Raw genomic sequence first — 43,215 nt, forward strand, 5'->3', positions numbered from 1 at the left:
CGGGGCCCCCGGCCGCGGTCGTGCCCGCCCCGGTGCACGAGCCCGCGCCCCCGGCCGTCCCCCTGGCCGTCACGGGCGACGACCGCGGCGGTGACAGCGCCGGCGGCGAGCGGCCGATGACGGCCGCCGAGAAGGCGAAGGCCGAGGGCCGGCCGCAGATCCTCTCGCCGGGCCTCAAGCCCGCGGTGGTGACGACGGCGCTCGCCGCGCTGCTCGCGCTCGCCGCGCCGCTCGGTCAGTTCGCGCTGGTGGTGCCGCTGGTGCTGCTCCAGGCCGTCACGGCCGCGGGCTGGTTCCGGCTCAACGGCATGTGGCCCGCCCGGCAGGGCATCGCGCTCGCGTTCCTCGGCGGCGTGGCCGCCGACATCGGCATGCTGGCCACCGACGGGTCCCAGGCGCCGACCGTCGTCATCGGCACCCTCGGCGTGTGGCTCCTGCTGGTCCTCGTGCTGCAGCTGCGCAGCCACGCCGCGCCGGACGAGCGCCTGTACGGCCTGACGGCGGCCGCCGCCTCCTCCGCCCTCGCGGTCCTCGCGGCCGGGCACCTGGCCGCGTCCTCCGACGCCGTCGTGGTCGGCGCGACGGCCGTGGCCGTCACCGCGCTGGCCCGGGCACTGCCGCTGCCGTCCGTGGCCGCGCCGATCGTGGCACTGCTCGCGGCCGCGGGCTCGGGCATCGCCACCGGCGGCCTCACCGGCATGGGCACCTCCGCCGCGCTGCTGGGCCTCGCCGCGGGCGCCTGCGCCCTCACCGGCCTGCGCGTCGCGAGCTACGACTACCCGTCGCGGTTCGTGCACATGACGGCGGGCGTGGCCCTGCCGCTCACGGCCGCGGCCCCCGCGGTCTACGTCCTGGGCCGCGTCCTGGGCTGACCCGCCGCCGCTCGGCCGTCCCTCCCCCCACAGCGGTCCGGTTAGACACCTCGCGACGCTAAGGCGTCAAGCGGCGGAGGCAAGGGGCATGGGGAAGGCGAGCTGTTCATCGAACAGCTCGCCTTTCTGCAGGCAGTGGTAGAGCTGGCCGATCATGCGGTTGAAGAGGTTCCTCTGGGCGGAGGCGTGCCAGTCTCCGTGCTCGTCGCGCCGTCGCCGGTAGTGCGCCATGGCTCCGGGCGAGGCCCGCAGCGAGGAGAAGGCCCACAAGTAGCCGGCGTGGTTGAGCCGGTCGTTTTTCACCCATCGCCGGGTGATGCTCGACTTCTTCCCTGACGCGCGTGTGATGGGTGAGGAGCCTGCATACGCTTTCAGGCCGCGGGCGTCGGCGAAGCGTGTGCGGTCGTCTCCGATCTCGGCGAGCACCCGGGCGCCGAGCTGGACGCCGAGTCCGGGGAAGCTGCAAATGATGTCAGCGTCCGGGTGCTGAGGGAACGCCTCCTCCACCGCCTCGGCGAGATCGTCGGCGGCCGTGCAGGCGGCGGTGAGCTGGATGAGGAGGGCGAGCATCTGCTTGCCGAGCGCGTCCTCGACCAGAGGCGGCTGATGGGCCCAGTCGGCGCGGAAGACCTCGCGGAGCCGCTCGGCCTCAGTGTCGATGCCGCGCTGGCGGCCGGCGCGCTTGAGCGCGGCAGCGATCTGCGTGCGCGTCAGCCGGGCGGCCCGGGCCGGGGTCGGGGCGGCCTTGAGGAGTTCGCGGGCTTCGGGGCGGCACAGGCCGTTCTTCCAGGGTTCGAACGCGGCCAGGGCGGCCGGGTAGTACTCGCGCAGGAGTGACCGGAGCTGGTTGGCCGTCTGCTGGCGGTTCCAGACCACATCCTGCTGGGCGCGGGCCAGGACAGCGATGGCGCGGGCCAGGTCACTGTCGCCCGGCAGGGGCCGGTGCGCGTGCATGTCGGTGCGGAGGATGTTCGCCAGGACCAGGGCGTCACCGGGGTCGGACTTCTTCCGGGAGACGCTGTGCCGGTCGCGGTAGCGGGCGGCAGCCATCGGATTGATCGCGAAGACCTTCCGCTTGCCGGTCCGCAGGACGGCGACCAGCAGGCCGCGGGACGTCTCGATCGCCACCGGGATCGGGTTCTCCTCGGTGTCGCCATATTCGGCGAGCAGGTCCAGCAGGATCTTGTAGCCGGCCGCGTCGTCGGTGATGTGCCGCTTGGCCAGCAACTGGCCCGAGTCGTCCACCAAGGCGACATCGTGGGTTCGTTCCGCCCAGTCAATACCGCAGTAGATCAAGATGTTCCTCCCCTGAGCATGAGCGTTCGCGCTGGTTACGAGCACATGCGGGCCACGCGGCGACCTAATTCCAGGCCTCGGCGTCAGGGCCGGGCCGCCACCTCGCTAGCCATGCGTGGCACCAGCGCGCCACGCGGGCCTCGGTCTATGCAGGAGCTCAGACAGGCTCGGGCGTAACAAGAGGTCACCGTGCGGCGGGCTCGCACCACGAAGATCAACGAGCGAGTAGAGCAGTGGGTGGTGGCGGCTGCGAAGACGCCGAACGCCGCACGATCTGTTCTTGGGCATTTCTGCCGTGTGGATGCGAAGGCATCCGCCCGGCGCCCACGCGACCGCCACCACCACGAGCACGAGGACCGTCCGCACGGTCTAACCGGAGGCTTCACCAGCCCAGCTCCATGAAGGCATCACGGTCCCCAGCACTCGAACAACCCCCACGAGACACCTGCGCCTCACAGGGATCCTTCAGAAGGAATTAGGCTCCATGGCATTGCAAGGGCAGTGCAGGGGCCTGACCGAGACCCGGGGGAGCTGGAGAACCGAATGCGCGCGATACGCATCACCCTGATCATCGCGGTGATATTGGGGGCCCTTTTCGTGGGCGCCGACCGTCTGGCGGTGTACTTCGCCGAGGACCAGGCGGCAGAGAAGATCCGCAGCAGTCAGGGGCTCACGGGCACGCCCGAGGTCTCCATCAAGGGCTTCCCCTTCCTCACGCAGATCGCCGACTCCACGCTGGAGGAGGTCGAGGTCAAGCTGGACGGCGCGACCGCGAGCTCCGGCGGGCAGTCGATCCGGGTGTCGGGCTTCGACGCCAGGCTGCAGGACGTCAAGATCGACAGCAGCTTCAGCTCCGCCGTCGCGACCCGGGCGACGGGCACGGCGCACCTCTCGTACGACGACCTCACCAAGGCCACCAACGACCCGTCGGTGAAGGTCGGCTTCGGCGGCCAGGGCGCCGCCGGCAAGAGCCAGGTCAAGGTCACCGGCAAGGTGCAGCTCGCGGGACTGCCCCTGGAGCGCAGCGTCGTCTCCACCGTCACGATCGTGAACGGCGACACCGTCCGGGTGCGGGCGGACAAGATGCCCGACGAGGCCCAGGCCTTCCCGGGCCTGGAGCGCGCGATCCGGCAGAAGACGGACTTCGACCGGCGCATCAGCGGCCTGCCGAAGGGCATCAAGCTGGACAAGGTCGTGGCCACGCAGGACGGTGTGGACATCACCCTGACCGGCTCGAACGTCAACCTGGCCGGCTGACCGGCCCGCCGCCGCGCGTCCACACACCGAGACACAGCGTCCGGAGGGCAGACGTCCCGGTGGTACGGGCACCCGGAGGCGGCGCGCGGGCGCTCCCACCGGCGCCCCTCCGGTAGCGGCTGTCCCATCATCCGGAAGATCCCGTCTCACTATCCAACACACCGGTGACACGCCAACTCCCCGTCCCTACGATCGTGGGCATGAAGCGACAGGCGGATCTCACGAAGCGGCGGGCAGTCGACCTGTGCCGCGTCGCCGCCATGCTCTGTCGTCATGTCTGACGGGAAGCGTTCCCCCGTCTCGTCTCCCATCCCACCCGCTGCGCAGCGCCGCGCGCTCCCCTCGCCGCGCGCCCAGCAAGCGCTTGCGCACATCCGCAACTGCCCCGGAGGAGAACAGCATGAGCCGCAGTGACGTCCTGGTGGACGCCGACTGGGTACAGGCCCGCATCGACGCAGGCGACCCCAAGACCGTCATCGTCGAGGTGGACGAGGACACGTCCGCGTACGACAAGAACCACATCAAGTCCGCCGTCCGCATCGACTGGAAGACGGACCTGCAGGACCCCGTCCGCCGCGACTTCGTGGACCAGGCCGGCTTCGAGGAGCTGCTCTCCGCGAAGGGCATCGCCAACGACGACACGGTCGTCCTCTACGGCGGCAACAACAACTGGTTCGCCGCCTACGCCTACTGGTACTTCAAGCTCTACGGCCACCAGGACGTGAAGCTCCTCGACGGCGGCCGCAAGAAGTGGGAGCTCGACTCCCGCGACCTGGTCGCCGAGGTCCCGCAGCGCCCCCGCACCGAGTACCGCGCCCAGCCGCAGGACGCCTCCATCCGGGCCTTCCGCGACGACGTCGTCGCGGCGATCGGCGAGCTCAACCTCATCGACGTCCGCTCCCCCGACGAGTTCAGCGGCAAGCTGCTCGCCCCGGCGCACCTCCCCCAGGAGCAGTCGCAGCGCCCCGGCCACGTGCCGACCGCGCGCAACATCCCCTGGTCGAAGTCGGCCAACGACGACGGCACGTTCAAGTCCGACGAGGAGCTGAAGGCGCTCTACGAGGGCGCGGGCGTGGACCTGTCGAAGGACACCATCGCCTACTGCCGCATCGGCGAGCGCTCCGCGCACACGTGGTTCGTGCTGCACGAGCTGCTCGGTCAGCAGAACGTCAGGAACTACGACGGCTCCTGGACCGAGTACGGCTCCCTCGTCGGCGTGCCGATCGAGCTCGGCGCCAACTGACCGTCTCCCCCGCCACAGGCAACAGGCAACAGGCAACAGGCAATCGAAGGAAACGCTTATGTGTGGAGCAAAGGCCGGCGGCCCCGACGCCTCGTCCGCCAAGCCCGGTGAGACCACGATCCAGGGCTTCGTGACCCGCGACGGCGAGCCCGTCACCGGCTACGTGCGCCTGCTGGACGCGACCGGCGAGTTCACCGCCGAGGTGCCCACGTCCGCGACCGGGCAGTTCCGCTTCTACGCGGCGGAGGGCACGTGGACGGTCCGCGCGCTGGTGCCCGGCGCGACCGCCGACCGCAAGGTCGTGACACAGCAGGGCGGCCTGGCCGAGGTCGCCATCGCCGTCTGACGACGGGCGTCACAGGACGCCACCGACGGCCGGAGGGCCGCACCCCGGGTTGGACGCCTCGGGGGGTGCGGCCCTCCGTGCCGCCGCCGTACCGTTGACGTATGTACGCGCGGCGGCGTCATCTGTACTTCGCCATGATGGGCATCTGCATCGGGCTGTTCGTCCTGGCGTGGGCGGTCGTGCGCCTGTGGTCGGTGCCCGCCGCGGTGGGGATGTGCCTGTTCGCCATGGTCATCCCGCCCGTCGCCGCCATCGTCGCCAACCGGCGCGGGCCCGACGACCGCTGGTGGGACGACCCCTCCGGCGACCCGAAGTCGGACGAGTGGTGGGACGAGCTCGACGGCAAGAAAAGGTACTGAGGCGCCGAAGCCGCGGGGCCGTGCCCGCGGGGCGCTCAGTAGACGAGCGCCTGCACGCCCTCCGCCATCGCCTCCTGCACGAAGACCTGCGCGCCGGCGATCCGCGCGCCCTCGATCAGGTCCTTCTCCTCGATGCCGCGCCGCGCCGCGCACTGCGTGCACAGCGTGATCGCGCCGCCGCCCGCCTTGATGCCCTCGATGAGGTCCGGCAGGGGCGCCGCGTGCGGCAGCTCGAACTCCGCCGCCCGCCCCGGCAGCGCGAACCACGACGACTCGCCGGTCAGCCACAGCGAGACCTCGACCCCGCTCGCGACGGCGACGGCCGCCACCGTGAACGCCTGCGAGCACCGCTCGGGCGCGTCCGCGCCCGCCGTCACCTTGATCACCAGCTTCTTGGCCATGCCAGGCACTCTAGCCCCGTCGCCGCAAGGCCGGGCGGCCACGATCCACCTCACAGCGCCGCGGGAACAGCGGGCGACTAGACTCGTGACCGGTCCGTACACCCTCACTCCCGACGAGGAGCGCGCTCGTGCTTGAGGCAGTCTTCACCACCCTGCTCGTGCTGGTCGCCGTCGGCGTTCTCGCGTTCGCCGGTCTGACCTGGAAGAAGCTGTACCAGGGCCAGCGCTGACCCGTCCCGTTACCCGTCCTCGCACAGATCGTCTGAGCCCATGATCGAGATTCCGTCCGACCTTCACCCGGACCTCGTGCCCCTCGCCTTCCTCCTCGGCACCTGGGAGGGTGCCGGCGTCGCGGACTTCCCCGGGGCCGAGAAGTGCAACTTCGGTCAGGAAGTCGTCTTCACCCACGACGGCCGTGACTTCCTGGAGTACACGTCGCACAGCTGGGTGCTCGACGCCGAGGGCAAGATGGTGCGCCCGCTGGAGACCGAGACCGGCTACTGGCGGATCGACAAGGACCGCAAGGTCGAGATCGTCATGGTCCGCGACGCGGGCGTCGCGGAGGTCTGGTACGGCGAGCTGGCCGACCAGAAGCCGCAGATCGACCTCGCCACGGACGCGGTCGCGCGCACCGAGGCCTCCGGCCCGTACAGCGGCGGCAAGCGCCTGTACGGCTACGTCAAGGGCGATCTGATGTGGGTCGGCGAGAAGGCCACCCCCGAGGTGCCCCTGCGCCCGTACATGTCGGCGCACCTGAAGAAGGTCGCCGACCAGAAGAGCCTCCAGGAGTGGGCCGCGAGCCTGCCCGAGGACGCCCCCGACGGCGTGGCCTTCTACAACCCGGACGGCACGCCCTACACCGGCTGAGCCCTCCGGCCCGAACAACCGCAAGCGCCCCGTGGGGGAAGTCCGGTCGAAGTCCGGCGCTGACCCGCAACGGTAGGCGGAAAAGGCCCTTAGGGGCCTTTTCCGTAAGCCCGATCGCCCACGGCGCGCACGATCCCCGCACAACTCGCCGTGGACTGCGAGGGGAACCACCCGGGCACGACCGCACCCCGCTCCGGGCCGCTTCTCCGTACGTACGGACGCGGCCCGAGGCGAAGGCGTACGTCCCGTGACGACAGATCTCCCGGTCCTCCGCCCGGAGCGTCCCGGTCCCGCGCCCGGCGCGCCGCCGGGCCCCGGCACGCCGCCGCGGCGGCTGCCGCTGCCGCCCCTGCTGGCCGTGCTCACGGCCGCGCTCCTGGTCTCCGTGCTGTGCGGCACGGGCCTCGGTGCCGCGGGCGTCACGTGGGGCGAGACGCTGCGCTACCTGCAGGCGGGCCTCACCGGCGGCATCATCACGCCCGCCGAGGTCTCCTCGTACACCATCGTCTGGGAGCTGCGCTTCCCGCGCGCCCTGCTGGCCGCCGTCGTCGGCGCGGGGCTCTCCGCCGTCGGCGTGGCCGTACAGGCCATGGTCCGCAACGCCCTGGCCGACCCGTTCGTGCTGGGCATCTCCTCGGGCGCCGCGATCGGCGCCAACGCCGTCCTGCTGTTCGGCGCGCTGGCCTCGCTGGGGGTCTGGGCGCTGTCCGGGGCGGCGTTCGTGTCGGCGCTCGCCGCGATGGTGCTGGTCTACCTGGCGGCGCGCACCCCGCAGGGCCTGACGCCGCTGCGGCTGGTGCTGACCGGCTCGGCGATGTACTACGGGTTCTCCGCCGTCACCACCCTGATGATCTTCAGCGCGGAGCGCGGCGAGGCCGCCCGCTCGGCCATGATGTGGCTGCTCGGCAGCCTGGGCGGCGCCACCTGGGCGTCCCTGCCGATCGCCGCCGCCGTCGTGCTGGCCGGGATCGGCGCGCTGCTGTGGGCGGCGCGCAGCCTCAACGCACTGGCCATGGGCGACGAGACGGCGGCCGCGCTGGGCGTGGACCCCGACCGGATGCGCCGCTGCCTGTTCGTGCTGGCCGCGGCCGTGACCGGGGCCGTCGTCGCCGTCAGCGGCGCGATCGGCTTCGTCGGCCTGATGGTCCCGCACGTCACCCGCATGCTCGTCGGCGCAGACCACCGCCGCGTGCTGGCCGTCGCCCCGCTGCTGGGCGCCGTGCTGCTGGTGTGGGTCGACATCGCCTCCCGGCTCCTGCTCGCGCCGGTGGAGCTGCCCGTCGGCGTCCTGACCGCCCTCATCGGCGTGCCCTGCTTCGTGCTGCTCATGCGGCGCCGCCGCTACACCTTCGGAGGCGCCTGATGCGGGTCGACATCGAGGACCTGTCGGTCGAGGTCGCGGGCGCCCGGCTGGTGTCCGACATCGCCCTGCACGCCGGGAGCGGGCAGTTCGTGGGCCTCATCGGCCCCAACGGCAGCGGCAAGTCCACGCTGCTGCGCTGCGCCTACCGGGCCCTGCGGCCCGTCACCGGCACCGTCCGCCTGGACGGCGACGACCTCCACGCCCTGAGCGCCCGGGAGGGCGCGCGCAGGCTGGCGGCGCTGCCGCAGGAGACGGCGAGCGAGTTCGACTTCACGGCGGGCGAGGTCGTCGCCATGGGCCGGCTGCCGCACCAGCGCTCCGGCACCCGGGCCACCGCCCGCGACGCCGAGGTGTGCGCGGCGGCCCTGGAGCGCGTCGGCGCGGCCCACCTGGCCGGCCGGAGCTTCCCGACACTGTCCGGCGGCGAGAAGCAGCGCGTGCTGATCGCCCGCGCGCTCGCCCAGGAGCCTCGGGTGCTGGTCCTGGACGAGCCGACCAACCACCTGGACATCGCCCAGCAGCTGGAGGTGCTGGCGCTGGTGCGGGACGCGGGCCTGACGGTCCTGGCCGCCCTCCACGACATCGACCTCGCCGCGACGCACTGCGACGTGCTCTACGTCGTCCGCGGCGGGCGCGTCGTCGCGTCGGGGCCGCCCGGCGAGGTGCTGACCGCGGAGCTCCTCGCCGGCGTGTTCGGCGTACGGGCGCATCGCGTGCCGCACCCGGAGACCGGCGCGACGCGCCTGCTGTTCGACCGCCTGCCCACTTCGTAAGGACCCCGCATGGCCCAGCGCAACGCCCGTACTGCCCGCATCACCCGCACCACCCGCACCGCCCTCGCCGTCCTCACCACGCTCGCCCTGGCCTCCGGCTGCGGGGCGAAGGTCGCCGAGCGCGCCGGCGGGGAGACCACCGGCGGGAACAAGCCGGGGCACTACCCCGTGACCATCGAGAACTGCGGCGTGAAGACGACGTACGACAAGGCGCCGCAGCGCGTGGTCACCAACGACGTCGGCATCGCGGAGATCATGTTCGCGCTCGGCCTGGAGGACCGCATGGCCGGCTACGTGGCCCCCGACTACCGCGCCGACCGCGAGTCCGTGCCGTGGAAGGACGGCTACGAGAAGGTGAAGTGGCTCTCCAAGAAGGAGATCACCAAGGAGATCGTGCTGGACGCCAAGGCCGACCTGGTCTTCGCGGGCTGGAACTACGGCTTCAACGAGGGCAGCGGCTTCACCCCCGACGCCCTGAAGAAGCTCGGCGTCGGCTCGTACGTCCTCACCGAGTCCTGCCGCAACGGCGGCGCGGGCAAGGCGCGCGGCGTGATGCCGCCCCTGGAGGCCCTCTACACCGACCTCACCACGCTCGGGAAGGTCTTCGACGTGGAGGACCGGGCGGCGAAGCTCGTCGCGGACTTCAAGAAGCAGGTCGCCGAGGCGCAGGCGGGCGTGCCGGCGGACGGGAAGCGGCCCACCGTCTTCCTCTACGACGACGGCCGCGACAAGGCCACCACCTCCGGCGCCTTCGCCGGGCCGCACGACATCATCACCAAGGCCGGCGGCGACCACGTGATGAAGGACGTGAAGGACACCTGGCCCTCGGTCGGCTGGGAGACCGTCGTCGAGCGCAACCCCGACGTCATCGTCATCAACAACTACGGGGACGTGACGGCCGAGCAGAAGAAGGAGTTCCTGAAGTCGTACGCGCCGCTCGCGAACGTCTCGGCCGTCAAGAACGACCGGATCTTCGTCCTCGACTACGTCGACCTCGTCGAGAGCCCCCGCAACCCGGCGGCCATCGCCGCGCTCGCCCGCTATCTGAAGGGGGTCCGGGGCGCGTGAGGCTCCTAGACTGGGAGGGTGGTGGACACCGACTGGCAGAGCAACCTCCGTAGGCGCGGATACCGGCTGACGCCGCAGCGCCAGCTCGTCCTGGAGGCCGTCGACCGGCTGGAGCACGCGACGCCGGACGACATCCTGACCGAGGTCCGGCGCACCGCCGGCGGGGTCAACATCTCCACGGTCTACCGGACCCTGGAGCTCCTGGAGGAGCTGGGCCTCGTCAGCCACGCCCACCTCGGGCACGGCGCCCCCACGTACCACCTCGCCGACCGGCACCACCACATACACCTCGTCTGCCGGGACTGCACGGGCGTCATCGAGGCCGACCTGTCCGTCGCCGCGGAGTTCACGGACCGGCTCCGCGCGGAGTTCGGCTTCGAGACCGACATGAAGCACTTCGCGATCTTCGGCCGGTGCGGGAAGTGCACCGCCGGGCGCGCCTCGGAGGAGCCGCCGGGCGCGCCGTAGGCTTGGCCCATGCCGCGTGAATCGAAAGCCAGCCCGCTGCTGTCGCTGCCCGGCGCCGTCGCCGCCGAGGCCCCGGACGAAGGGGTCGCCGCGCACTACGGCGATCTCTTCCGCGAACAGCGCGCGCTCGCCGGAGGGTCCGGTTTCGTCGACCTCTCGCACCGCGGGGTCGTCACCGTCACCGGGCCCGACCGGCTGAGCTGGCTGCACCTCCTGCTCACCCAGCACGTCAGCGAGCTTCCCCCGGGGCAGGCGACGGAGGCCCTGATCCTCTCCGCCCACGGGCACATCGAGCACCAGCTGTACCTGGTGGACGACGGCGAGACCGTCTGGGCCCACGTCGAGCCCGGCACCCAGGAGGCGCTCATCGCCTACCTGGAGAGCATGAAGTTCTTCTACCGCGTCGAGGTCGCCGACCGTACGGACGACTTCGCCGTCGTCCACCTGCCCGCGGGTTCGATCACGGAAGCACCCGAGGGCGTCCTGGCGCGCGAGACGGCGCACGGACGGGACCTGTTCCTGCCGCGCGCGCTGCTGGAGCCGTTCGCGGCGGCGCACGGCCCGGCCGCGGGCGTCCTCGCCTACGAGGCGCTCCGGGTGGAGGCGCACCGCCCCCGGCTCGGCCTGGAGACCGACCACCGGACCATCCCGCACGAGCTGGGCCTGATCGGCCCTGCGGTCCACCTCCAGAAGGGCTGCTACCGCGGCCAGGAGACGGTGGCCCGCGTCCACAACCTGGGGAAGCCGCCGCGGCGGCTGGTCTTCCTGCACCTCGACGGCAGCGAGGTGTCCCTGCCGGGGCACGGCGCCCCCGTGCGCCTCGCCTCCGACGGCCCGGAGGGCCGCCAGCTGGGCTTCGTGACGACCTCGGCCCGCCACCACGAACTGGGCCCGATCGCCCTGGCCCTGGTCAAGCGGAACGTCGCGGTCGACGCGGCGCTGCTGGTGGGCGAGAAGACGGCGGCGACGCAGGAAGTGGTCGTGGAACCGTAACGCCGTCCGGCGGGGGCGGGGGCGTACGGCTTGAGCCCGGTCCGGCGGTGCCGGACCGGGCGGTCAGACCTCGACCAGGACCGTGAACGGGCCGTTGTTCGTCAGCGACACCTTCATGTCCGCACCGAACCGGCCCGTCTCCACCTGCGCGCCCAGCGCGCGCAGGTGCGCGACGACCGCGTCGACCAACGGCTCCGCCACCGCGCCAGGAGCAGCCGCGTTCCACGTGGGCCGCCGCCCCTTCCGGGCGTCACCGTACAGAGTGAACTGCGAGATCACGAGCAGCGGCGCCCCAACATCCGAACACGACTTCTCGTCTTCGAGGATCCGTACGGACCACAGCTTCCGGGCGAGCTGCTCCGCCTTCGCCGGGGTGTCGTCATGGGTCACTCCGACGAGGACGCACAGCCCCTGTCCGATGATCTCTCCGACGGTCTCGCCGTCGACGACGACCCGCGCCCCGTCCACCCTCTGCACCACTGCACGCATACGGACCATGATGCCTTGCGTCCATCCAGGGCCGTTCGGGTGCGGAGACCCTGCGCCCGGGCCTCACCCAGTGGCACGATGCGTGCAGGCGGTGCCTTGTGCGGGCAAACGTGATACGGCCGCACACCGCCCGAGGGGAAACGGAAGACGCGCATGACCACACCCATTGAGGACGGCCCCATGCTCAAGGCAGCCGACGGCCGGCAGCCCCGGCCGCCGAGCCAGCGCTCCGGCCGGCAGGCGGACGTCCCCGGCCGCGCCCTCGGCGAGCTGAGCCTGGTGGAGCTGCGCGCCCTGCGCCGGGACGCCCGGCGGGACGAGGCGGACCTCAGCTACGTGCGGCGGCTCCTGCAGGGCCGGATCGACATCCTGCGGGCCGAGCTGGCGCGCCGCTCCGCGCCGGGCTCCCCGGTCATGGCCCGCCTCGTCGTGGAGCGGCTGTCGGAGATCCTCGCGGACTCCCCCTCGGACCACCGCTCGTCCGCCCGCCACGTCACCGTGGGCACGCCGCACAGCGAGGAGTACCGGCGGCTGGCCGAGGACATGCTGTCGGAGGTGGAGCTGTCGGACCTGGGCGCCCGCACGGACGGCGAGCTGCACGAGGCCATGAGCCGCCTGGCGTCGTACGAGCGGCAGGTGTCGGTGCGGCGCCAGCAGCTGCAGCGTACGGCGGACGACTGCAGCGGCGAGATCGCCCGCCGCTACCGCGAGGGCGAAGCGCAGGTGGACGACCTCCTGGCGTAACGGCGGGCGCCGGGCGTCCGGGCGCCGGGCGCCGGGCGCCCGCGGAAATCCCCGTGCGGGGCCCGCCGCCCGCCGCCTAGCGTCGCGCCCATGAGCCTCGACGTCCGCACGATCACCGAAGACGACCTCCCCAACTGGATCCGGGCCCGCCGCACCGGCTACGTGCAATCGCCCGCCGTGAGCAAGGCGGAGCTCGCGTACCGCCGCGGGCTCATGGATTTCGCCCGTGCCCAGGGCGCGTTCGACGAAGGCCGCTGCGTGGCCACGTACCGCAGCTTCACGCAGCGGATCAGCGTCCCCGGCGGCGCGTCGGTGACCGCGAACGCCGTCAGCAACGTGAGCGTCTCGCCCACGCACCGCCGCCGCGGCCTGCTCAGCCGCATGATCGACCGCGATCTGCGGGAGGCCGCGGAGCGCGGGGACGCCGCCGCGACGCTGATCTCCGCCGAGTACCCGATCTACGGCCGCTTCGGCTTCGGCCCGGCCGCCCGGGTCGTCGAGTGGGAGGTGGACGTGGCCCGCACGGGCGTGGACCCGCGCCACGCGGGCCCGGGCGACGGCGGGCGCGTCGACTACGTGGACGTCGCCGCGCTGCGGGAGCACGGCCCCGCCCTCTACGAGCGGGTCCGGGCCGTCCGGCACGGCCTCGTCGACCGCACGGAGACGTGGTGGCGGCGGAACACGGGCGCGCTGCCGATCGACGACACCCCCTGGACCGAGCCGTTCGCCGTGGTCTACCGCTCGGCGGAGGGCACCGTCGACGGTCTGCTCGTCTTCACCGCCGACGACAGGTGGGAGGCCAAGCTGCCGCACCAGACGGCGACCGTGCTGGACCTCGTCGCGGTCTCCCCCGCCGCCGAGCGCGCCCTGTGGCTGTTCCTGCTCTCGATCGACTGGATCACCCGCGTCCGCACGGGGTACCGGGCGCCCGACGACCTCCTGCCGGACCTGCTGCCGGACCCGCGGGCCGCGCGCGTGCTCACGCACGCCGACTTCCTGTGGCTGCGGCCGCTGGACGTGCCGGAGCTCCTGCGGTCCCGCACGTACCCCGTGGCCGGATCGCTGGTCCTCGACGTCACCGACCCGGCCGGGCCCGCCGGCGGACGCTTCCTGCTGGAGGCGGGCCCCGACGGCGCTTCCTGCGTCCGTACGGGGCGGCCGGCCGATCTGTCGCTGCCGGCCGCCGCGCTGGGCAGCCTCTACCTGGGCGACGAGTCCGCCGTACGGCTCACGGCGCTCGGGCAGGCGGCGGAGGAGCGGCCCGGCGCGGCGGGGCGGGCGGACGCGCTGCTGCGTACGGGGCGGCGGCCGTGGTGCGCGGACATCTTCTGAAACGCGTGAAACGCGCGGAACGTGACATTTAAAAAATGACTTATCCGGCAATCACCCCAATTCCCCCAACGCCCCTTGACCTCAAGCGGTGTTGAGGTTCCAGACTTCCGGGCAATGGAGCGGCTCACAGCCACCCACCACTCCACACACACCCGCCCACACCACTCACGACTCCAGAGGTCCCATCGTGTCCGAGAGCACCTATCGCCTCGCCGTCATCGTCGGCTCCACCCGCGACGGGCGCTTCGGCCCCACCGTCGCCAAGTGGTTCACCGACCAGGTCGCCCAGCACGGCGGCATCGAGGTCGATCTCATCGACCTGGCCCTCCACCCGCTGCCGGTGCGGCTCACCAAGGAGCCGTCCGCCGAGGACGCCGCCGCGCTCGCCGAGGTGACGCCCCGGCTCGAACAGGCCGACGCGTACGTCGTCCTGACGCCCGAGTACAACCACAGCTACCCGGCGTCCCTGAAGAACCTCATCGACTGGCACTACACGCAGTGGCGCGCCAAGCCCGTCGCCTTCGTCTCGTACGGCGGCCTGGCCGGCGGCCTGCGCGCGGTAGAGCACCTGCGGCCTATCTTCACCGAGCTGCACGCTGTGCCCATCCGCGAGCAGGTCAGCTTCCACAGCCCCTGGGGCACGTTCGACACCGACGGCCGGCACCTGGACGAGGCGGCGGGCGTTCAGGCCGCCGGCGCGGCGAAGGTCATGCTGGACCAGCTGACCTGGTGGGCCGTGTCCCTGCGGGAGGCGCGCGCCGCCCGCCCGTACGGCGCCTGACCGGCGCCGCCCACGAACTCCTGCCCCCGGCCCTACCCCCGTTGGGGCCGGTGGCAGGCACATCGTGACGAGCGGGCGCGCTCCTTCACCCTCCCCCCGGTGCGCGCCCGCGAGATACCCCCGGACGGGGCTGATTCGGAATTACGGGCTACTTGTCGGCCAGCAGGTCGGTGCGGTGCTGTTCGAGGTCGGTGACGCCGTCGAGGTCCACCGTGATCGTGTATTGGGTGCGGACCCCGTCGGGGCCCTTCTCCGGGTCAAGCTGAAAGTTGTCCACGAAGCCCCAGCTGCGGCCTGTGTAGATGCCCTTGATCCTGCCGTCCACCGTCCCGACGGCGTCGAAGGGGCCACCCTCCCAGCGGAAGGTCCAGTAGGTCCGGTACCAGGCGTCCAACTGCTCCGGGGCGGCCATGAAGCGCTCGCCGCTCGGGTCCCGGGGATCGGCGACGAGCTCCTCAGGCCGGTCATCCCCGGCGGTAAGGGCGACGAGGCCCGACGCGTCGGCCTGGTCAGCGGCCGGGTACGTACGGCCGTGGTGGACCGCGAAGGCCTTGGGGCGAAAGTGGTCAAACTCGTCCAGACGACGCACCAGGGCTTGCAGTGGCTGGATCAGATCCTCACGGTGCATCTCCAGCTCGGTGACCTCGTCTCGCGGGAAATCGCCGTAGTAAGTGATGGCCAGACGCTTGAGGTGTTCCTTGGCGAAGTGTTCGTCGGAGCCGAGGTAGTCGCCCGAGAGCGTGGTGGGCGTGGCGGCGGTGCATTCGAAGAGCTCGCCGCGCCAGCGGAACGTCCACGTCACGGCGTCCCAGGCTTCCAGGCGCTCCGGCGCAACCGGGTATCCCACCGACCCGTCGGCAGCCTCGCGCGGCGCGAGCCCTTCGGGTGCGGGGCGGCCGGGATCGGGCAGCAGTTCGACGCACGGCCACAGGCCCACGGCGGCACGGGCCCGGTAGCGGTCTCCGTGGAAGACGGCGACCTCGCCCTTGACCGGGAAACGGAAACCCGCAGCGTCAGTCATACCTTTTTCCAAAGCCCTTCGTTCTTGTCGAAAAAGCCGATGGCCTCTTCCGTACCGTCGGCGCGCATACGCCAAATCTCAGCATGGTGAGGGATACCGGTTGGCTCGGCAAGCCACTCCGGGACACCCCCGCCGGTGTAGCCGGTGCCAAGAAACGGGTCTTCCCAGCTCCGCCCCTCACTCTGGCCGGCTATGCCGGCGATGCGGTCGGCCAACTCCTTGTCGTCGACGGCGCCGAGGGACGGCTCGGCCCGTATGTCGTGCGGGGCTGGGAAGCGCAGCTGGTACGCCTCGGGCGCGCCGGGAGGGACGGGGGTCCAACCCGCCCCGCCGTCGTCAAGAGCGAGTCCGTCGCGCAGTTGGTCCATGCTGCGCAGGTCGGCGGTGTCGCAGCCGCGCGCGATGGAGCCTCGGAACTGCCCGGGATCGAAGGGCCTCCTGCCGAGCGTCGTGGCGTTGCTCAAGTAGGCCTCCATGGTCTTCGGGTCGATCACCTTGGTAACCATTCGGCCCTCGTCGAGCTTGATCGCGTCACGGACCTCGACGACCTCGCGGGCCTGCTCCTCGCTCAGGTCATTGGTCCGGCTGAGCCGGAGCTTGTCGTGCTCGGAGCGGTCCAGGCCGCGTGCCGCCAACTGGTCGTCGAGCTCCTGCTGGTAGTGGGGGCCGTCGCGTAGCGCCTTGTTGTCGTACTGTTCGGCTTTATCCTCAGCCATGTCCGGGGCCTCGGCATTGGACGCCTCGGCCGACTCGGCTTCCCTCTCAGCGTGCGCGGCGAGGTCCTGAGCGTCTTGCGCCTTCGGCTCCGGAGCGCCGTCGGCCGGAGGCGCGGTGTCGGCATCCGACTCCGAAACGTCCGTAGACGCGGGGGGCTCCGGAGCATCGTCGACCGACGCCGTGGGGTCCGGAGCGTCATCCTCCGAAACCTCCGCAGGCGACTCCCGCACCTCATCAGCTGACTCCGAACCGTCCACAGCCGGATCCGGGGCATCATCGTCCGACTCCGGCACCTCATCAGCCCGGCCCGAAGCCTCGGCAGCCGAATCCGAGGTCTCGTCGGCCGGTTCCGCCTGCTCCGAAGCATCATCGGCCGTCTCCCTCGGGTCCGGAGCATCATCCGCCGAAGCATCCGCAGACGACTCTGCGGCCTCGGCCCGCTCTGGAACAGCCTCCACCCCGTCCTCAGACGCAGACGGCGCAGAGGTATCCGCCGGCGCCGCCTGCTCCGGGGCATCCTCGGCCGAGGCCTCCGCACGCGACTCCCGCGCCTCATCACCAGCATCATCAGCCGACTCAGGAGCCTCATCAGCCGCATCCGGCGCATCAGTCGGCAGATCCGGGGCATCATCCGCCGCAGGCGCGGCGTCGGCAGTCCGCTCAGGAACATCCGTCGACGTGGACGGCTCCGGAGCATCGTCAACCGACGCAGCCGGCTCCGGGGCATCATCCGCCGAAGCGTCCGCAGACGGCTCCGCAGCCTCCGTCCCGGTCTCAGGCGCTGACGATGCCGGGGCATCCGCCGGTGCCGCTGCCGGATCGGGGGCGTCATCGGCCTTTGAGGCGTCATCAGCCGGAGCCGTGGTCTCACCACTTGGCTCCGGAGCATCGTCAACCGACGCAGCCGGCTCCGGCGCCTCATCGGCCGCAGGCGGAGCTTCGGGTATCGGTGGGGGCTCCTCGCGGGTGCGGTCGCTCATGAGGTGGCTCCGGGGGCGGTGCGTACGCGGGACAGGCGGGCCCAGGGCAGCGTCCTGCGCTGCCGGGCACCGCGCTCAGCCGTCATCTTCAGGATCAGCACGGTGATCAGCGAAACCGCCCCTTCTCGTTGCCGCCGACTCCGGCCGGTCCGCGGCCAGTTCCGCGATCGCCGGGCAGCGTAACAGCCCACCACCAGGCAAGATCGTGTCTCGTCTCAGTGAGGGTGAGCCATGACGAGGCTGTGACCAGCGGTGGTTCAGATCGAGTGGGACGGTGTGGGGGCTTCTGTCTCACTCAACCTGAGCACTTGGGCTTCGTGCGCCATGCGGACGACGAGGTGAACGAGGGCGGTGCGCATCCAGGGGCCCGTGATGGAGCGTGGCCGGTAGTCGAGGGTGAAGAGGCGCTCGAACTCGGCCAGGATCCTGGGGCCTGCCTCTTCTCGTGACATGTTCGTCGTGAGCTTCAGCGACAGCGCGACGACCAGAGCGATGAATCGTGCCAGCTGGGGGAAGCGGGAAGCCAGCCGGAAACGGTGGTGTGGGCCGAAGGGTTTGTGCTCGCGTGGGTTGGTCGTATGGAGTCGGTCGAGGAGCGCAGTAGCGTCGTTGCGGACCAGGCCGCGGCGGTCCAGTTCCGACCAGTGGCGTTCGCAAACCCGGTAGCACTCCGCGATGAAGCGCTCACCATGCCGCTGTTCCAAACGGTTGATGAGGACCTGTGCCCGGGTGACTTGGGGAATCGGAGCCAGGTCGATTTGCTGTTCAACGAAGGCCACGCCCTCGCTGTGCCAGATGCCGTGCCGGACGCATACGAGGTCGTAACGGCTGCGCACGTGGACATGAACTGATCCGGTGCCGCCGGCCTGCCAGACGCACCGGCGGCAGGCGAACCGAGTCATCACGCCGAGCGACTTGAGCGGCGGAGCGATGCCGGGAGCGTAGCGGCGGAGTTCGGGGATGGCCCAGGCCAGGGATGTGCGGGGCTGGCCGCTGAGGAGGGCCAGCAGGTCAAGTTCGTTGAGCGGGCAGCGGAGCCAGCGGGAAGGGGTGCGCAGGTGACGTTCCGGGATGCGGTTCACGGCGGCCAGGCGGTGGGTGTAGGACTCCAGCGTCTCGTTCGGGAACGGGGTGACGGTGTGCGGCAAGGGCCGTGCGATCACCGGGGTGAACGGCAGCGAGGTGACGGCCTCGGGGCCTGGGGGGCGGCTCATCCGGCCGCCTTGCGGGTTTCGCCGCGGTAGGCGCTTTCGCTGGCGTGATCGACGTGGAGGGCGGCCAGTTTGCGGCGGGTGATGCGCTCGCTGCCGTCGAGGATCGCGGAGATGGCGGCGGCCCGGATCAGATGGGAGAGACTTCCGATCATTCCGCTGGTGCGCTGGTGGAGATAGCTGGCGAGCTCCACCAGGGTGCCCGGGGTGTGCTGGTGCAGCCGGAGGGTGTCCTCCATGGTCTTGACCAGGCCCTCCCATTCCGGGCCGAGAGGGAAGGGGCCGGTGTGCAGGAGGGTGCAGCGGCCGGCGATCTGACCGCCGCGGATGCCGGTGAACAGCCCGGAGTGCTCGACGTCGATGCCGGCGTAGACGAACGTGGCGGGCAGGTGCTCGGTGAAGTACTTCAGGTGGTCGGACAACTCCTCGCCGGCGATGGTGGCGAGGTTCATCAGGTGAATCTCGTCGACCAGGATCAGATCGGTGCGGGCCTCGATGAGGACCTGACAGACGGCGCTGGTGATGTCCGTGGTGTTGTGCCGGGGAGTGATCACCGGCAGGCCGAGGAAGCGGGCGAGCTCCACCGCGAGCTTGCGCGGTGATCCTTTGGGCGGAGCGGTGACGTAGACGACCGGAATACGCCTGCCGTCGGGGTAGCGCTGCCGGACGCGCAGCTCGTGCAGCCGGCCGAGTTGTTTGAGCGCGGTGGACTTGCCGGTAGTCCGCTCGCCGGAGATGATCAGGCCGCGGCGGGCGCCGTACTCCCTGCGGTTCAGCAAGGTCAGCAGGCGGCCCTGGTGGCAGACGTCGTTGACGGTGGAGGTCCGCACCACCTGGAGTTCGGAGTGGTAGTCCGTGCGGGCCTCGTTGTAGTCCGAGCGCTCGTCGTCGGTCATGGCCTCCCAGCGGTCCGGGGAGGCAAGGGTGAAGGTGGCCGGATCCTTCTCCACGAACCGCCGCCACCCGGCCAGCGTGGTAGTCGGCTCAGTGCGTTCCTCGCCCTCCGGGGCCGGGTCCTCCGCGCGGGAGGTGTTCACCACCATCGCTTCGCCTCCTCGCGGGCGTCGAAGATGCCCAGCGGCACCACCTTCGCCAGCTCCTCGTTCGCCAACTCCTCGTTGTCCTGGGCTGGTTCGGTCGTCGGTTCGGCTGCGGGGGGCACCGGCCGGGGCCAGGCGGGGTCTTTGGTGGCCCGGGTCCGGGCTGCAACCTTCCGGTCCCGGCGGTGGGCGGACTGGCCCTTGCGGCGTGGGGCCGGCTGCCCTTCGGGCCCGTCTGCCGCTTTGTCCAGCAGCTCGGCCGCCGCCTGGGCGACCGCTTCCTCGGTCGGCTTGCGCTCTTCACGCTCGCTGAGCACCTGGCGGGTCCGGTCCCATACGAGCTCGCCCATCGGGACGGGTGCGGTGCGCAGATGGCGCCACGTCGCGGTGATCCACCCAGTGCCGCGGTGGTTGCGGACCCAGACGCAGGAGATGTCGTAGGGGTCGTAGCGGACCTCCCAGAGCCGGCCGTCCGGCCCGGACCCCGAGGGCTGGCGCCGGTAGGGGCTCAGCTCCGGAGCGTCGTACGTGCGGTTGTTGATCTTCACGCCGCTGGGGGCGATCGCCCGCCACTTGCGGGGCATGAGCTGGATGTACTCGGCTGGGCTGAGCGCGACCGGCACGTATCCGGCGGCCGACACCAGCGCGGCGTACTTCTCGTTCGGACTCAGGGCCCGACCGGCCACGAGCGGATCCCGCAGGCCCTCGTGCGGGCGATGCTGCCAGACGGCCACCACCCACTCCTGCAACATCTCCTGAAGCTGGTGGACCGACCAGACCGCCTCGGCCGCGGGGTCCTTGCCCCGCATCTCAGCGTTGCGGCCCTTGTAGCCGGCCACGTGCTGGGCGAACATCGTCGCCACCGACTGCAAAGTCCGCTCGACGTGCGGCTTGTCGGTCGGGGTGTCCGGATGCGCGGGCTGGAAGGAGATGCCCAGCGACCGGCAGGCATCCCGGAAGGTGTCGGAGATGTAGGCCTTGCCGTGGTCGCTGACGACCGTCTCCGGCACGATCACCGGCACCGCCGCGGCCTTGGCCAGCCGCTCGTCCAGCGGCAGCAGCGAGGCGTGTGGCAGCACCGAGCGCGACATGCCCAAGGCCTCGGCCCAGCCGGGGCGAACCGGCTCCGGCGTCATGGCCCGCGCCAGCAGCAGCGCGGCGTCCACCGCCTTGGTCGTCGGCCGCAGCACCACCGCCGCCAGCGTCCGGGTGGCCAGGTCGACCAGCCCGGTCAGCTCGCAGGTGTCTACCGTCCCGTCGTCGTGGACGGCCAGCACGTCCAGCGGGGTCGAGTCGATCTCCATCACCTCGCCGGGCCGGGCCGCGGTCAGCTGCCCGAACATCCGCTGCGGCTGCTTGGCCAGCGACCTGCGGGTGCGGGCCGAGCCCAGCGTGTGCCGCCCGCAGGAGACCGCCTCCAGCAGCCGGTAGAACGTTGCCCGTGAGGGCATCGCAACCGTCCCCCTGCCGTGCTCTGCGGCCAGCTCCCGCTCCACCCGGCGCCGCAGCACCTGCCCGGAGACGGTGGACCGCTCACTCTGGGCGGCCACCACCTTCTCGATCGCGGCCACCACCCGCGGATCGGCGCGGCCCGTCCCGGTCGAGGGCTTGCGCAGCCGCCCGTCCACCAGCCCGACCACCCCCTCCCGCTCGAACCGTCCCCGCATCCGGCGCAACGTGCTCAACGCCAGCGTCTCGCCCGCCGCGTGCAGTTCGGCCAGCTTGGCCAGCTCCCGCTGCCGCAACGAGCGCACCGCCGGGTCGTACTCGGCGCGAACCGGGGCGTGCGAGTCCCCGCCCTGGCGGCCGGTCAGCAGCTCGGTCAGGTGCCGCTGCCACCACCGGGCCCGCTCTGCCACCTCCTCGGGCAGCCCCTCCAGCACCCCTGACTCCGGCAGCGGCGGACGCGCCGACCCCGTCCCGACCACGGCGAAGCCGTCAGCGGCCAGCAGATGCCCGAGCAGGACCACGCTCGCCGCCTGCGCGTCGTCGACCAGCCGCACCGTCGTGCCGGACAGCGCGGCAACGGTGTGCTCGCGCCCGTCGAAGCGCACCCGGTCACCCACCGACAGCACGTGAGGACGCGAAGACATCCCTGTCCACCTCCCCCGAACTCAGCACCGGCCCGGGGCCCACCAAAGTGGCCGCCGACAACAGCGCGGACTCCAGATCAGCGGTCAGGTCCCGGCGCCACAGAAGGTGGAACAGCACCGGCAGCACGGCGATCGGATCCCCGACCACCCGCACCCCCTCCAGCAAGCCCTGGCCCCGCTGGAAGACCGTCCGCAATGCCACCGCCACCGGGTCCCGCATCACCCGCGGGTGCCGGTAACCGGCCAGCCAACGCACGTTCGCCACCAGCACCGGATCCATCACGCCGACCCGCTGGTAGTTCCAGCCGACACGGCCGCAGGCCTCCCGCGTCACCGCGAACTTCACCGCGTCCTGCGGCTCCACCCGCTCATCAGGGCGCACGTCGATCACCACGGCAGTGCCGTCCCGGCGGCGTACGAAGTAGTCCGGCGTGTGCTCCACCCGACGCCTGCGGCCCTCCACCCGCCACGACAGCCGGAACGGCTGGGACACCATCGCCGTCACCTGCGGATCGAAGTCCAGCCGCATCAGGTGGTCCCGCTCAAGCCACGACTCGTACCCCACGTGCACGGCACCTGTCGCCGCCCAGTACCAGCCGGTGAAATTCCGCTGCCCTCTGAACGAGGGGAACCTACGGACCGGTCCCGCCGACTCGAACGGCACCGGCCACATCACCTCAAGCGGCCCCCGGCGCAACTCGCCCCGGCCATCGACGTACTCCAAGCACACATCCTCCGCGTCCACCAGCCACCTCTAGTCGGCGCTGACCTGGCGGAACGACGGTAGGGAAAGAAGAGGACCGGTGAGTCAGGAAGAGCGAGACAGATCGACACTTGGCCGAGATTGACTGAGACGCGCAGCCAGATGGATCAGATCGATCGAGACTGGCTCACCTTCAGCGCGACAGGACAGATCGCGCTCCCCGGCGGGCCCACCACACCCTCGCCACACACTTTTGCAAGCAGGTGCTTGCAAAAGTTAGCAACGTGCGGCAGCATCGAGGGCATGGCATCACTCAACGTCGGCAATCTCGGCGAGTATCTCCGCGAGCAGCGGCGCAACGCGCAGCTCACCCTGCGGCAGCTCGCCGATGCCGCAGGAGTGTCCAACCCGTATCTCAGCCAGATCGAGCGCGGCCTGCGGAAGCCGAGCGCCGAGATCCTGCAGCAGCTCGCGAAGGCGCTGCGGATCTCCGCCGAGACCTTGTACGTGCAGGCCGGAATCCTCGACGAGCGGGACCGGGACGAGGCGGAGGTCCGCAGTGTGATCCTCGCCGACCCCTCGATCAACGAGCAGCAGAAGCAGGTGCTGCTGCAGATCTACGAGTCCTTCCGCAAGGAGAACGGGCTCTCGACGGACGACGCCAGCAAACCTTCCAGCTGATCCGGGAGATCCAACGCCATGGCCATCACCACGCAGGACATCCGCAACGCCGCCACCGACACGGCCTACGCCGCGGCCGGTGCCGCGGACATCGCCGCGGAGAAGATCGGGGTGCTCATCACCGAGGCTCCCGAGCGCTTCGAGAAGCTGAAGAAGACCGACCCCAAGGCCGTGGGCGAGCGGGCGAAGCAGCAGGCCAAGGAGGCGCAGGCCACTCTGACCGCGAAGTTCAACGAGGTCGTCGGCTCGCTCGACAGCGATGTGAAGAACCTGGGCCAGACCGCGCAGGACCTCGCCCTGAAGGGCGTCAGCCAGGCCGTCGGCTACGCGGCGCTGGCCGGCGAGCAGTTCGAGAAGCTGACCGAGCGCGGCCGGGTGGCCGTGAAGCAGTGGCGCGGCGAGGCCGCCGACGAGTTCCAGGACATCGCCGTGGCCATCGAGCCGGAGCCGGCGAGCGGCAAGCCGGCCGAGGACAAGGCGGCCACCGAGGAGAAGGCGACCGCCGAGGACAAGGCGACGGAGGACAAGACCGCCGCGGGCTCCGAGGCCCCCGCCTCCGACGACGCCAAGACCGGCGCAGCCCGCAAGCCCGCCGCCAAGAAGACGGCCTCCGCGAAGAAGGCCGACGCCAAGACCGGCGAGTAAGCGCAGCTCAGAGCCCCGCGGGGACGGCCCGGGCACATATGGCGTGCCCGGGCCGTTCTCCGGGTACGGTGGCGGTCAGGGTCCTGACGGAATCCGAGGACGCGGCCCGAAGAGGCCGGGACAGGCGAGGTGGGCTACGTGCTGGTGCAAGCCTTCGGGCAGGTCATGTACTGGATTTCCATCGGCCTGCTCTGCTTCAGCCTCTTCGCGTTCGTCAACGCCGCTGTTCACCGCGAGGACGCCTACCGCGCCGCGGACAAGCAGTCCAAGGCCTTCTGGCTGATCATCCTCGGCGTCGCCGTCGCCGTGAACCTGTTCATGGGGATCATGAGCTTCCTGCCGTTCCTCGCCCTCGTCGCCACGATCGTGTACGTGGTGGACGTCCGGCCCGCGCTCAAGCAGGTCTCGGGCGGCCGCGGCCCGCGCCGCCGGGGCCGCGGATCCAGCTCCGACGGGCCCTACGGCCCGTACAACGGCGGCCGCTGACGGGCCCGGGGCGTAAGGCAACCGCCGACGCGCAGGCCCCCGCGCCTCAGGTCCGTACCGACCGCACGGCCGCCCGGCCCGCCGGCCAGAGCGGGCGGTCGCCCTCCGCAGGAGCCCGGCCGCCGCGATCGAGCAGCAGCACCGCGAGGTCGTCCGTGAGCTCCCCGCCGTTGAGGGCCTGCACCTCGGCGACCGTGGCGTCCAGGAGCTCCTCACCGCGCAGCCCCTCGGCGAGCCGGCGGCTGATCAGCTCGACCATGCCCTCCTGCCCCAGGCGCCGCGCGCCGGCGCCGATCCGGCCCTCGATCAGCCCGTCCGTGTACATGAGCAGGCTCCACAGGCCGCCCAGTTCGACCTGGCGGCGCGGCCAGCGGGCGCGCCGGAGCAGGCCGAGCGCGGGGCCGCCGTCCTCCTGGGGCAGCAGCCGCGGCGCCCTGCCGGGACGGACGAGCAGCGGGGCGGGGTGGCCGGCGAGGCTGAGGCCCGCCCGGCGCCCGTCGGCCGATATGTCGACGGCGCAGAGCGTCGCGAAGGTCTCGTCGTCGGCGCGCTCGTGCTCCAGGACCTGCTGGAGGGTGGCGAGCAGTTCGTCGCCGCAGAGCCCGGCGAAGGTCAGCGCCCGCCAGGCGATGCGGAGTTCGACGCCGAGGGCGGCCTCGTCGGGGCCGTGGCCGCTGACGTCGCCGATCATGGCGTGCACGGTGCCGTCGGGCGTGCGGACCATGTCGTAGAAGTCGCCGCCGAGCAGGGCGCGGCTGCGGCCGGGCCGGTAGCGGGCGGCGAAGCGCAGGCCGGAGCCGGCGAGCAGCGGGGTGGGCAGCAGGCCGCGCTCCAGGCGGGCGTTCTCCTGGGCGCGCAGCCGGGACTCGGTGAGCTGCCGCTGGGTGAGGTCGGCGCGCTTGCGCTCGACGGCGTAGCGGATGGCCCGGCTGAGGACGCGGCCGTCGAGCTCGTCGCGCGAGAGGTAGTCCTGGGCGCCGACGCGCACGGCTTCGGCCGCTCGCTCGGCGTCCTCCTCGGCGGTGAGGGCGAGGACGGCGTGGTGCGGAGCGAGGCGCAGCACCTGGCGCAGGGTGTCCAGCTCGTCGGGCCGGCTTCCGGTCCGGCCGGCGGCCGCTCCGGCGTCGGCCAGGTCGAGGAGGATGCAGTGGACGTCGTCGGTGAGGAGACGCTCGGCCTCGGTGAGGTTACGGGCGGTGCGGATCCGGACCGGGCTCCCCACGGCGCCGGACATCTCGGTGACGTCCGGCATCGAGAGGGGCCCGGCGGGATCGTTCTCGATCACCAGGAGGGTCAGCCCGGTGTCGGGCGGCGCGGTCACCGGCTCCGCGGACCTCGGCACGGGTACGGACATGTCTTCGGTTTCCTTCCTCCCCCAGCGACCGCTGGGGGTGCCTCCGCCCCCTGAGGCACGGCCCCCGCGACCGGCGGGGTGCCGAACGCCGACCCTAGCGGCAGGGCATGCTCGAACGGAATGGAGCGGAGCCACTCGCCGCTGTCATATGCCCTAGCCGGAGCGGCATTTGGTGCGGGAGGGGAGGAACGCGCTAATGACAAACATCACCCCGACGGGGGTCCCTGTGTGCGAGCCTCGTCACACGCGCCGGGGGTCGTCACGGCTGCCGGGGCGCCGGGGCAGCGGCCCGGCGGCACCCCTCGCCGACGCCGCGATCACCCCGGCCGTACGACCCCCAGCACCGGCATCGACCCCGCTCCCGCGATCGTCACCTGGCGGCCCGGCCGCGGGGCGTGCACGATCGCGCCGTCGCCCACGTACATCCCGACGTGGCTCGCGTCACGGAAGTAGATGATCAGGTCGCCCGGCCGCATGTCCTTGAGGTCCACCTTGGGCAGCAGGCGCCACTGGTCCTGCGAGGTGCGCGGGATCGACCGCCCGGCCGCCGCCCAGGCCTTGAGGGTGAGCCCGGAGCAGTCGTACGTGTCGGGCCCCTCGGCGCCCCACACGTAGTTCTTGCCGATCTGGGCGGTGGCGAAGCCGACCGCCCGCTTCCCCTCGGCGGTGGCCGCGCCCGAGCCCTTGAGGCCGGCGCCCTTGACCGCGTCGGAGGCGAGCCACTTCTGCTGGGCCTGCCGGGCCCGCTCCTCCTCCAGCAGCCGCAGCCGCTCCTTCTCCTTCGCCTCCAGCTTCGACTCCAGCTCCTTGGCGGCCGCGAGCTTCGCCTCGATCTGCTTCTTCGCGCCCTCCTTCTTGCGGCGCTCGCCGTCGAGGGTCTTCCAGCGCTCGCCGGCGGCCTTGGCGTAGCCGTCGAGGGCCTTCTGGGCGGCCGCCACCTGGGTGATCAGGCCGCGGGTGGCGGCCTGCCCCTTGTGGGTGAGGGCCGCGCCGTCGAAGAAGCTCTCCGGAGAGCCGGAGAGGAGGAGCCGGACCTGGGGCGGCAGGCTGCCGTCGCGGTACTGGGCGCGGGCCAGGGAGCCGGCCTGGTTCTTGAGGCGGTTCATCCGCTCCTGCGCCTCGGCCGCGGACTTCGCGATCTCGGCGATCGACTTCTCCTGACGGCGCTGGGCCTCGTTCGCGGCGTTGTAGGCGTCCGTGGCGGCCTCGGCCTGCCGGTAGAGGCCCTCGACCTCGTCGTGGACCTCCTCCAGCGTGCGCGGCGGCTTCGGTTCCGCATAGGCCGTGCCGGGCAGGCCCACCACCACCCCGGCCACCGCCAGGACGCATATCAATGCGGTCACCGAGATCACGCGTCTGCCTCCGCAGCCCTCGCCCCTGCCGCCCGCCATGCTCCCAGTGTTTCCGGCGTCCGCATTCCAGCCGTTCCGCCCCACAGACCACCTCCGCGGTCAACGCCCCCACGTCTGACATACCGTCACGCGAGGAAGGGATGCTGCCATGGCACCCCGCAAACCGACAGAGATCTGCGTCACACTCGGGAGGTCCGGCCTGCAATCGCCGCACGGACCGCACGGGACCGGCCGCACGGCGCCCCGGCCCCCGGTTTCAAGATCTTTTCGAGGGTCACCACCCTGATGGATGAGGTTCACCCTCCGTTCACTCTGCCCCATCGACCGCTTCACCTGATCTGCCTAATTTCGCCAGTGGAGGGTGCGGGCAGAAGCGTCCGCGCCGGATACCTCTCGCACGCCGCCCCAGCGGCGGCTCCCGGAAGGAACACCCGAAAGTGAAGCTTCAGCGCAAGAACCGGCTCCGCGCCGTCGCTCTCGGCGCCATCGCCGTCTCCGGCGCCCTGGTCCTCACGGCGTGCGGCTCCGACGACAACAGCGGTGGCGGTTCCACCGGCGGCGGTTCCACCAAGGCCGCGGGCAACATCAAGTGCGAGGGCAAGGGCCAGCTGCTGGCCTCGGGCTCGTCCGCGCAGAAGAACGCCATGGACCTGTGGGTCAAGAACTTCATGGCGGCCTGCAAGGACATCCAGATCAACTACAAGCCCACCGGCTCGGGCGCGGGCATCCAGGAGTTCCTCCAGGGCAAGACGGCCTTCGCGGGCTCCGACTCGGCGCTCAAGCCGGAGGAGGTCACCAAGTCCAAGGAGGTCGTCAAGGGCGGCCAGGGCATCAACCTGCCCATGGTCGGCGGCCCGATCGCGATCGGCTACAACGTCCCGGGCGTGGACAACCTCGTCCTCGACGCCGACACCCTCGCCAAGATCTTCGACGGCAAGATCGAGAAGTGGAACGACGAGGCGATCGCCAAGCTCAACAAGGACGCCAAGCTTCCCGACCTCAAGGTCCAGGCGTTCCACCGCTCCGACGAGTCGGGCACCACGGACAACTTCACCAAGTACCTCAAGGCCGCGGCCGACAAGTCCTGGCCGTACGAGCCCGCGAAGGCCTGGAAGGCCAAGGGCGGCCAGTCCGCGGACGGCTCCGCCGGCGTCTCCTCCCAGGTCAAGCAGACCCAGGGCGCCATCTCCTACTTCGAGCTCTCCTACGCCACGGCCAGCTCGATCAAGACGGTGAAGCTCAACACCGGCGCTTCCGCCCCGGTCGAGGCCACCTCCGAGAACGCCTCGAAGGCCATCGCCGAGGCGAAGATCGCGGGCACCGGCAAGGACCTGGCCCTCAAGCTGAACTACACCACCAAGGCCGAGGGCGCCTACCCGATCACCCTCGTCACGTACGAGATCGTCGGTGACCAGGGCAACAAGGCCGAGACGCTCCCGGCGGTCAAGTCCTTCCTGAGCTACATCGCCGGCCAGGACGGCCAGGCGGTCCTGAAGGACCTCGGCTACGCCCCGCTGCCCGCCGAGATCGCCACGAAGGTCCGCGAGACGGTGGCGAGCCTCTCCTGACCCCGGCCGGTCCGGGCCCCGCAAACGGAGCCCGGACCACCCGGGCGGCCGGGCTCCGAGGCCCGGCCCCACCGCGGCGGACTCGCCGCGGCAGGAAGGATCCGCTGCGACGGCGCCGGGCCCCGGAGCCGCCGCCCGGCGGTGCCGGGACCACCCCGGCGCACGACCGCCACCCCGCAAGGCCGCCAAGGCCACGACCGGCTCCGCAAGGCCGGCCCGCGCTCCCCGCCGGCCCTCGGATCAGGCACCGCCCCGCAGAACCGACCACACGACCAGGGCCCGCCAGGGCCGCCCCCGGCCCGCGAGGCCGGGACGGGGCTCCGCCGCCGGAGCCCCGTCACCCACCATCCGGTGCACCGCCGCACAAGGAGCCGTACCCCCGCCGGGAGAAGGCGGCCCCGCACAAGGAGCCGCACCCCCGCCGGAAGGCGGCCCCGCACGAGGAGCCGCACCCCGCCGGGAAGCGGCCCCGCAGACCGGAGAAATCCCCATGGACATAACCAGCTCCACCGCCGACAGCAGCCCACCGGCGCCAGCCCCGGTGACGGGCGCGAAGGGCGCCGCCCGCCCGGGCGACCGGATCTTCCTCGCCCTCTCCCGCGGCTCCGGCCTCCTGCTTCTGGTGATCATGGCCGCGATCGCGGTCTTCCTCAGCGTCCGGGCCGCCAACGCCCTCTCCCACAACGAAGGCAACTTCTTCACCACCTTCGAGTGGAGCGCCAACGCCACGCCGCCGGTCTTCGGCATCGCCGTCCTGGCCTTCGGCACGATCGTCAGCTCGCTGATCGCGATGGTCATCGCCGTGCCCGTGGCCATCGGCGTCGCGCTCTTCATCTCGCACTACGCCCCGCGCCGGGTCGCCGCCCCGCTGGCGTACGTGATCGACCTGCTCGCCGCCGTGCCGTCCATCGTCTACGGCCTGTGGGGCGCCCTCTTCCTGGTGCCGCACCTCGGCGGCCTCTACAGCTGGATGGACGACTACCTCGGCTGGACCGGCGTCCTCGCGTACCACGACGGCGCGGCCCGCTCCCTCTTCACCATCGGCATCCTGCTGGCGATCATGATCCTGCCGATCGTCACCAGCGTCAGCCGCGAGGTCTTCCTGCAGGCCCCGAAGATGCACGAGGAGGCAGCGCTCGCACTCGGCGCCACCCGCTGGGAAGTCATCCGGATGGCCGTCCTCCCCTTCGGCCGCTCCGGTGTCATCAGCGCCTCCATGCTCGGCCTCGGCCGCGCCCTCGGCGAGACGATGGCCGTCGCCACCGTCCTCTCCCCCAGCTTCGCCATCGGCACCAGCCTGCTGGACCCGGGCGGCGGCACGTTCGCCCAGAACATCGCCAGCAGCTTCAAGGAGTCCGGTGAGATCGGCAAGGACGCCCTGATCGCCTCCGGCCTCGTCCTCTTCGTCCTGACCCTGCTGGTCAACGGCGCGGCCCGGCTGATCATCGCGCGTCGCAAGGAGTACTCGGAATGAGCGACGTGACCATCGACCAGCCGCTGGTCGCCGACAGCACCCCGCAGCCGCGGCGCGTCTCCCTGCGCCAGCCGCGCCTGCCGCGCTGGGCCCCGGCCGCCGTCGCCGCCGGAGCCGTCGCCGCGGGCTGCGGGATCGGCCTGGGCGCCGGGCTCGGCAGCCGCATCCAGTGGGGCCTGATCGCCGCCGGCCTCTTCGTGACCGTGATGTACGCCCTCGCGGCCCGCGTCGAGGGCCGCCGCCAGGCCACGGACCGGCTGGCCACCAGCCTCGTCTGGGTCTGCTTCCTGCTGGCCGTCGTGCCGCTGGTCTCGCTGATCCAGGAGACCGTCGCCCGCGGCGTGAAGGTCCTCGACGGGAACTTCCTCAGCCACTCCATGGCCGGCGTGCTCACCATCCAGCCCGGCGGCGGCGTCTACCACGCGATCATCGGCACCCTGGAGCAGGTCGGCATCGCCACCGCCATCGCGGCCCCCGTGGGCCTGCTGACGGCGATCTACCTGGTCGAGTACGGGCGGGGCCGGCTGGCGAAGGCCGTGACGTTCTTCGTGGACGTCATGACGGGCATCCCGTCGATCGTCGCGGGCCTGTTCGTCCTGAGCTTCTGGATCCTCATGCTCGACTTCGGCTACTCGGGCTTCGCCGGCTCGATGGCCCTGGCGATCCTGATGATGCCGGTCGTCGTCCGCTCGACCGAGGAGATGCTCAAGCTCGTCCCCAACGAGCTGCGCGAGGCCTCGCTCGCCCTGGGCGTGCCGAAGTGGCGCACGATCCTCAAGGTCGTCCTGCCCACCGCCATCGGCGGCATCGCCACCGGCGTCACCCTGGCCGTCGCCCGCATCGCCGGCGAGTCCGCCCCGATCGTCCTGCTGGTCTTCGGCTCCCAGGTGATCAACAACAACCCGTTCGACGGCGCCCAGTCCTCGCTGCCGTACTACATCTACGAACAGTGGGCGGCCGGCAACGACGCCAGCTACGCCCGCGCCTGGGCGGCGGCGCTCGTCCTGATCGCGTTCGTCATGATCCTCAACCTGGTGGCCCGCGGCATCGCCCGCTGGAAGGCCCCCAAGCGTTAATTTGCGGCTCCGCCGCGCGGCCAGCCGCTGAACGCGGTTCGTCCCCGAAAGAAGTAGTGATCCCCATGGCCAAGCGAATCGACGTCAGCGGCCTCTCCGCCTTCTACGGCACCCACAAGGCCATCGACGACATCTCGATGACCGTCGAGCCCCGTTCCGTGACCGCCTTCATCGGCCCGTCCGGCTGCGGCAAGTCCACCTTCCTGCGCACCCTGAACCGCATGCACGAGGTCACCCCCGGCGGCCGCGTCGAGGGCAAGGTGATGCTGGACGACGAGAACCTCTACGGCGCCGGCGTCGACCCGGTCTCCGTGCGCCGCACGGTCGGCATGGTCTTCCAGCGGCCGAACCCGTTCCCCACCATGTCCATCTACGAGAACGTGGCCGCGGGCATCCGCCTCAACGGGGGCCGCATCCGCAAGTCCGAGCTGGACGCGGTGGTGGAGAAGTCCCTCAAGGGCGCGAACCTCTGGAAGGAGGTCAAGGACCGGCTGAACAAGCCGGGAGCGGGCCTCTCCGGCGGCCAGCAGCAGCGGCTGTGCATAGCGCGGGCGATCGCGGTGGAGCCGCAGGTCCTGCTGATGGACGAGCCCTGCTCGGCGCTCGACCCGATCTCGACGCTCGCGATCGAGGACCTGATCGGGGAGCTGAAGGAGCGCTTCACGATCGTGATCGTGACGCACAACATGCAGCAGGCGGCGCGCGTCTCCGACCGCACGGCGTTCTTCAACCTGGCGGGCGTCGGCCAGCCGGGCCGTCTCGTCGAGATCGACGAGACGGCGAGGATCTTCTCGAACCCGTCGGTCCAGGCCACGGAGGACTACATCTCGGGCCGGTTCGGCTAAGGAACCACGGGAGGCCGTGGGCCGCTCCAGGACGCGCCCCGAAGGGGCGCGGGACAGCGTCAATCTGCGGCTCCGCCGCGCGGGCGCCACCAGCCACAACGAGCCCGCACCCGAAACCCGCCCGCCCCCCAGACCGCCTTACGGCGCTGCATGGCGGTGCCGCCGCAAGGCGAAGGGCCCGCCCCCCTGTTCGTACCAGGGGGGCGGGCCCGTCCGCGTAAGGAGGCTCGGACTACGTAAGGAGGCGCGGACTATCCGAACGCGAGGTTCACGATCCAGTAAGCGAGGGCGGCAACCGCCGCCGCAGCCGGCATGGTGATGAACCACCCCAGAATGATGTTCTTCGCAACGCCCCAGCGCACCGCGTTCACCCGCTTGGTCGCACCCACACCCATGATCGCCGAAGTGATCACATGCGTCGTGGAGATCGGCGCGTGGAACATGAACGCCGTCGTGAACATGACCGACGCACCCGTGGTCTCCGCCGCGAAGCCCTGCGGCGGGTCCAGCTCGATGATCTTCCGGCCGAGCGTGCGCATGATGCGCCAGCCGCCCGCGTAGGTGCCCAGCGAGAGCATGATCGCGCAGGAGAGCTTGACCCAGACCGGGATGGCGTCGCCCTTGGCCTGCACATCGCCGATGACCAGGGCCATCATCACGATGCCCATGGTCTTCTGGGCGTCCTGCAGACCGTGGCCGAGCGCCATGCCGGCGGCCGAGACCGTCTGGGCGATGCGGAAGCCGCGCTTGGCCTTGTGCGGGTTGGCGCGGCGGAACATCCACATGATCGCGACCATCACCAGATAGCCGAGGATCAGGCCGACGAACGGCGAGAGGAACATCGGGATGACGATCTTCTCGACCACGCCCGACCAGATGACGGCGGTGCCGCCGGCCAGCGCCGCGCCCACCATGCCGCCGAAGAGGGCGTGCGAGGAGGACGACGGCAGGCCGAAGTACCAGGTGATCAGGTTCCAGGCGATGGCGCCGATCAGGGCCGCGAAGAGGATGCCCATCCCCTTGTCGCCCGTCGGCGTCTCGATCAGGCCTTCACTGACCGTCTTGGCCACGCCGCTGCCCAGGAAGGCACCGGCGAGGTTCATCACGGCCGCCATCGCCAGGGCCGCCCGGGGGGTCAGCGCCCGCGTGGACACCGAGGTCGCGATGGCGTTCGCGGAGTCGTGAAAGCCGTTGGTATAGGTGAAGCCGAGCGCGACCCCGATGGTCACGACGAGAGCAAAGGTGTCCACCGGGGGTCAGGACTCCTTGACCGCGATGGTCTCGACGGTGTTGGCGACGTGCTCGAACGCGTCGGCCGCCTCCTCCAGCACGTCCACGATCTGCTTCAGCTTCAGCACCTCGATGGCGTCGTACTTGCCGTTGAAGAGGTGGGCCAGGAGCTTGCGGTGGATCTGGTCCGCCTGGTTCTCCAGACGGTTCACCTCGATCCAGTACTCCGTGAGATTCGTCATGGTGCGCAGGTTCGGCATGGCCTCGGCGGTCAGCTCGGCGGCCCGCGCGAGGACCTCGATCTGCTGCTCGACGCCCTTCGGAAGCTCCTCGATCTGGTACAGGACGACCAGGTCGACGGCCTCTTCCATGAAGTCCATGATGTCGTCGAGCGAGCCGGCGAGGGCGTAGATGTCCTCGCGGTCGAACGGCGTGATGAAGGACGAGTTCAGCTGATGGAAGATCGCGTGCGTGGCATCGTCCCCCGCGTGCTCCGCTGCGCGCATCCGTTCGGCGATCTCGGCCCGGGCGGACGCATCCGCTCCGAGCAGTTCCATCAGGAGCTTGGAGCCCGTGACGATGTTGTCCGCGGAGGCGGCGAACATGTCGTAGAAGCTCGTCTCCCTGGGGGTCAGACGAAAGCGCACGTGGGATCCTCGGGGTGCAACGGATTCGGTCTCGTTGATGCTAGGCGCATCATCCAGCCACAGCTAACTGGCATTCCCTCAGTGTCGCCCATCGGGCACAGTGCTCATGAAGCCAGGTACCGCCGCCGCGGGCAAAATTCTGTACCATATACCCTCAGGGGGTATGCGAGCGGGGTACGCACCACCTGAGCGCACCACACGCCCGCCGGACAGCCCGCCGGACAGCAGGAGGACGGACGCCATGACGACCACGGAAGCCCCCCTGACCAGCGGCGACGACACGCCGTCGGTGGCCGGCGCGGCCGCGTTCTGCCATGCCGAGGCACCCGCCGGGGCCGGCCTCGAAGCCGCTCAGCCCTCCGGTCCGCACGGCTACAGCAAGCAGAAGGACCAGCACCTCAAGCGCCTGCGCCGGATCGAGGGCCAGATCCGCGGCCTCCAGCGCATGGTCGAAGAGGATGTCTACTGCATCGACATACTCACGCAGGTGTCGGCGAGCACGAAGGCCCTGCAGTCCTTCGCCCTGCAGCTGCTGCAGGAGCACCTGAGGCACTGCGTCGCCCAGGCGGCGGTCAAGGGCGGGGACGAGATCGACGCGAAGGTGGCGGAGGCGAGCGCGGCGATCGCGCGCCTGCTGCGGACGTAGGCGTTCGGCGGCGGTTTCCCGCCACGGCGGCAGAAGGTCCTCCGGCCGCAGATTTCCGGCTGCGCCGGTTTTCCTTCCGCCGCCGTGGCGGGCAACCGCACGACAGCCGGCCCGGCTGCGCCGGACCAACCGGAACGTTCAGTCCTCGCCCTTGCGCCCCGCAGGGACGACGCGCAGAACCTCGTCGATGCGATCGGCGCTCAGCCGGTCCTCGTCCGCACTGGACGCGGCGATCATCAAATCACCGTAGAGATCGATCTCGATGAGGGCCACGGGATCCGGCCCGCCGGACGAACCGCGTCGCGAAACCACGTGATTCACCTCCTCGGGTCTTTCGCCTCGGGTCTTCCCGCTGATCTTCTTTCCTGGTCCCGCCGGACTTTCCGGTCAGTCCTGCCGGACCGTGCCGGCCTTGCCGGTCTTACGGCCGGTCTTGCAGGCCTTACAACCGGTCTTACCGGCCTTACGGCCGATCTTGCGCGGCCGTCCTGCCCGGCCGGTCTTGCGTTCCTCGGTTAACCAGCCTAGTGATCGGTACACATGGCGCGCATGGCACAGAAGGACCATTTCCATGGCCAACTACGCCCTGCCGCGTCAATTCCGCGGCGAACCGACCTTCCCCGCATAGATATCGGCGGCGTCGGGTAGCTCCACGTCCACGTCGGCGCCGAAGTCGTACAGCTCGACGGTCGAGGTCACCGTCATCGGGGCCCGCGGGGCGGACGGCCCCGTGCTCGCCACGCTGAAGCGGTGCCGCAGTCTGCGCGGTCTGCCCTGCTCGTCCAGATAGGCGTCGAAAGCCACCGTTCCACCGGAGAAACCTTTGGCCGCCGTGGCGAGCGGTCCGCGGTCCCGCGCGGGCGCGGCGTGCACCGCCCGGCCGAGGTCGATCGTGCCCCAGTAGTGCTTCACGCGCACCCCGCCGACCCGCTCCTCCTGCATGTACGTCACCTCGCGGGCGCCGCCGAGCAGCTCGGCCGCAGCGAGCGGGTCGGTGGCGCCGTTCGTGAGGAGGTTGCCGTCGGCGAGCCGGGCCGTCGCGAGCTGCACCCACTTGTCGGGCGGCACGCCCGCGCCCCTGTTTTTCATGAAGAGCGCGCCCGGCGCGAAGACCTCCGTGATCGGCCGGTGCTCGGCGGCCCCGGCCGCATCCTCCGGCACGAGCACCGTCAGCCGGCCGGCGGGCCGCGCGAAGTCGTAGCCGCCCGCGCCGTGGATGGTCAGCCGGGTGCCGCCGCTGAGCGTCTCCATGGACGTCCGCACCCGCGCCCGGCCGGCCCGGGCCAGCGTCCGCGCGGCCCCGCGCACCGCGGCCCGCGCCCGCCCGGGGTCGGCCTCCTCGCCCGCGGGCCGGGCCTGGCCGCTCAGTCTCTTCATGCTGTCGCGGAGCTCGGGGGCCTCGCCCGCGGCCCGGCCGGGGAGCGCGCAGCCGGCGACCAGGAGCCCGAGGGCGACGGCGCAGGCCACCGACCGGGCGGCGGCCGCGCCCGCACCGCGATCGCGTCCGCCGAGTGTCCCGCGTCTCTCGCGTGCTGCTCTCCTCGCCACCATGCCCTTGCCAGCCCCCTGCCACCGACCCGCTGTGGAACCCGTTACTGCCAACGACGGCGTGGGCGCGGCCGTCACGGCCCGGTAGCGTGGTCACATGTCCGAGCCCGCGTCCGCGGAACCGTCCGCGGCCCACCGCACCAGTACCAGCGAGCAGGGGTCCTTCTGCTCGGCCCGCTGCACCTGCGGCTGGCGCGGCCCGGCCCGCCGCGCCCGCTCCCTGGCCCGCGACGACGCCGCGGGACACGAGGCCGCGGCCGGTGGCGGCCCCGGCGGCCGGCCGCTCGCGTAGGGCCTGACCGGCAGAACCGCAGCGCGGTCCGGCACCGCCGGTCCGTCCCCCGGCTCCGTGGCGCGCACCGCCGGCCGGAACCGCCTCCGCCCCCGTGTCATCTGTCTCCACAGCGGGAATTCGTGCAGCACATCGGGTGACGGGGGCGGGCATGGCCGTTGACGAAAACGGGACGAGCACGGGCGCACGGGGCATCAGCGGCGACGCCGGCACGGGCTCACGGGGCATCAGCACCAGTGCCCGCACGGGCGCGCGGGCGGGCGGCGTGCGCGGCCTCCCGGGCAGGCGGCAGTTGCTCGCCGCGGGCGGCGGGCTGGCCGTCGCCGGCGCCTGGGCCGCCTCGTGCGGCGACAGCAGCGGCCTGGAGCGCCCCACCCGGATGGTCACCTCGGCCCGCGCCGTGCCCTCCGGCCGGCGCCCGGATCCGGGCAAGGCCGACTGGGCCGCCCTCGCCGAGGGCCTCGCGGGCGGCCTCGTGCGCCCCGGCGACGCCGACTACACCGCCGCCCGGCAGCTCTACAACACGCGCTTCGACGGCCTCCGCCCCGCCGGCATCGCCTACGTGGCGAACGTCCAGGACGTCCGCGAGTGCCTCGCCTTCGCCCGCCGCTACAGCACCCGGATATCCATACGCAACGGCGGCCACAGCTACGCCGGTTGGTCCAGCGGCACCGACCGGCTCGTGATCGACGTCTCCCGGTTGCGGACCGTCCGCACTTCCGGCTCCGGCAGCGCGGTGACCGGCGCCGGCGCCAAGCTCATCGACGTCCAGACCGGGCTGGCCGGGCAGGGCGTCACGATCCCCTCCGGCTCCTGCCCCACGGTCGGCATCTCCGGCCTCGCCCTCGGCGGCGGCCACGGCGTGACCTCCCGCGCGTACGGCCTGACCTGCGACAGCCTCACCGGCGCGACCCTCGTCACCGCCGACGGCAAGGTCCTCGACGTCGGCACCGACCGCAACCCCGACCTCTTCTGGGCCCTGCGCGGCGCGGGCAACGGCAACTTCGGCGTCGTCACCGAGCTCCGGTTCCGCACCCGCAAGGCGGCCGACGGCGTCACCGGCTACGTCTCCTGGCCCTGGTCGAAGGCCGCCGACGTGATCCGCGCCTGGCAGGAGTGGGGGCCCACCCGGCCCGACGAGATCTGGTCCTCCTGCGACCTGTCGGCCGCGGCGGGCGGCACGCCCCGCGTCTCCGTCTCGGCGTACTCCCTCGGCACCTACGGCGACCTGGAGAACGCCCTGGACGAGCTGGTGAGCAAGGCCGGCGGCACGTCCAACGGCGTACGGCTGCGCCGCCGCTCCCACCTCGACATGGTGCGCGCCTACGCGGGCTGCTCGGACAAGTCGCAGACGCAGTGCCACCTGCCGGGCAGCACGCCCGGCCGCGAGGCCTCCGGCACGCTGGAGCGGGAGACGTACGGGGCCCGCTCGGACTTCTACGACCGGTCGCTGAACACGGCGGGCCTGCAGGCCCTCACCGGCCAGGTGGAACGTTTCGCCCGAGGGGGTGGCAGCGGGGGCGTCTCGGTCCAGCTGACGGCCCTGGGCGGCGCGGTCAACCGCGTCCAGCCGCTGGCCACGGCGTTCGTCCACCGCCGCTCGCGGTTCCTGGCGCAGTACCTGGCCCACTGGGCGGCGGGCGGCTCCGGCAGCGCGCAGACGTCGTGGCTGGACGGCACGCACGCGGCGATGCGGCGGCACGCCTCGGGGGCGGCCTACCAGAACTACGCGGACGCGAGCCTGAAGGACTGGCGCAAGGCGTACTACGGCGACGCGGGGAGCCGCTTGACCAAGCTCAAGCGGCAGTACGACCCGGATCGCGTCTTCGACTTCCCGCAGGCGCTGTAGCGCGCGCCCGCACCGGCAACACGTAAGGCTTCCGGTGCCCGTACGCACCGCTGCGGCGAGGCCCCGCCTCTCGAACCCGCCGCCGCGGCGGCCGGCCACGACGCCGAGGGTCCGGCGGAATTCGCGGGCACCGGTGCCCGTACGCACCGCTGCGGCGAGAGGCTCCGCCTCTCCTACGCCGCGAGGTCGTTCTCGCGGGGCCGGGGCGCCTCGCGCCCCTCCGTGGCCTCGGCCGTCACGAGCGGCGGCGGCGCGGCCGCAACAGGCCGGGCCGACCGGACGAGCCACGCCCACCGCGTCGTGCTCCCGAGCGCCCGCGTGAGCGGGGTCAGCGCCATCATGGCGAGCGGTGCCAGCAGCAGCGCGACGGCCGTGCCCAGGGCGAGCCCGCCGATCACGTCCGTCGGGTAGTGCACGCCCATGTAGACGCGGCAGAAGCCTTCCAGGAAGGCGAGGCCGATTCCGATCAGGCCGTACTTGCGGTGGGCGAGGAAGAGGGCCACGCCGACGGCCATCGTGAGCGTCGCGTGGTCGCTGACGAAGGAGTAGTCGGTCTTGCCCTTGACCAGGACTTCCAGGCCGGTGTGGTCCATGAAGGGCCGGGGCCGCTTGACGAAGCCCCGGATCGGGACGTTGACGAGCAGCGCGAGACCGGCGGCGAGCGGCGCCCAGAACAGCGCGGCGACCGCTGACGGGGCGTCGGGCCGGCGGCGCAGGCTCCACCAGGCGAGGACCATGAGGACGGCGAGGCCGAGGACGATCCCGTACTCGCCGACGAACTCCATGGTGCGGTCGAGCCAGCCGGGGGCGTCCTTCGCGAGGCCGTTGATGTCGTAGAGCGTGCTGGTGTCGGGGTTCCCGCCCCTGGCCTGCGGCATGGGATAGCCCATCGCGAGTCCAGCCATGGTCCGTGGCCCCTTATCTGTCGCCTGTCGCTACGTCCAGCTGCCGACCCCCGTGGTCCGTGCGTCGCTGTAGCCCCCGCTCAGTGGCGCTGCTTTCCCACTCTCATGGAACGCGCCACTCCGGCGGGGCGTTCCACTCTTCTCCCAATGATCACCAGGACGTTATGGAAGGGTGACCCATCGTCGCAGTTCGTTCCGGAGCGTTCATGCGGCACTGCCCGCGGGGAGCGCTTTCGCGCCATCCTGGGTGACGCGGGTGGCCCCGATGTAGTCCGGCATGTCGATCTTGTCAAAGCGGATCACGGCCCCGGTGTAAGGGGCGTTGATCATCTGTCCGCCGCCCACGTAGATGCCCACGTGGTGGATGGAGCGCGGGTCCTTCAGGTCGGTGGCGAAGAACACGAGGTCGCCCGGGAGCAGCTCGTCCCGCTTGGGGTGCGGGCCCGCGTTCCACTGGTCGTTGGCGACGCGGGGCAGGGTGATGCCCACCGATTCGTACGCGGCCTTGGTCAGGCCCGAGCAGTCGAAGCGGCCGTTGTCCTCGGCGGTGCCGTCGCCGCCCCACAGGTAGGGCGTGCCGAGCTTGCCCTGGGCGTAGTAGATCGCCCCGGCGGCCTGGCGGGAGGGCGCGACCCTGCCGACGGGCCGGGCGAAGCTCTTCTCCAGCGTGCGGATCGAGCGCACGTACCCCTGCGTCTCGCGGTACGGCGGGATGCCGCCGTGCTGGATGACCGCGTACGAGCCCGCGTTGTACGACGCGAGCATGTTGTCCGACAGATCGCCGGGGACGTTCTTGACGTACTTGGAGAGCTCGCAGTCGTAGACGGCGGCGGAGGGGATCGCGTCCTGCGGATCCCATATGTCCTTCCTGCCGTCGCCGTTGGCGTCGATCGCGTGGGCATCCCACGTGCCCGGGATGAACTGGGCTATCCCGCGGGCGTCGGCCGGGCTGACGGCCCGGGGGTTCCAGCCGCTCTCGGAGTAGATCTGCGCGGCGAGGATCGCGGGGTTGAGGGCGGGGCAGAGATTGCCCCACTTCTGCACCAGGGCCTGGTACTGGTCGGGCACTGCGCCCTTGGCGAGGCCCACGGAGCCGCCCCCGCCGCCCCCGAGCAGGTTGGACGCGGCGGTGTAGACGCCGATCACGAGCAGCCCGATGAAGCACAGGCACATCCCGATGCCCACCGTCATGCCCACCCAGAGCTTCCGCACCCCGCAATCCTCCCCCAACGACCCGCTGCGTATCCGCAATTTGTATCGATCCGTCAACAGGCGTGCAGTGCCGCCCCGTCGCCGCCAGGCGTTACGGTGGGCGGGCCCGGCGGGCAGGACGCGCGCGGCAGCCGGAACAGGCAGGACAGGCAGGACAGACGCGGCAGGCAGGACGAGGAGAAGGGGGCGGGGCCGTGCCGGAGCTCGAGTGGATCCCGATGACCGAGGGCGACGAGACGGAGTACCTGGAGATCGCCTTCGCCGGGAACGGCAACGTGCACATCCGGACGAACACCGAGCCGGAGACGGTGGTGGTGACCACGGCCGCCAAGTGGGAGGCCTTCGTCCTGGGGGTCAGGGCCGGGGAGTTCGACCACTTCGTGGAGGACGTCCCCGGGGCGTGAGCCGGGCCGGAGCCCGGCCGGCGCGACCTCAGTCGTCGTCCTTGTCCTCGTCCTTGTCTCTGTCCCCGCCCTTGTCCTTGGACTTCTTCTTGCTCTTGGACTTCTTGGGCGAGGGGGACGGCGCGGTGGACGGGCCCGCGTCGGCGGGCACGGCCTTCGGCGGCGCCGGGTCTCCGCCCGGCGCACGGTCCGCCGACTGCGTGGGCGGCGCCTCGGGCCGCTGCGAGCCCGTCTCGCTGCCGGAACCGCCGAAGACGGACGCCCCGATCACGGCCGCCACCAGGAACGCCACGGCACCGGCGACGGCACTGAGCAGCACTTTGGGGCTGCGTATGCCTTTGCCCCCGCCGCCGGGGGCAAAGCCTGCCAGCCGGCCCTGGAGCCCGGCCGTGCCCCGGGGACCGCGGGTGCTCCTGCTGCCGCCGGCAGCCCTGCGGTGCCCCTGCGCCGGCGCGGCCGGAGGAGGCGCGGGGACACCCGGCGGCACACCGGGAGCCCCAAGAGCCCCCGGAGCCCCGGGAGCGGCCGCGGCGGGCGGCATGGACGGCGGCACCGGCGGCCGGGCGGGCGCGCCTACCGGCGGGGCGGGCGCGGGCACCGGCGCCGGCATGGGCATCCGGACGGGCTGCGGCGGCTCCTCCCAGGCGGGGCCCGCGAACCAGTCGGCCGCTTCCTGCGCGGTCGGCCGGTCCTCCGGCTTCTTCGCGAGCATCCGCAGCAGGTACGCCTCGAAGGCGGGCGGCAGGTCGGCCCGGTGCTGCCGGGGCGGCACGGGCGGCGTGTCCACGTGGAGGTAGAGCAGGGCGGTGGGGCTGTCCGCCCAGAAGGGCGGCTGCCCGGCCAGGAGCTGGTAGAGCACACAGCCCAGGGCGTAGACGTCCGAGGCGGGGCCGGCGACCTTGCCCAGGGCCCGCTCCGGGGCGAGGTAGGTGCTCGTGCCGACGATCTGGCCGACGCGGGTCAGGGCGGCGGAGGTCTCGTCCACGAACCGGGCGATGCCGAAGTCGCCGATCTTCAGGGTGTCGTCGGCGTCGAGCATCAGATTGCCGGGCTTGACGTCCCGGTGGACGACGCCCTGACGGTGCGCCGCGGCCAGGCCGGCCGCGGCCTGCGCGGCGATCCGGGCCACGCGGCGCGGGGCGAGCGGGCCGCGGGCGGACAGCTCCTGGGCCAGGCTCGGGCCCTTGACCAGCTCCATCACCAGATAGAAGCGGCCGTCCCAGGACCCGAAGTCGTAGACGGCGACCACCTGAGGATGATTCAGCCGCGCGGCGGTCTGCGCCTCCAGGCGGAAGCGGGAGGCGGCGGATTCGTCGCCGTCGTCTCCCAGCAGCAGCTTCACGGCCACCTGACGGCCCAGCACCTCGTCCTGTGCCTGCCAGACTTCGCCCATGCCACCGCGGCCGAGGAGCTCCTCCAGCCGGTAGCGATCGGCAACCAGCACCCGTACCACCCTTGATCTCGATGCCCCCGTGGCGCGCGGACCGGCCCGACGGCCCGCGGGCGCGATCGGCACCCGGACGGCGCTGCCGACAGCGTACCGACCGAACAGACGCTCGCCCGTACATCCCCGTGACCCCCCGTCCGGCCGGACATTGCCCGGCGTCCACACCCGTGATACACAGAGTCACCTTAGGAGCACCCACTGACATCACCCTGCGTCGCAGGTCAGGGGCCTACGGGGAGCATGCGTACGAGTTCCGCCAAGAAATGCCGCCAAGTCGACATGCCGAGGCGCGATCTTCGGCAAAGATAGGTCCTGACCTTTACCCAGCGGTGAGGGCGTTGACAACAACCCATAAGGGGCGGTGAGTTGCACATGTTTTTGGCGGCCGGCAAGGGCGACATCAACACCATTATTGGCGGAATCGCCCCCAACTGGGGGCCGTTCGGTAGCCTGGGCAACGAGGCTCGCGTGCTGATCGAGGTCATCATGGCGGTGGCGATCCTGCTGTGCCTCGCCATCGCGATCTGGGGCGCGGCGAAGCAGCGGATCGGCGCCACGGCCCTGCGCGACACCTTCAGCGCGGAGCAGGGCAAGGGCCTGATCGTCGCCGGCCTGACGGGCGTCTTCATCATCGGCTCGCTCGGCACCCTGTTCACCATCGTCTACGGCATGGCCGTCTGAGGCCGTCCGAGCGACCCCGCACCCGAGGCTGCCACCTGATGCCCCCTCACACCCCCTTGTCCTCCTCCCCCGGGAATCTCCTCGCGCCGCTACCGTCATATGCGGGAGCCACGGCGGCGACGACGTATGAGGGGACGTGCGCGCGATGAGTCTCGGCGAGGACGGCTACGACGATGACCACGGCCTGACCCGCACCCGGCTGCCGGAGGGGGAGGGCGATCCGTACGGCCCCCGCCGCGGCCGGGGCGCCCGCGGCGCCCGCGGGGGCGCCCGCGCGGGCATGTCCAGCCGGAACCTGATCACGGTCGTGGGCGTCATCGTGCTGCTCATCGCGGCCATCGCCTTCGCCAACAGAGGCGGCGGATCGGATTCCGCGGACTCGGAGAAGAGCGGGGACAAGGTCAGCGCGGAGGCGACGGCCCCTTCGGGGGTGAAGCCGGTGGGGGGGAAGAACGG

General features: G+C 71.5%; 44 protein-coding genes and 2 pseudogenes. 28 read left to right on the forward strand and 18 right to left on the reverse strand.

The annotated features are described in order from the left end of the window. Window positions 1-872, forward strand: a pseudogene (locus ACSNOH_RS11975) (hypothetical protein); the annotation flags it as partial. Between the two features lie 66 nt (window positions 873-938). On the opposite strand, the gene ACSNOH_RS11980 reads toward ACSNOH_RS11975, so the two are convergent. After that, window positions 939-2,168 carry an IS110 family transposase gene (locus ACSNOH_RS11980; RefSeq protein ID WP_436721241.1) on the reverse strand — a complete coding sequence of 410 codons (1,230 nt, stop codon included), beginning with the start codon at window positions 2,166-2,168 and terminating at the stop codon, window positions 939-941. 543 nt (window positions 2,169-2,711) lie between these two features. Here ACSNOH_RS11980 and ACSNOH_RS11985 point away from each other — a divergent pair. The 5 genes from ACSNOH_RS11985 to ACSNOH_RS12005 all read left to right on the forward strand — a co-directional run bounded on the left by ACSNOH_RS11985 (window position 2,712) and on the right by ACSNOH_RS12005 (window position 5,373). Then, on the forward strand, window positions 2,712-3,425 hold the full coding sequence (locus ACSNOH_RS11985) for an LmeA family phospholipid-binding protein (RefSeq protein WP_436721242.1): 714 nt from the start codon (window positions 2,712-2,714) through the stop codon (window positions 3,423-3,425). A gap of 200 nt (window positions 3,426-3,625) precedes the next feature. Further along, on the forward strand, window positions 3,626-3,706 hold the full coding sequence (locus ACSNOH_RS11990; protein ID WP_359104787.1) for a putative leader peptide: 81 nt from the start codon (window positions 3,626-3,628) through the stop codon (window positions 3,704-3,706). Window positions 3,707-3,825: 119 nt separating this feature from the next. Next, window positions 3,826-4,668, forward strand: coding sequence for a sulfurtransferase (locus tag ACSNOH_RS11995; protein ID WP_436721243.1), 843 nt, complete (start codon window positions 3,826-3,828; stop codon window positions 4,666-4,668). Between the two features lie 58 nt (window positions 4,669-4,726). Next, window positions 4,727-5,014, forward strand: a complete 288-nt coding sequence (locus ACSNOH_RS12000) for a DUF1416 domain-containing protein (protein WP_436721244.1) — start codon at window positions 4,727-4,729, stop codon at window positions 5,012-5,014. Between the two features lie 101 nt (window positions 5,015-5,115). Further along, complete coding sequence (locus ACSNOH_RS12005; RefSeq protein WP_436721245.1) at window positions 5,116-5,373, forward strand: DUF3099 domain-containing protein; 258 nt, start codon at window positions 5,116-5,118, stop codon at window positions 5,371-5,373. Window positions 5,374-5,408: 35 nt separating this feature from the next. On the opposite strand, the gene ACSNOH_RS12010 is transcribed toward ACSNOH_RS12005, so the two are convergent. Continuing rightward, window positions 5,409-5,774, reverse strand: coding sequence for a DsrE family protein (locus ACSNOH_RS12010; protein ID WP_436721246.1), 366 nt, complete (start codon window positions 5,772-5,774; stop codon window positions 5,409-5,411). A gap of 270 nt (window positions 5,775-6,044) precedes the next feature. Between ACSNOH_RS12010 and ACSNOH_RS12015 the strand changes: the two genes are divergently transcribed. From ACSNOH_RS12015 to ygfZ, 6 genes are all read left to right on the forward strand, one after another. Further along, window positions 6,045-6,641, forward strand: a complete 597-nt coding sequence (locus ACSNOH_RS12015; protein ID WP_436721247.1) for an FABP family protein — start codon at window positions 6,045-6,047, stop codon at window positions 6,639-6,641. Window positions 6,642-6,975: 334 nt separating this feature from the next. Further along, complete coding sequence (locus tag ACSNOH_RS12020; RefSeq protein ID WP_436721279.1) at window positions 6,976-8,004, forward strand: FecCD family ABC transporter permease; 1,029 nt, start codon at window positions 6,976-6,978, stop codon at window positions 8,002-8,004. Beyond that, window positions 8,004-8,777 (forward strand): ABC transporter ATP-binding protein, encoded by a 774-nt coding sequence (locus ACSNOH_RS12025; RefSeq protein ID WP_436721248.1) that lies wholly within the window; start codon window positions 8,004-8,006, stop codon window positions 8,775-8,777. The genes ACSNOH_RS12020 and ACSNOH_RS12025 overlap by 1 nt, the downstream gene beginning before the upstream one ends. 9 nt (window positions 8,778-8,786) lie before the next feature. After that, window positions 8,787-9,845: an ABC transporter substrate-binding protein gene (locus ACSNOH_RS12030; protein WP_436721249.1), complete on the forward strand. Its 1,059-nt coding sequence runs from the start codon at window positions 8,787-8,789 to the stop codon at window positions 9,843-9,845. 18 nt (window positions 9,846-9,863) lie between these two features. Continuing rightward, window positions 9,864-10,313 (forward strand): Fur family transcriptional regulator, encoded by a 450-nt coding sequence (locus tag ACSNOH_RS12035; RefSeq protein ID WP_436721250.1) that lies wholly within the window; start codon window positions 9,864-9,866, stop codon window positions 10,311-10,313. 9 nt (window positions 10,314-10,322) lie between these two features. Continuing rightward, the gene (gene ygfZ, locus ACSNOH_RS12040) at window positions 10,323-11,306 is read left to right on the forward strand and encodes a CAF17-like 4Fe-4S cluster assembly/insertion protein YgfZ (protein ID WP_436721251.1); all 984 of its coding nucleotides are present in this window, start codon (window positions 10,323-10,325) and stop codon (window positions 11,304-11,306) included. 63 nt (window positions 11,307-11,369) lie between these two features. Here the strand turns inward: ygfZ and dtd are convergent, their stop codons facing one another. Then, a complete protein-coding gene (dtd, locus tag ACSNOH_RS12045) occupies window positions 11,370-11,795 on the reverse strand; it encodes a D-aminoacyl-tRNA deacylase (protein WP_398382537.1) in 426 nt (141 codons plus the stop codon). A 153-nt stretch (window positions 11,796-11,948) separates the two neighbouring features. On the opposite strand from dtd, the gene ACSNOH_RS12050 reads away from it, so the two are divergent. The 3 genes from ACSNOH_RS12050 (at window position 11,949) to ACSNOH_RS12060 (ending at window position 14,652) form a co-directional block, all read left to right on the forward strand. Beyond that, window positions 11,949-12,539 (forward strand): RsiG family protein, encoded by a 591-nt coding sequence (locus tag ACSNOH_RS12050; RefSeq protein WP_436721252.1) that lies wholly within the window; start codon window positions 11,949-11,951, stop codon window positions 12,537-12,539. Window positions 12,540-12,629: 90 nt separating this feature from the next. Next, window positions 12,630-13,871, forward strand: coding sequence for a GNAT family N-acetyltransferase (locus ACSNOH_RS12055; RefSeq protein ID WP_436721253.1), 1,242 nt, complete (start codon window positions 12,630-12,632; stop codon window positions 13,869-13,871). A gap of 187 nt (window positions 13,872-14,058) precedes the next feature. Further along, complete coding sequence (locus ACSNOH_RS12060) at window positions 14,059-14,652, forward strand: NADPH-dependent FMN reductase (protein ID WP_436721254.1); 594 nt, start codon at window positions 14,059-14,061, stop codon at window positions 14,650-14,652. A gap of 148 nt (window positions 14,653-14,800) precedes the next feature. Here the strand turns inward: ACSNOH_RS12060 and ACSNOH_RS12065 are convergent, their stop codons facing one another. From ACSNOH_RS12065 to ACSNOH_RS12090, 6 genes are all read right to left on the reverse strand, one after another. Further along, on the reverse strand, window positions 14,801-15,673 hold the full coding sequence (locus ACSNOH_RS12065) for a hypothetical protein (protein WP_436721255.1): 873 nt from the start codon (window positions 15,671-15,673) through the stop codon (window positions 14,801-14,803). After that, window positions 15,670-17,370, reverse strand: a complete 1,701-nt coding sequence (locus ACSNOH_RS12070; protein WP_436721256.1) for a hypothetical protein — start codon at window positions 17,368-17,370, stop codon at window positions 15,670-15,672. The genes ACSNOH_RS12065 and ACSNOH_RS12070 overlap by 4 nt, the downstream gene beginning before the upstream one ends. Window positions 17,371-17,627: 257 nt before the next feature. Further along, window positions 17,628-18,518 (reverse strand): hypothetical protein, encoded by an 891-nt coding sequence (locus tag ACSNOH_RS12075; RefSeq protein ID WP_436721257.1) that lies wholly within the window; start codon window positions 18,516-18,518, stop codon window positions 17,628-17,630. A gap of 62 nt (window positions 18,519-18,580) precedes the next feature. Continuing rightward, the gene (locus ACSNOH_RS12080) at window positions 18,581-19,624 is read right to left on the reverse strand and encodes an ATP-binding protein (RefSeq protein ID WP_436721258.1); all 1,044 of its coding nucleotides are present in this window, start codon (window positions 19,622-19,624) and stop codon (window positions 18,581-18,583) included. After that, entirely contained in the window at window positions 19,615-21,714 is a 2,100-nt protein-coding gene (locus tag ACSNOH_RS12085; RefSeq protein ID WP_436721259.1) for a Mu transposase C-terminal domain-containing protein, read from the reverse strand. The genes ACSNOH_RS12080 and ACSNOH_RS12085 overlap by 10 nt, the downstream gene beginning before the upstream one ends. Next, window positions 21,680-22,444: a TnsA-like heteromeric transposase endonuclease subunit gene (locus ACSNOH_RS12090; RefSeq protein ID WP_436721280.1), complete on the reverse strand. Its 765-nt coding sequence runs from the start codon at window positions 22,442-22,444 to the stop codon at window positions 21,680-21,682. The genes ACSNOH_RS12085 and ACSNOH_RS12090 overlap by 35 nt, the downstream gene beginning before the upstream one ends. 276 nt (window positions 22,445-22,720) lie before the next feature. On the opposite strand from ACSNOH_RS12090, the gene ACSNOH_RS12095 reads away from it, so the two are divergent. The 3 genes from ACSNOH_RS12095 to ACSNOH_RS12105 all read left to right on the forward strand — a co-directional run bounded on the left by ACSNOH_RS12095 (window position 22,721) and on the right by ACSNOH_RS12105 (window position 24,229). Further along, window positions 22,721-23,098, forward strand: a complete 378-nt coding sequence (locus tag ACSNOH_RS12095; protein WP_030367119.1) for a helix-turn-helix domain-containing protein — start codon at window positions 22,721-22,723, stop codon at window positions 23,096-23,098. Window positions 23,099-23,116: 18 nt separating this feature from the next. After that, window positions 23,117-23,743, forward strand: coding sequence for a hypothetical protein (locus ACSNOH_RS12100; RefSeq protein WP_436721260.1), 627 nt, complete (start codon window positions 23,117-23,119; stop codon window positions 23,741-23,743). A 138-nt stretch (window positions 23,744-23,881) separates the two neighbouring features. Then, window positions 23,882-24,229 carry a DUF2516 family protein gene (locus ACSNOH_RS12105; protein WP_436721261.1) on the forward strand — a complete coding sequence of 116 codons (348 nt, stop codon included), beginning with the start codon at window positions 23,882-23,884 and terminating at the stop codon, window positions 24,227-24,229. Window positions 24,230-24,275: 46 nt separating this feature from the next. Here ACSNOH_RS12105 and ACSNOH_RS12110 read toward each other — a convergent pair whose 3' ends face one another. Together ACSNOH_RS12110 and ACSNOH_RS12115 are read right to left on the reverse strand one after the other, a co-directional pair. Continuing rightward, complete coding sequence (locus ACSNOH_RS12110) at window positions 24,276-25,583, reverse strand: PP2C family protein-serine/threonine phosphatase (protein WP_436721262.1); 1,308 nt, start codon at window positions 25,581-25,583, stop codon at window positions 24,276-24,278. 317 nt (window positions 25,584-25,900) lie between these two features. Then, window positions 25,901-26,974, reverse strand: a complete 1,074-nt coding sequence (locus tag ACSNOH_RS12115; RefSeq protein ID WP_436721263.1) for a C40 family peptidase — start codon at window positions 26,972-26,974, stop codon at window positions 25,901-25,903. A gap of 398 nt (window positions 26,975-27,372) precedes the next feature. On the opposite strand from ACSNOH_RS12115, the gene pstS reads away from it, so the two are divergent. The 4 genes from pstS (at window position 27,373) to pstB (ending at window position 31,898) form a co-directional block, all read left to right on the forward strand. Continuing rightward, complete coding sequence (gene pstS / locus ACSNOH_RS12120; protein ID WP_436721264.1) at window positions 27,373-28,503, forward strand: phosphate ABC transporter substrate-binding protein PstS; 1,131 nt, start codon at window positions 27,373-27,375, stop codon at window positions 28,501-28,503. Between the two features lie 490 nt (window positions 28,504-28,993). Next, a complete protein-coding gene (gene pstC, locus ACSNOH_RS12125) occupies window positions 28,994-29,977 on the forward strand; it encodes a phosphate ABC transporter permease subunit PstC (protein WP_436721265.1) in 984 nt (327 codons plus the stop codon). Beyond that, window positions 29,974-31,053, forward strand: coding sequence for a phosphate ABC transporter permease PstA (gene pstA, locus ACSNOH_RS12130; RefSeq protein ID WP_436721266.1), 1,080 nt, complete (start codon window positions 29,974-29,976; stop codon window positions 31,051-31,053). The genes pstC and pstA overlap by 4 nt, the downstream gene beginning before the upstream one ends. A gap of 65 nt (window positions 31,054-31,118) precedes the next feature. Continuing rightward, on the forward strand, window positions 31,119-31,898 hold the full coding sequence (gene pstB, locus ACSNOH_RS12135) for a phosphate ABC transporter ATP-binding protein PstB (RefSeq protein ID WP_436721267.1): 780 nt from the start codon (window positions 31,119-31,121) through the stop codon (window positions 31,896-31,898). A 251-nt stretch (window positions 31,899-32,149) separates the two neighbouring features. On the opposite strand, the gene ACSNOH_RS12140 is transcribed toward pstB, so the two are convergent. Both ACSNOH_RS12140 and ACSNOH_RS12145 read right to left on the reverse strand, forming a co-directional pair. Beyond that, a complete protein-coding gene (locus ACSNOH_RS12140; RefSeq protein WP_436721268.1) occupies window positions 32,150-33,148 on the reverse strand; it encodes an anion permease in 999 nt (332 codons plus the stop codon). A gap of 6 nt (window positions 33,149-33,154) precedes the next feature. Further along, window positions 33,155-33,775, reverse strand: coding sequence for a DUF47 domain-containing protein (locus tag ACSNOH_RS12145; RefSeq protein WP_229358014.1), 621 nt, complete (start codon window positions 33,773-33,775; stop codon window positions 33,155-33,157). 241 nt (window positions 33,776-34,016) lie between these two features. On the opposite strand from ACSNOH_RS12145, the gene ACSNOH_RS12150 reads away from it, so the two are divergent. Then, the gene (locus ACSNOH_RS12150; RefSeq protein ID WP_436721270.1) at window positions 34,017-34,421 is read left to right on the forward strand and encodes a metal-sensitive transcriptional regulator; all 405 of its coding nucleotides are present in this window, start codon (window positions 34,017-34,019) and stop codon (window positions 34,419-34,421) included. 138 nt (window positions 34,422-34,559) lie between these two features. Here ACSNOH_RS12150 and ACSNOH_RS12155 read toward each other — a convergent pair whose 3' ends face one another. Together ACSNOH_RS12155 and ACSNOH_RS12160 are read right to left on the reverse strand one after the other, a co-directional pair. Continuing rightward, window positions 34,560-34,733, reverse strand: a complete 174-nt coding sequence (locus ACSNOH_RS12155) for a hypothetical protein (RefSeq protein WP_436721271.1) — start codon at window positions 34,731-34,733, stop codon at window positions 34,560-34,562. Window positions 34,734-35,015: 282 nt separating this feature from the next. Beyond that, window positions 35,016-35,888, reverse strand: a complete 873-nt coding sequence (locus ACSNOH_RS12160; RefSeq protein ID WP_436721272.1) for a hypothetical protein — start codon at window positions 35,886-35,888, stop codon at window positions 35,016-35,018. A 178-nt stretch (window positions 35,889-36,066) separates the two neighbouring features. Here ACSNOH_RS12160 and ACSNOH_RS12165 point away from each other — a divergent pair, with 178 nt between their 5' ends. Both ACSNOH_RS12165 and ACSNOH_RS12170 read left to right on the forward strand, forming a co-directional pair. Beyond that, window positions 36,067-36,261: a hypothetical protein gene (locus ACSNOH_RS12165; RefSeq protein ID WP_436721273.1), complete on the forward strand. Its 195-nt coding sequence runs from the start codon at window positions 36,067-36,069 to the stop codon at window positions 36,259-36,261. 151 nt (window positions 36,262-36,412) lie between these two features. Continuing rightward, a complete protein-coding gene (locus tag ACSNOH_RS12170; protein ID WP_436721274.1) occupies window positions 36,413-38,110 on the forward strand; it encodes an FAD-binding oxidoreductase in 1,698 nt (565 codons plus the stop codon). Between the two features lie 173 nt (window positions 38,111-38,283). Here ACSNOH_RS12170 and ACSNOH_RS12175 read toward each other — a convergent pair whose 3' ends face one another. Further along, entirely contained in the window at window positions 38,284-39,015 is a 732-nt protein-coding gene (locus ACSNOH_RS12175; RefSeq protein ID WP_436721275.1) for a phosphatase PAP2 family protein, read from the reverse strand. A gap of 204 nt (window positions 39,016-39,219) precedes the next feature. Beyond that, the gene (locus tag ACSNOH_RS12180; RefSeq protein WP_436721282.1) at window positions 39,220-40,206 is read right to left on the reverse strand and encodes an NlpC/P60 family protein; all 987 of its coding nucleotides are present in this window, start codon (window positions 40,204-40,206) and stop codon (window positions 39,220-39,222) included. A gap of 215 nt (window positions 40,207-40,421) precedes the next feature. On the opposite strand from ACSNOH_RS12180, the gene ACSNOH_RS12185 reads away from it, so the two are divergent. Continuing rightward, window positions 40,422-40,631 carry a DUF397 domain-containing protein gene (locus ACSNOH_RS12185; protein ID WP_436721276.1) on the forward strand — a complete coding sequence of 70 codons (210 nt, stop codon included), beginning with the start codon at window positions 40,422-40,424 and terminating at the stop codon, window positions 40,629-40,631. Window positions 40,632-40,659: 28 nt separating this feature from the next. Here ACSNOH_RS12185 and ACSNOH_RS12190 read toward each other — a convergent pair whose 3' ends face one another. Further along, window positions 40,660-42,075, reverse strand: a complete 1,416-nt coding sequence (locus tag ACSNOH_RS12190) for a serine/threonine-protein kinase (RefSeq protein WP_436721278.1) — start codon at window positions 42,073-42,075, stop codon at window positions 40,660-40,662. A 375-nt stretch (window positions 42,076-42,450) separates the two neighbouring features. Here ACSNOH_RS12190 and ACSNOH_RS12195 point away from each other — a divergent pair, with 375 nt between their 5' ends. Beyond that, window positions 42,451-42,759, forward strand: coding sequence for a hypothetical protein (locus tag ACSNOH_RS12195; RefSeq protein ID WP_436721283.1), 309 nt, complete (start codon window positions 42,451-42,453; stop codon window positions 42,757-42,759). Between the two features lie 145 nt (window positions 42,760-42,904). Further along, window positions 42,905-43,215, forward strand: a pseudogene (locus ACSNOH_RS12200) (hypothetical protein); the annotation flags it as partial.

The organism is Streptomyces sp. URMC 127 (assembly GCF_051386535.1).
In the GTDB taxonomy this organism is placed as follows: domain Bacteria; phylum Actinomycetota; class Actinomycetes; order Streptomycetales; family Streptomycetaceae; genus Streptomyces.

Bases quoted from the DNA above. Each gene is read 5' to 3' on its own strand.
- ACSNOH_RS11985 (WP_436721242.1), top strand. From the start codon at position 2,712: ATGCGCGCGATACGCATCACCCTGATCATCGCGGTGATATTGGGGGCC.
- ACSNOH_RS11990 (WP_359104787.1), top strand. From the start codon at position 3,626: ATGAAGCGACAGGCGGATCTCACGAAGCGGCGGGCAGTCGACCTGTGC.
- ACSNOH_RS11995 (WP_436721243.1), top strand. From the start codon at position 3,826: ATGAGCCGCAGTGACGTCCTGGTGGACGCCGACTGGGTACAGGCCCGC.
- ACSNOH_RS12000 (WP_436721244.1), top strand. From the start codon at position 4,727: ATGTGTGGAGCAAAGGCCGGCGGCCCCGACGCCTCGTCCGCCAAGCCC.
- ACSNOH_RS12005 (WP_436721245.1), top strand. From the start codon at position 5,116: ATGTACGCGCGGCGGCGTCATCTGTACTTCGCCATGATGGGCATCTGC.
- ACSNOH_RS12010 (WP_436721246.1), bottom strand. From the start codon at position 5,774: ATGGCCAAGAAGCTGGTGATCAAGGTGACGGCGGGCGCGGACGCGCCC.
- ACSNOH_RS12015 (WP_436721247.1), top strand. From the start codon at position 6,045: ATGATCGAGATTCCGTCCGACCTTCACCCGGACCTCGTGCCCCTCGCC.
- ACSNOH_RS12025 (WP_436721248.1), top strand. From the start codon at position 8,004: ATGCGGGTCGACATCGAGGACCTGTCGGTCGAGGTCGCGGGCGCCCGG.
- ACSNOH_RS12030 (WP_436721249.1), top strand. From the start codon at position 8,787: ATGGCCCAGCGCAACGCCCGTACTGCCCGCATCACCCGCACCACCCGC.
- ygfZ (WP_436721251.1), top strand. From the start codon at position 10,323: ATGCCGCGTGAATCGAAAGCCAGCCCGCTGCTGTCGCTGCCCGGCGCC.
- dtd (WP_398382537.1), bottom strand. From the start codon at position 11,795: ATGCGTGCAGTGGTGCAGAGGGTGGACGGGGCGCGGGTCGTCGTCGAC.
- ACSNOH_RS12050 (WP_436721252.1), top strand. From the start codon at position 11,949: ATGACCACACCCATTGAGGACGGCCCCATGCTCAAGGCAGCCGACGGC.
- ACSNOH_RS12055 (WP_436721253.1), top strand. From the start codon at position 12,630: ATGAGCCTCGACGTCCGCACGATCACCGAAGACGACCTCCCCAACTGG.
- ACSNOH_RS12065 (WP_436721255.1), bottom strand. From the start codon at position 15,673: ATGACTGACGCTGCGGGTTTCCGTTTCCCGGTCAAGGGCGAGGTCGCC.
- ACSNOH_RS12070 (WP_436721256.1), bottom strand. From the start codon at position 17,370: ATGAGCGACCGCACCCGCGAGGAGCCCCCACCGATACCCGAAGCTCCG.
- ACSNOH_RS12080 (WP_436721258.1), bottom strand. From the start codon at position 19,624: ATGGTGGTGAACACCTCCCGCGCGGAGGACCCGGCCCCGGAGGGCGAG.
- ACSNOH_RS12085 (WP_436721259.1), bottom strand. From the start codon at position 21,714: ATGTCTTCGCGTCCTCACGTGCTGTCGGTGGGTGACCGGGTGCGCTTC.
- ACSNOH_RS12095 (WP_030367119.1), top strand. From the start codon at position 22,721: ATGGCATCACTCAACGTCGGCAATCTCGGCGAGTATCTCCGCGAGCAG.
- ACSNOH_RS12100 (WP_436721260.1), top strand. From the start codon at position 23,117: ATGGCCATCACCACGCAGGACATCCGCAACGCCGCCACCGACACGGCC.
- ACSNOH_RS12110 (WP_436721262.1), bottom strand. From the start codon at position 25,583: ATGTCCGTACCCGTGCCGAGGTCCGCGGAGCCGGTGACCGCGCCGCCC.
- ACSNOH_RS12115 (WP_436721263.1), bottom strand. From the start codon at position 26,974: ATGGCGGGCGGCAGGGGCGAGGGCTGCGGAGGCAGACGCGTGATCTCG.
- pstC (WP_436721265.1), top strand. From the start codon at position 28,994: ATGGACATAACCAGCTCCACCGCCGACAGCAGCCCACCGGCGCCAGCC.
- pstA (WP_436721266.1), top strand. From the start codon at position 29,974: ATGAGCGACGTGACCATCGACCAGCCGCTGGTCGCCGACAGCACCCCG.
- pstB (WP_436721267.1), top strand. From the start codon at position 31,119: ATGGCCAAGCGAATCGACGTCAGCGGCCTCTCCGCCTTCTACGGCACC.
- ACSNOH_RS12150 (WP_436721270.1), top strand. From the start codon at position 34,017: ATGACGACCACGGAAGCCCCCCTGACCAGCGGCGACGACACGCCGTCG.
- ACSNOH_RS12165 (WP_436721273.1), top strand. From the start codon at position 36,067: ATGTCCGAGCCCGCGTCCGCGGAACCGTCCGCGGCCCACCGCACCAGT.
- ACSNOH_RS12170 (WP_436721274.1), top strand. From the start codon at position 36,413: ATGGCCGTTGACGAAAACGGGACGAGCACGGGCGCACGGGGCATCAGC.
- ACSNOH_RS12175 (WP_436721275.1), bottom strand. From the start codon at position 39,015: ATGGCTGGACTCGCGATGGGCTATCCCATGCCGCAGGCCAGGGGCGGG.
- ACSNOH_RS12180 (WP_436721282.1), bottom strand. From the start codon at position 40,206: ATGACGGTGGGCATCGGGATGTGCCTGTGCTTCATCGGGCTGCTCGTG.
- ACSNOH_RS12195 (WP_436721283.1), top strand. From the start codon at position 42,451: ATGTTTTTGGCGGCCGGCAAGGGCGACATCAACACCATTATTGGCGGA.